58 protein-coding genes and 3 rRNA genes (2 of these 61 only partly in view) are annotated in these 57671 nt (G+C 47.9%); 17 read left to right on the top strand and 44 right to left on the bottom strand.

Annotated features, from left to right (window positions below):
* Positions 1-231, top strand: partial view of a hypothetical protein gene (locus tag FIU82_RS01035; RefSeq protein ID WP_152440119.1) — the 3' portion only. 117 nt of this gene lie to the left of the window's left edge; 231 of the gene's 348 nt are visible here — the last part of the coding sequence; the start codon falls outside the window, past its left edge; its stop codon occupies positions 229-231.
* A 10-nt stretch (positions 232-241) separates the two neighbouring features.
* Here FIU82_RS01035 and FIU82_RS01030 read toward each other — a convergent pair whose 3' ends face one another.
* From FIU82_RS01030 to fabR, 6 genes are all read right to left on the bottom strand, one after another.
* Positions 242-844 (bottom strand): hypothetical protein, encoded by a 603-nt coding sequence (locus FIU82_RS01030; RefSeq protein ID WP_022946121.1) that lies wholly within the window; start codon positions 842-844, stop codon positions 242-244.
* Positions 845-929: 85 nt separating this feature from the next.
* Positions 930-1529, bottom strand: a complete 600-nt coding sequence (gene leuD / locus FIU82_RS01025) for a 3-isopropylmalate dehydratase small subunit (protein WP_045979521.1) — start codon at positions 1527-1529, stop codon at positions 930-932.
* On the bottom strand, positions 1526-2929 hold the full coding sequence (gene leuC, locus FIU82_RS01020) for a 3-isopropylmalate dehydratase large subunit (RefSeq protein WP_138589236.1): 1404 nt from the start codon (positions 2927-2929) through the stop codon (positions 1526-1528). The genes leuD and leuC overlap by 4 nt, the downstream gene beginning before the upstream one ends.
* Positions 2930-2949: 20 nt before the next feature.
* Positions 2950-4026 (bottom strand): 3-isopropylmalate dehydrogenase, encoded by a 1077-nt coding sequence (gene leuB / locus FIU82_RS01015; protein WP_022945941.1) that lies wholly within the window; start codon positions 4024-4026, stop codon positions 2950-2952.
* Complete coding sequence (leuA, locus tag FIU82_RS01010; protein WP_152440118.1) at positions 4023-5573, bottom strand: 2-isopropylmalate synthase; 1551 nt, start codon at positions 5571-5573, stop codon at positions 4023-4025. Before leuA ends, leuB begins: the two co-directional genes overlap by 4 nt.
* Positions 5574-5959: 386 nt before the next feature.
* Positions 5960-6574 carry an HTH-type transcriptional repressor FabR gene (fabR, locus tag FIU82_RS01005; RefSeq protein WP_022945939.1) on the bottom strand — a complete coding sequence of 205 codons (615 nt, stop codon included), beginning with the start codon at positions 6572-6574 and terminating at the stop codon, positions 5960-5962.
* Positions 6575-6685: 111 nt separating this feature from the next.
* Here fabR and FIU82_RS01000 point away from each other — a divergent pair, with 111 nt between their 5' ends.
* The 3 genes from FIU82_RS01000 to FIU82_RS00990 all read left to right on the top strand — a co-directional run bounded on the left by FIU82_RS01000 (position 6686) and on the right by FIU82_RS00990 (position 10775).
* On the top strand, positions 6686-7816 hold the full coding sequence (locus FIU82_RS01000) for a fatty acid desaturase (RefSeq protein ID WP_022945938.1): 1131 nt from the start codon (positions 6686-6688) through the stop codon (positions 7814-7816).
* Between the two features lie 122 nt (positions 7817-7938).
* On the top strand, positions 7939-9273 hold the full coding sequence (gene sthA / locus FIU82_RS00995; RefSeq protein WP_235045757.1) for a Si-specific NAD(P)(+) transhydrogenase: 1335 nt from the start codon (positions 7939-7941) through the stop codon (positions 9271-9273).
* A gap of 122 nt (positions 9274-9395) precedes the next feature.
* The gene (locus tag FIU82_RS00990; protein WP_138510409.1) at positions 9396-10775 is read left to right on the top strand and encodes a TonB family protein; all 1380 of its coding nucleotides are present in this window, start codon (positions 9396-9398) and stop codon (positions 10773-10775) included.
* Between the two features lie 73 nt (positions 10776-10848).
* Here FIU82_RS00990 and hemE read toward each other — a convergent pair whose 3' ends face one another.
* On the bottom strand, positions 10849-11913 hold the full coding sequence (gene hemE / locus FIU82_RS00985) for a uroporphyrinogen decarboxylase (RefSeq protein WP_022945935.1): 1065 nt from the start codon (positions 11911-11913) through the stop codon (positions 10849-10851).
* Between the two features lie 466 nt (positions 11914-12379).
* Between hemE and FIU82_RS00980 the strand changes: the two genes are divergently transcribed.
* Positions 12380-12847: an Rsd/AlgQ family anti-sigma factor gene (locus FIU82_RS00980; RefSeq protein ID WP_022945934.1), complete on the top strand. Its 468-nt coding sequence runs from the start codon at positions 12380-12382 to the stop codon at positions 12845-12847.
* 93 nt (positions 12848-12940) lie between these two features.
* Here the strand turns inward: FIU82_RS00980 and fkpA are convergent, their stop codons facing one another.
* A complete protein-coding gene (gene fkpA, locus FIU82_RS00975) occupies positions 12941-13696 on the bottom strand; it encodes an FKBP-type peptidyl-prolyl cis-trans isomerase (RefSeq protein WP_022945933.1) in 756 nt (251 codons plus the stop codon).
* Positions 13697-13904: 208 nt separating this feature from the next.
* Between fkpA and FIU82_RS00970 the strand changes: the two genes are divergently transcribed.
* Together FIU82_RS00970 and FIU82_RS00965 are read left to right on the top strand one after the other, a co-directional pair.
* Complete coding sequence (locus FIU82_RS00970) at positions 13905-14891, top strand: WD40 repeat domain-containing protein (RefSeq protein ID WP_152440117.1); 987 nt, start codon at positions 13905-13907, stop codon at positions 14889-14891.
* Positions 14888-15100, top strand: a complete 213-nt coding sequence (locus FIU82_RS00965) for a SlyX family protein (RefSeq protein WP_022945931.1) — start codon at positions 14888-14890, stop codon at positions 15098-15100. Before FIU82_RS00970 ends, FIU82_RS00965 begins: the two co-directional genes overlap by 4 nt.
* On the opposite strand, the gene FIU82_RS00960 is transcribed toward FIU82_RS00965, so the two are convergent.
* On the bottom strand, positions 15101-15301 hold the full coding sequence (locus FIU82_RS00960; protein WP_022945930.1) for a YheV family putative zinc ribbon protein: 201 nt from the start codon (positions 15299-15301) through the stop codon (positions 15101-15103).
* 133 nt (positions 15302-15434) lie between these two features.
* Between FIU82_RS00960 and FIU82_RS00955 the strand changes: the two genes are divergently transcribed.
* The 5 genes from FIU82_RS00955 (at position 15435) to FIU82_RS00940 (ending at position 19439) form a co-directional block, all read left to right on the top strand.
* Positions 15435-17348, top strand: a complete 1914-nt coding sequence (locus FIU82_RS00955) for an ATP-binding cassette domain-containing protein (RefSeq protein WP_152440116.1) — start codon at positions 15435-15437, stop codon at positions 17346-17348.
* The gene (locus tag FIU82_RS00950) at positions 17335-17808 is read left to right on the top strand and encodes a TIGR02444 family protein (protein WP_172972689.1); all 474 of its coding nucleotides are present in this window, start codon (positions 17335-17337) and stop codon (positions 17806-17808) included. Before FIU82_RS00955 ends, FIU82_RS00950 begins: the two co-directional genes overlap by 14 nt.
* Positions 17809-17893: 85 nt before the next feature.
* The gene (locus tag FIU82_RS18615; protein ID WP_165381132.1) at positions 17894-18040 is read left to right on the top strand and encodes a hypothetical protein; all 147 of its coding nucleotides are present in this window, start codon (positions 17894-17896) and stop codon (positions 18038-18040) included.
* A gap of 164 nt (positions 18041-18204) precedes the next feature.
* Positions 18205-19179, top strand: a complete 975-nt coding sequence (locus tag FIU82_RS00945; protein ID WP_026111259.1) for a hydrolase — start codon at positions 18205-18207, stop codon at positions 19177-19179.
* Positions 19176-19439 carry a YheU family protein gene (locus FIU82_RS00940; RefSeq protein ID WP_138547935.1) on the top strand — a complete coding sequence of 88 codons (264 nt, stop codon included), beginning with the start codon at positions 19176-19178 and terminating at the stop codon, positions 19437-19439. The genes FIU82_RS00945 and FIU82_RS00940 overlap by 4 nt, the downstream gene beginning before the upstream one ends.
* A gap of 139 nt (positions 19440-19578) precedes the next feature.
* On the opposite strand, the gene FIU82_RS00935 is transcribed toward FIU82_RS00940, so the two are convergent.
* Complete coding sequence (locus FIU82_RS00935; protein ID WP_138589244.1) at positions 19579-19971, bottom strand: hypothetical protein; 393 nt, start codon at positions 19969-19971, stop codon at positions 19579-19581.
* Positions 19972-20195: 224 nt separating this feature from the next.
* Here FIU82_RS00935 and FIU82_RS00930 point away from each other — a divergent pair, with 224 nt between their 5' ends.
* A complete protein-coding gene (locus FIU82_RS00930; RefSeq protein WP_022945922.1) occupies positions 20196-21389 on the top strand; it encodes a dipeptidase in 1194 nt (397 codons plus the stop codon).
* A gap of 47 nt (positions 21390-21436) precedes the next feature.
* Here FIU82_RS00930 and FIU82_RS00925 read toward each other — a convergent pair whose 3' ends face one another.
* The 31 genes from FIU82_RS00925 to FIU82_RS00775 form a co-directional block, all read right to left on the bottom strand.
* The gene (locus FIU82_RS00925) at positions 21437-22858 is read right to left on the bottom strand and encodes a YdiU family protein (protein ID WP_152440114.1); all 1422 of its coding nucleotides are present in this window, start codon (positions 22856-22858) and stop codon (positions 21437-21439) included.
* 8 nt (positions 22859-22866) lie between these two features.
* Positions 22867-23559, bottom strand: coding sequence for a DNA-3-methyladenine glycosylase I (locus tag FIU82_RS00920; protein ID WP_152440113.1), 693 nt, complete (start codon positions 23557-23559; stop codon positions 22867-22869).
* A gap of 64 nt (positions 23560-23623) precedes the next feature.
* On the bottom strand, positions 23624-24568 hold the full coding sequence (locus tag FIU82_RS00915; protein WP_152440112.1) for a hypothetical protein: 945 nt from the start codon (positions 24566-24568) through the stop codon (positions 23624-23626).
* Positions 24565-25632 (bottom strand): vWA domain-containing protein, encoded by a 1068-nt coding sequence (locus FIU82_RS00910; protein WP_152440111.1) that lies wholly within the window; start codon positions 25630-25632, stop codon positions 24565-24567. Before FIU82_RS00910 ends, FIU82_RS00915 begins: the two co-directional genes overlap by 4 nt.
* Before the next feature lie 6 nt (positions 25633-25638).
* Positions 25639-26409, bottom strand: coding sequence for a MotA/TolQ/ExbB proton channel family protein (locus FIU82_RS00905; protein ID WP_022945917.1), 771 nt, complete (start codon positions 26407-26409; stop codon positions 25639-25641).
* A 131-nt stretch (positions 26410-26540) separates the two neighbouring features.
* Positions 26541-28529: a PEGA domain-containing protein gene (locus FIU82_RS00900; protein ID WP_152440110.1), complete on the bottom strand. Its 1989-nt coding sequence runs from the start codon at positions 28527-28529 to the stop codon at positions 26541-26543.
* Positions 28530-28534: 5 nt separating this feature from the next.
* A complete protein-coding gene (locus FIU82_RS00895; RefSeq protein ID WP_152440109.1) occupies positions 28535-29971 on the bottom strand; it encodes a hypothetical protein in 1437 nt (478 codons plus the stop codon).
* Positions 29972-29994: 23 nt separating this feature from the next.
* Positions 29995-31260 (bottom strand): hypothetical protein, encoded by a 1266-nt coding sequence (locus FIU82_RS00890; RefSeq protein ID WP_253946329.1) that lies wholly within the window; start codon positions 31258-31260, stop codon positions 29995-29997.
* 14 nt (positions 31261-31274) lie between these two features.
* On the bottom strand, positions 31275-31784 hold the full coding sequence (locus tag FIU82_RS00885) for a hypothetical protein (protein WP_152440108.1): 510 nt from the start codon (positions 31782-31784) through the stop codon (positions 31275-31277).
* A 293-nt stretch (positions 31785-32077) separates the two neighbouring features.
* A 5S ribosomal RNA gene (gene rrf / locus FIU82_RS00880) occupies positions 32078-32192 on the bottom strand.
* Between the two features lie 115 nt (positions 32193-32307).
* Positions 32308-35192: ribosomal RNA gene (locus FIU82_RS00875) — 23S ribosomal RNA — on the bottom strand.
* Positions 35193-35451: 259 nt separating this feature from the next.
* Positions 35452-36986: ribosomal RNA gene (locus FIU82_RS00870) — 16S ribosomal RNA — on the bottom strand.
* Together the 16S, 23S and 5S rRNA genes form the textbook arrangement of a ribosomal RNA operon.
* A gap of 674 nt (positions 36987-37660) precedes the next feature.
* Entirely contained in the window at positions 37661-38062 is a 402-nt protein-coding gene (gene rplQ, locus FIU82_RS00865) for a 50S ribosomal protein L17 (protein ID WP_022943959.1), read from the bottom strand.
* A 40-nt stretch (positions 38063-38102) separates the two neighbouring features.
* Positions 38103-39089, bottom strand: coding sequence for a DNA-directed RNA polymerase subunit alpha (gene rpoA / locus FIU82_RS00860; protein ID WP_022943958.1), 987 nt, complete (start codon positions 39087-39089; stop codon positions 38103-38105).
* Between the two features lie 24 nt (positions 39090-39113).
* Positions 39114-39734: a 30S ribosomal protein S4 gene (gene rpsD / locus FIU82_RS00855; RefSeq protein ID WP_022943957.1), complete on the bottom strand. Its 621-nt coding sequence runs from the start codon at positions 39732-39734 to the stop codon at positions 39114-39116.
* A 21-nt stretch (positions 39735-39755) separates the two neighbouring features.
* Positions 39756-40142 (bottom strand): 30S ribosomal protein S11, encoded by a 387-nt coding sequence (gene rpsK / locus FIU82_RS00850; RefSeq protein WP_022943956.1) that lies wholly within the window; start codon positions 40140-40142, stop codon positions 39756-39758.
* A 13-nt stretch (positions 40143-40155) separates the two neighbouring features.
* Complete coding sequence (gene rpsM / locus FIU82_RS00845; RefSeq protein ID WP_022943955.1) at positions 40156-40512, bottom strand: 30S ribosomal protein S13; 357 nt, start codon at positions 40510-40512, stop codon at positions 40156-40158.
* Positions 40513-40642: 130 nt separating this feature from the next.
* Entirely contained in the window at positions 40643-40756 is a 114-nt protein-coding gene (gene rpmJ / locus FIU82_RS00840) for a 50S ribosomal protein L36 (protein ID WP_002959476.1), read from the bottom strand.
* A gap of 22 nt (positions 40757-40778) precedes the next feature.
* Positions 40779-42107 (bottom strand): preprotein translocase subunit SecY, encoded by a 1329-nt coding sequence (secY, locus tag FIU82_RS00835; RefSeq protein WP_022943954.1) that lies wholly within the window; start codon positions 42105-42107, stop codon positions 40779-40781.
* A gap of 11 nt (positions 42108-42118) precedes the next feature.
* Positions 42119-42553 carry a 50S ribosomal protein L15 gene (rplO, locus tag FIU82_RS00830; protein ID WP_022943953.1) on the bottom strand — a complete coding sequence of 145 codons (435 nt, stop codon included), beginning with the start codon at positions 42551-42553 and terminating at the stop codon, positions 42119-42121.
* A 5-nt stretch (positions 42554-42558) separates the two neighbouring features.
* Positions 42559-42738, bottom strand: coding sequence for a 50S ribosomal protein L30 (gene rpmD / locus FIU82_RS00825; RefSeq protein ID WP_081604373.1), 180 nt, complete (start codon positions 42736-42738; stop codon positions 42559-42561).
* A 6-nt stretch (positions 42739-42744) separates the two neighbouring features.
* Positions 42745-43251 carry a 30S ribosomal protein S5 gene (gene rpsE, locus FIU82_RS00820; protein ID WP_022943952.1) on the bottom strand — a complete coding sequence of 169 codons (507 nt, stop codon included), beginning with the start codon at positions 43249-43251 and terminating at the stop codon, positions 42745-42747.
* A gap of 9 nt (positions 43252-43260) precedes the next feature.
* Positions 43261-43614: a 50S ribosomal protein L18 gene (rplR, locus tag FIU82_RS00815; protein WP_022943951.1), complete on the bottom strand. Its 354-nt coding sequence runs from the start codon at positions 43612-43614 to the stop codon at positions 43261-43263.
* A gap of 9 nt (positions 43615-43623) precedes the next feature.
* A complete protein-coding gene (gene rplF / locus FIU82_RS00810) occupies positions 43624-44157 on the bottom strand; it encodes a 50S ribosomal protein L6 (protein ID WP_022943950.1) in 534 nt (177 codons plus the stop codon).
* A 12-nt stretch (positions 44158-44169) separates the two neighbouring features.
* Positions 44170-44562 carry a 30S ribosomal protein S8 gene (gene rpsH, locus FIU82_RS00805; protein ID WP_022943949.1) on the bottom strand — a complete coding sequence of 131 codons (393 nt, stop codon included), beginning with the start codon at positions 44560-44562 and terminating at the stop codon, positions 44170-44172.
* A 21-nt stretch (positions 44563-44583) separates the two neighbouring features.
* Positions 44584-44889, bottom strand: a complete 306-nt coding sequence (rpsN, locus tag FIU82_RS00800) for a 30S ribosomal protein S14 (protein ID WP_022943948.1) — start codon at positions 44887-44889, stop codon at positions 44584-44586.
* A gap of 10 nt (positions 44890-44899) precedes the next feature.
* Entirely contained in the window at positions 44900-45439 is a 540-nt protein-coding gene (gene rplE, locus FIU82_RS00795; protein WP_045980290.1) for a 50S ribosomal protein L5, read from the bottom strand.
* Between the two features lie 15 nt (positions 45440-45454).
* Positions 45455-45769 carry a 50S ribosomal protein L24 gene (gene rplX / locus FIU82_RS00790; protein WP_022943946.1) on the bottom strand — a complete coding sequence of 105 codons (315 nt, stop codon included), beginning with the start codon at positions 45767-45769 and terminating at the stop codon, positions 45455-45457.
* Between the two features lie 10 nt (positions 45770-45779).
* Complete coding sequence (gene rplN / locus FIU82_RS00785) at positions 45780-46148, bottom strand: 50S ribosomal protein L14 (protein ID WP_022943945.1); 369 nt, start codon at positions 46146-46148, stop codon at positions 45780-45782.
* 318 nt (positions 46149-46466) lie between these two features.
* The gene (locus FIU82_RS00780) at positions 46467-48404 is read right to left on the bottom strand and encodes an AsmA family protein (RefSeq protein WP_022943944.1); all 1938 of its coding nucleotides are present in this window, start codon (positions 48402-48404) and stop codon (positions 46467-46469) included.
* A gap of 68 nt (positions 48405-48472) precedes the next feature.
* Positions 48473-49897 (bottom strand): PLP-dependent aminotransferase family protein, encoded by a 1425-nt coding sequence (locus FIU82_RS00775; protein WP_152440107.1) that lies wholly within the window; start codon positions 49895-49897, stop codon positions 48473-48475.
* Between the two features lie 86 nt (positions 49898-49983).
* Between FIU82_RS00775 and FIU82_RS00770 the strand changes: the two genes are divergently transcribed.
* From FIU82_RS00770 to FIU82_RS00760, 3 genes are all read left to right on the top strand, one after another.
* Positions 49984-50508, top strand: coding sequence for a GNAT family N-acetyltransferase (locus FIU82_RS00770; protein ID WP_152440106.1), 525 nt, complete (start codon positions 49984-49986; stop codon positions 50506-50508).
* A gap of 117 nt (positions 50509-50625) precedes the next feature.
* Positions 50626-51783: a hypothetical protein gene (locus FIU82_RS00765; protein ID WP_152440105.1), complete on the top strand. Its 1158-nt coding sequence runs from the start codon at positions 50626-50628 to the stop codon at positions 51781-51783.
* A gap of 288 nt (positions 51784-52071) precedes the next feature.
* The gene (locus FIU82_RS00760; RefSeq protein WP_152440104.1) at positions 52072-52758 is read left to right on the top strand and encodes a TorF family putative porin; all 687 of its coding nucleotides are present in this window, start codon (positions 52072-52074) and stop codon (positions 52756-52758) included.
* Between the two features lie 47 nt (positions 52759-52805).
* Here the strand turns inward: FIU82_RS00760 and FIU82_RS00755 are convergent, their stop codons facing one another.
* Together FIU82_RS00755 and FIU82_RS00750 are read right to left on the bottom strand one after the other, a co-directional pair.
* Positions 52806-53531 carry an ABC transporter substrate-binding protein gene (locus FIU82_RS00755; protein ID WP_172972688.1) on the bottom strand — a complete coding sequence of 242 codons (726 nt, stop codon included), beginning with the start codon at positions 53529-53531 and terminating at the stop codon, positions 52806-52808.
* Positions 53518-54405: an aldo/keto reductase family oxidoreductase gene (locus FIU82_RS00750; RefSeq protein ID WP_152440102.1), complete on the bottom strand. Its 888-nt coding sequence runs from the start codon at positions 54403-54405 to the stop codon at positions 53518-53520. The genes FIU82_RS00755 and FIU82_RS00750 overlap by 14 nt, the downstream gene beginning before the upstream one ends.
* Before the next feature lie 71 nt (positions 54406-54476).
* On the opposite strand from FIU82_RS00750, the gene FIU82_RS00745 reads away from it, so the two are divergent.
* Positions 54477-55286 (top strand): endonuclease/exonuclease/phosphatase family protein, encoded by an 810-nt coding sequence (locus FIU82_RS00745; RefSeq protein ID WP_172972687.1) that lies wholly within the window; start codon positions 54477-54479, stop codon positions 55284-55286.
* Here the strand turns inward: FIU82_RS00745 and FIU82_RS00740 are convergent.
* Positions 55281-57671, bottom strand: partial view of a M1 family aminopeptidase gene (locus FIU82_RS00740; RefSeq protein ID WP_152440100.1) — the 3' portion only. It continues 1194 nt past the right edge of the window; 2391 of the gene's 3585 nt are visible here — the last part of the coding sequence; its start codon lies beyond the right edge, outside the window; it ends in the stop codon at positions 55281-55283. The genes FIU82_RS00745 and FIU82_RS00740 overlap by 6 nt on opposite strands.

Genomic DNA, 57671 nt, shown 5'->3' with positions numbered 1-57671 from the left:
CATTACTACCAAACTAGGTTAAGTAAAAAGCGCTATCGTCTGGAAGTGGTTGAGGATGGCTACCAACAGTTCGCCAACCAGAGTGTGTTTTTATTACGTCACAGTGCTCAGTTGTGTAACGATTCCACCTTCTCTTTGCGCATTACCCAAGGTGTGCAAGACTATGAACGCTTCCCTACTCACCCACGAGGTTATGAGCCCAACTTGGTTGCTGAGCTCATTTGTGAGTAGCCCTGCGCAATTAGTCTTTATATCCCCAAGGGGCTTTTGGCGGGGTAATGGGCTGGGTCAAATCAAAATCAACGCGAAACTCTCGTCCCTGGCGCACTAGCCGATAAGTAAATTGCTCTGGGTAAATATACATTTGCCAAGTATTACCCACTGATTGCGGGATCCCTTGCTGTACAAATAACTCTTTAGAGTACTGATCGGCCGGGAATGACTGCATGGTGGCATAACCGGCATCCACGGTATGACCGCCGTACATAGTCGAGACGTCATCGCTGCCATCCTTATGGCGATGGTCATGCTTTAAGCTTAAACCACTGCCCGTTTTAGTAATAATCCAGGTGCGCGAGGCATCATCACCGACATGAAACGGCACTTGTAACTCGCGCTCTGTACAACGGCGCACGTGCATGACCAGCTTTGCTTCGCTGAAGCTACTTGGTCCAGCGTTATCAACCGTCACCTTTCCTTGATACGCTTTACCACAATGCGCTTTGATATTATTAAAAAATGCATCGTGGGAAGGGATTGAGACCAAAGGCGCAGGGCGCGCTTGCGCACCAGTGGCAACAGCGCCTATCACAGATAACGCCGCACACGTAATCGCTAATTTCATGCTGAGTTCCAAGTAAAGTAAAAGCGCCAATATAGCGCTTTCACTGTTGCTTTCCTACTTTTTACGTTGAAGTACTAGCGGCCACTCACTGCCAGGGGCGCTGCGCCTTTAGTTGCTGTTCAAAGGCATCAATTTGAGCATTGTATTGCTCAGTCACACCGATAAAATCCAGGCCACTTAACAACCGCTCTTTCACGTCTGCACGCACCGAGAAAGTAATCGGTGCAAAGCGTGAACTGCGCAGCTGCTGATTCGCCAAGTCCACCTCAATATGCAGTGCTTGCTCAGACTCACACAGTGCAAATAAGGCATCCAGCTGCGCGCTCGCCAAGGCGATAGTCAACATTTGGTTATTAGCACAGTTATTAAAGAAGATATCAGCAAAGCTCTCGGCAATGATCACCGAAAACCCATATTGCTTCAGTGCCCAGGGGGCGTGCTCCCGTGACGAACCACAGCCAAAATTATCACGGCTAAGAAGAATACTGGCCCCTTGGTATTGCGGGTAATTAAGCACAAACTCTGGATCGGGTTGGCCATCGCCAAGGTAACGCCAATCATAAAACAAGGCTTTATCGAACCCATCTCGACTGGTGGAGGTTAAAAATTGCTTGGGGATAATCTGGTCGGTGTCGACATTATTCTTATCCAACGGGGCCACTAGCCCCTGATGAAAACAGCTCATTGTGCCTCTCCTTGAATATCAGTAAAGCGCCCAGTTATTGCGGCAGCAGCGGCCATCGCCGGACTCACCAAATGGGTGCGCCCACCCCGCCCTTGGCGTCCTTCAAAATTGCGGTTGGAGGTCGACGCACAACGCTTGCCCGGAGCGAGTCGGTCATCATTCATAGCTAAACACATGGAACACCCAGGCTCTCGCCATTCAAAGCCCGCGGCTTTGAAAATATCCGCCAAGCCTTCTTCCTCAGCCTGCTGTTTTACCAGTCCTGAGCCGGGCACAATTAACGCTTCTATGTCTTTGGCTACCTGCTGACCGGCGACCACCGCAGCGGCCGCGCGCAAGTCCTCGATGCGGCTGTTGGTACATGAGCCAATAAACACCGTATCGACACAGATATCACTGATCTTTTGCCCAGGTCGCAAATCCATATACTTTAAGGCACTGCGAATAGCATCAGCCTTTATCAAATCCGTCTCTTTATCCGGATCGGGAATAACCTCATCCACGCCCAGCACTTGCTCTGGACTGGTACCCCAGGTGACTTGTGGCTGCACCTGCTGAGCATCAATGTCGATGATCTTATCGAAGTGCGCGTCAGCATCCGAGTGCAAAGTGCGCCAATAGGCAACGGCCTTATCAAAGTCTTCGCCTTGCGGAGCAAAAGGCCGCCCCTTAATATACTCATAGGTGGTTTCATCGGGGGCAATAAGTCCTGCTTTGGCCCCCATTTCAATGCTCATATTGCACAGCGTCATACGCGATTCCATCGACAAAGCGCTAATTGCCTCGCCACAGAACTCGGCAACATAACCGGTGCCACCCGCCGTTCCTAACTGGCCGATTATAGCCATAATTAGGTCTTTCGCTGTTGCCGTGCTTCGCAGCTTGCCATGAACGTGAATTTTTAACGACTTCGCCTTTTTTTGCTGCAATGTCTGGGTGGCAAGCACGTGCTCAACCTCGGACGTACCAATACCGTGAGCCAATGCCCCAAACGCACCATGCGTGGAGGTATGGCTATCACCACAGACAATGGTAGTCCCGGGCAGCGTGATCCCCTGCTCGGGACCCATCACATGCACAATGCCCTGATTAATGGAGTTGAGGTCGTACAATCTAATGCCGAATTCATCACAATTCGCCTGCAGTGCCAGCAACTGGTTACGCGAGACAGTACTTGCGGCATCCAAAGAGCGAGATTTGGTCGAGACGTTGTGATCCATGGTTGCGAAGGTTTTTTCTGGACAACGTACGGTGCGATTTTTCTCGCGCAATCCGGCAAAGGCTTGGGGTGAGGTGACCTCATGCACAAGATGACGGTCTATGTACAGTAAGTCGGTTTGTTCGTTTAGGCTGGCGACGCAATGAGCCTGCCAAATTTTATCGTATAACGTGTATGCCACTTGCTACATCCTTTTACTAGTTAAATGCGCTCGACGATGGCTGCCGCTACATCGCGCGTGGTATAGCCTGCATCGGGAAAGATATCTGGCGTGCCAACCCCTGCAGCTACGGCTTCGGCTACGGCTTTCTCAATACGCCGTGCAGCCTCGTCTTGCGCTAATGAGTAGCGCAACATCAATGCCGCACTAAGTATTTGCGCAATGGGATTAGCGACCCCTTTACCAGCAATATCTGGTGCCGAGCCGCCGGCAGGTTCATATAAACCGAAGCCGGATTGATTAAGACTAGCCGAGGGCAACAACCCCATAGAGCCGGTGATCATGGCGCACTCATCGGACAAAATATCGCCAAACAAGTTGTCACACAGCAGCACGTCAAACTGGCTCGGCTGCTTCACGAGCTGCATCGCGGCATTATCAATGTAGATATGATCGAGCGTAACATCGGGGTAATCTTTACTTACGTCATTCACTACCTCTCGCCACAACACACTGGTGGCCAAGACATTGGCCTTATCTACCGAGGTAACATGATTGTGGCGCAGCCGCGCCGCTTCAAAAGCAAACCGAGCGATGCGCTCAATTTCACTACGAGCATAGGTTTGCGTATCAAACGCAGCTTCGTGCTGCCCTTCACCACTGCGTCCTTTCTCTCCGAAATAAATCCCTCCTGTTAACTCGCGTACACAGAGTATATCGAAGCCGTGAGCGCTAATATCTTGGCGCAGCGGAGAGGAGGTGCTCAGCGCAGGCAATAATTGCGCCGGGCGTAAATTACAAAATAACCCGAAGTGCTTGCGTAGCGGCAATAATGACGCCCGCTCTGGCTGTTGCTCAGGAGGGAGGTTTTCCCACTTTGGTCCCCCTACGGCACCAAACAGTATTGCGTCAGCGGTTTCACATGCCGCCAGCGTTTGCTCCGGCAGCGCTACACCAAACTCATCAATGGCGCCGCCGCCAACGGCGTGATGGTGCAGGTTAAGGCTAAAGCCAAATTCGCGACTGCATGCCGCTAATACCATTTCTGCTGCGGCCATCACTTCTGGACCAATGCCATCGCCGGGTAATACAGCGATACTGTAACTGTTTTGACTCATCCTGCTTTCCTTTGTTGCTGCTTTAAGCTCGACACTTGCTGTGCTCGATGAATAATGTTGTAAACGCGGATCATGGCACGTACCGACGCTTCGACGATGTCGGCGGCAAGCCCCGCGCCGTGATAGGTACGCCCCTGATATTGGGCAATAATGTCAACCTGGCCTAAAGAGCTAGCTCCTTGCCCGGTGGCATCTAAGTTGTATTCAATCACCTCCACCGCCATGCCGGTTAGTCGGGCTATGGCAGCAAAAGATGCTTCTACCGGGCCGTTGCCCGTGGCAGCTTCTTGACGCTGTTCACCAGCAATGCTCAAGCCGATGGTCGAACTGGCGACTGATTGTGAGTTCGACGTGGAATTAACAAACTGCAACTGGTAATAATCGTCTTTATCGGTGATTTGATTGAAATAAATAATGGCTTCAAGGTCGTAGTCGTATACCGTGCCTTTTTGATCGGCTAACTCCAAAAAGCTGGCGTATAAGCTATCCATATCGTAGTCACCGCCTTGATAACCTAGTTCACTCAAGCGATGTTCTATAACATGGCGGCCCGAGCGCGAGGTCATATTCAGTTGATTATTGGGCACTCCAACACTCTCTGGCGACATGATTTCATAGGTATTTTGCGCCTTGAGTACACCGTCTTGGTGAATACCTGAGCTGTGGGCAAAAGCATTTTCGCCGACAATGGCCTTATTCGGCTGCACTGGCATATTGCAGATCTTAGCGACCTGGCGCGATGCCCGATATATCTCTTCACTGCGAATATCGCTGTGTACTTGCAAATGGTCTTGGCGCATTTTCATGATCATCGCCACTTCCTCTAACGAGCAATTTCCAGCGCGCTCACCAATGCCATTAATGGTGCATTCGATTTGTCGTGCTCCCGCTTGCACAGCGGCAATAGAGTTGGCTACTGCTAAGCCTAAATCATTATGGCAATGCACGCTTAAGCGTGCTTGATCAATATTGCTAACATGCGTTTTGAGATAACGGATCATGGCCGCGTATTCATCTGGAGTAACATAGCCGACCGTGTCAGGCAGATTAATGGTGCTGGCGCCAGCGGCAATGGCGCGCTCAACGACGTAACATAAATCATCATGGGGGGTGCGCCCGGCATCTTCGCAGGAAAACTCAACGTCATCGGTGTATTGGCGGGCTTGGCTAATTGCTTGCACCGCCATGTCGGTGGCCTCGGCAAGCGTCATGCGTAGCTTATGTTCTAGGTGCAGTGGACTGGTGGCGATGAAGGTATGTATACGGGCCCGCTGCGCGCCCTTGAGCGCCTCCCCGCATGCTTCAATGTCTTTGCTCACTGCTCGTGCTAAGCCACAAATAATGGGCCCTTGCACCTCATTAGCAATACGCTGGACGGCACGGAAATCAGCAGGGCTGGACACCGGGAAACCAACTTCCATCACATCCACGTTAAGACGACTGATTGCATGAGCTAGTTGCAGTTTGTCGTCTTCCGTCAAACTTGCTTTCAATGCTTGCTCACCATCGCGAAGGGTGGTGTCAAATATCCATACCTTGTCTTGCATACTCAGTCCTCTAAAAGATTACCGCCAGAAATAAAAAAACCCCGCTCGGGAGGGCGGGGTTGTGTTCGTTTCGTATTACTAACAATCAATACATCACGCCCCGCTAAAGCTCACAAGGAGTAGCAGGTTTAGGAGCAATGTAATGAATTGATTGGTGCGCATAATTGAGCATCGCTGTTAGTAAGATGGCTATTTTTTAACACTAAGAGAACAGCGGGGCAAGCATAGATATTCCAAAAATACCGGTTAAAACCCGCAACTAAAGAAATATAAATCCAACAAAAACAGCCAAACTGAATTAATATAACAAATTAGAGATTAAGAGAACAAAGAAGGCGCTCGAGAAACAGAAATAGCGCCAAGGTTATTTTATTTTCCAAAAGCGTTTATTTGCTCGCTTTTTGTGCATAGTGGTTGCCGCCATGAGAGATATAACGCAGCTGCCAAATCAGCCGTTCTATTAACTCCTCACGCGACTGCCCTTCTAGGTCGAGCGCTTCTGCGCCAGATGTGAACACTATAGTAACCATGGCTTCGGCTTGCATATGGGCGTGCGAGGCATCACAGCGCGTCTCGCTTTCCAAATAATGCGCTAATTCGAGGATAAAATGCTTAATTTCTCGGGCCACGGCGGCACGAAACGCTTTTGAGGTGCCTGAGCGCTCGCGCAATAGCAGTCGAAACTGATTCGGTTGATTATCGATAAACTCCAAAAAGGTCAGTACCGATGTGGAAATGACGCTGCCACCACTGGCTATTCGTCGCCGAGCTTGACGCATTAGCTGACGCAGAGTCAGGCCTGCCTCATCGACCATAGTTAAGCCCAGCTCATTCATATCTTTAAAGTGGCGGTAGAAAGAAGTGGGAGCAATCCCCGCCTCGCGCGCGACTTCACGCAAACTCAAGTTGGAAAAGCTATGTTCAGCACTGAGCTGATTGAATGCTGCTTCTATCAGAGCTTGACGAGTTTTTAGTTTTTGCTGGGCGCGAACTCCGGCCATCTTTGCCACCTAAGCAGTTAAAAACTTAAGTCTAATACTTGACGCTAAAGGATTGAACCTCTATTTTAGCGTACAGTTGTACGCTGAGATTATTTATAGAATAGTTATAGAATGAAAAAACCACCTATTTTGTGGGTCAATGTGCTGTTTTTTAGCCTGTCATTTTTGGCCGCCATTACGTTAGTTCCCTGGTATGGAATCACCTACGGATACACAAGCGCGCACTGGATTGCCTTTATTGCCTGTATGTTTTATGCCGGGCTGTCAATTACGGCTGGATATCACCGCCTGTGGGCGCACAAAGCCTATGAGGCACACCCCGTTATCGAAGTGATTTTCGCACTCGGCGGGGCCTTCGCACTGCAAAACAGTGCGTTGCATTGGAGTAGCGATCACCGTGTACACCACGGCCAGGTTGACGATCCAGTAAAAGACCCCTACGCCGCCACGCGCGGATTCTGGTACAGCCATATTGGCTGGATGCTCAGAGATTATCAGGGTGAACAATACAGTAATTACAACAATGCCCGTGACTTACAGCGCAATAAAGTAGTGATGTGGCAACACCGCCATTATATGAAGCTGGTATGGGCGATGAACCTCGGCCTGCCGCTGCTATTAGGGCTGATCTTTGGTAACGTGCTAGGCATGATGTTACTCGCGGGCTTACTGCGCCTGGTACTATCACAACACTTTACGTTTTTTATTAATTCTTTGGCGCATATTTGGGGTTCACGCCCATACACCGAAAAAAACACCGCCCGCGATAATGGTTTCTTGGCGCTATTAACTTATGGTGAGGGCTATCATAATTTTCACCATATTTTCGCCAGCGACTATCGCAATGGCATTCGTTGGTGGCATTATGATCCGACCAAGTGGCTGATCCGCGCCTGCTCATGGGTCGGCTTAGCGAAAAAGCTAAAACGCACTCCAGTGGAGCGTATTGAGCGCGCCAAAGCACAAACCTTAATGAGTCGTACCCAAGGTAAACTGGCAGCCATTGAAAGTGCTCAGGAAAAACTGGTTTTGCTTCAAAGCGAGTATGATGTACTGTTGAAAAAACTTCAGCATTTTTGCCAAGTGCAAAAGCAAGTACTTGAAGCAAAGCGCGATTCGGTGCTGCAACAATGCGAAAAATCCGCTTTAATGAAGCAATACCATGAATTAGAAGATGCCTGGCAAGCGCAAAAACAAGCTTGGTTAGCCCTCAACGCCCGCTTGCTTAAGGCTCATTGTTAATGCCCTAAGGAGTCACCGTGGCAAAGCAAACAGCAAGCAAAAAACAGCAACCTAAAGCAGAGGCATCGTATCAGTACGATGCCATTATCATTGGCACAGGTCCTGGCGGTGAAGGAACCGCCATGAATCTTGCGAAAAGCAATAAGAAGGTTGCTGTCATTGAACGTCAGCAAGCCGTAGGCGGTGGCTGTGTGCACTGGGGAACCATTCCTTCAAAGGCGCTGCGCCATTCAGTGAGCCGCTATATTGAGTACAAAGCAAATCCGCTATTCAATATCACCGAACGCCCAGGGCGCATTACCTTTGCCGACATCTTGAATCATACCAGTTCAGTTATCTCTAAGCAGTCAAGTTTACGCAGCAGCTTTTACGAGCGTAACCGTATTGACTTGTTTCAAGGAGAAGCCAGTTTCGTTGATAAAACAACGGTGAACGTGCAGCATCAAGATGGTTCGTTTGAACGCTTAAGCGCGCCTATTATTGTAATCGCCACGGGCTCACGCCCTTACCGCCCTAAAGAAATTGATTTTAACCACCCTCGGGTATTCGACAGCGATACCATTTTAAGCCTCAAAGATGATCCTCAGCGCATTCTTATTTACGGTGCTGGCGTGATTGGCTGTGAGTACGCATCTATTTTTAAAGGTTTGGGCATGAAGGTAGACTTGGTCAACACTCGCGACCGTTTGCTGGCCTTTATGGATGATGAAATATCCGACGCTTTAAGTTATCACTTTTGGAACAGTGGCATCTTCATTCGCCATAATGAGGAATTCGACCACGTCGAAACCAAAGACGATGGCATTATCATGCATATGAAATCAGGCAAACGCGTCAAAGCCGACTGCTTATTATTTGCCAACGGCCGAACCGGTAATACTGATACCCTAAACTTGCAAGCCATTGGTCTTAAAGCCGACGGTCGTGGTCAGCTGAAAGTCAACGAGAGCTACCAAACCGAAGTCGATAATGTTTATGCCGTTGGTGATGTGATTGGTTACCCAAGTCTAGCCAGTGCAGCTTTTGATCAAGGCCGTATTTGTGCCGATGCCATTGTTCAAGGTGAGTGCAAAGAAAAGCTGATTATTGATATTCCTGCCGGGATTTATACCATTCCTGAGATGAGTTCAGTGGGTAAAACAGAGCAACAACTTACCGCCGCAAAAATTCCTTATGAGGTGGGTCGCGCCCAATTTAAACACCTAGCTCGAGCGCAAATCGCTGGTACCGACGTCGGTAGTTTAAAAATTCTTTTCCATAGTGAGACTAAAGAAGTACTGGGTGTGCATTGCTTCGGCGAACGCGCCTCGGAGATTGTCCACATCGGCCAAGCTATTATGGAGCAAAAAGGCAGTGGCAATAATGTCGAATACTTTGTTAACACCACCTTCAACTATCCTACGATGGCCGAGGCCTACCGCGTTGCAGCGCTTAACGGGCTAAACCGTTTGGTTTGATACACATCATATATAACTGAAAAAATGGGCATTGTGCCCATTTTTTCTATAAGAGCTCTTGTTCGCCTGTAAAATTATTGTAAACTCTTAAACATATAAGAAAAAAAACAGGTAATGAGGGAATGGGTATACGTGCATTAGGGCTTTGTGCCGCGCTCGGTCTTGCTAGCTTCACCGCTTTCGCTGACTACTCCAGTGCAACAAAAGATCTCAAAAATGAAGATTACACTGCTGCGTTTAACGAATTTAAACAGCTAGCACAACAAGGCCACGCTAAGGCAATGTACGAGCTGGCACGTATGTATGAACTTGGGCTCGGTACCGAGGAAGATATTTACAGTGCATTCTCGTGGTACATGATTGCTTTGGACTTTGGCAACGATGATGCCAAAGATCGCTATCGTAAGATCCGTCGTTTGGTCCCTTCGCGCAAAGAAGGCAAAGATCACTACAAAGCGCTCGCTCGTGATTTTGGTTTTGATGTTCACCAGCGCGTCTTGGCTCCAGTAAAAGATAAATCTGGACATGATGCCCGCTATATCACCGTCAAAAGCAAAGTTGAGCCGGAGTATGGAAGTAGCTTATCTGAAGTACAAAGTGCTTGGGCTACCGTAGGCTTTGACGTTAATCAACAAGGCCAGGTTGTTAACCACCGTGTTATTGCTTCATTCCCTAAAGATGTCATTGATGACGCCGCCCTAGAGGCCATTAGCCAATGGCAATATAAGGTGCCCAACGACTACAGTGGTGAACCGCAAGCCGTTTATGACCTAACCCACACCTTCAAGTTAGAAGCTTCTAAAAAGAGCCATCGTCGCGAGTATGAATCGCAATTAGCTGAGTATGCACAAAAGCTAAAAGCACTGGCCGAAGATGGCAATAACTATGCTCAGGCTCGCTATGCCATGATGCTAGAGAGCGATCTGATTGAACAGTCAAAAGATCACTACCTAGATTGGTATTACCGCGCTGCCCGCAATGGTAACTATGACGCGCAATTGTGGATGGTGCGCTGTTTTGAGTACGGCACCGCGTGTAAAGCCGATAAAGATAAAGCCTTTTCATGGTTAGAGCTTGCAAGTAACAGTGGTAATGAGCGGGCACAGTATCAACTAGCAACTAAGCTACTTGATTATGAAACCATTCATTATGACTTAGATAGAGCTGCAGATATCCTCAGAAAAGCGACTCACAACCAGTATTTACCAGCCATGATCGCATACGCAAAGTTGCTCGCTTTCGCAGACAAAGAGTCAATTCGTAATTACGAAGAAGCGGTAAAATATGCCGAGCTAGCGCGCTCAGATGCGCCTGACAACCCAGTGTTACTGTCAGTACTGGGAGTGGCTTATAGCGAGCTGGGTCGCATGCAACAGGGCGAAAAGTACCTGCGCCAAGCCTATGACGAAGCTAAACGTCGTAATTGGCCAACACAAAACTACTTAGAACTGATGGAAGGCCGCGCATCCATGATGGCCAATGGCACCAGCTTAATATATTAACGCCTGATATAACCTCTTCATTACAAATACAAAAAAGCCCGCGAAAGCGGGCTTTTTATTGCTTAGTAACTCGTTACTTGTGGTATTTACGGCTTAACTCACCTACGGCATTAATAAACGCACCAGCGTGCTCAGGGTTAACATCCGGAGTAATACCGTGGCCTAGGTTAAAGATATGTCCTGTGCCCTCGCCAAAGCCTGCAAGAATAGTTTCAACCTCTGAGCGGATGCGCTCAGGCGAAGCATGCAGCATAGACGGGTCCATATTCCCTTGCAGAGCGACTTGGTCTCCCACTCGGCGCTTAGCATCGGCAATATCAATGGTCCAATCCAAACCGATTGCATCACAACCAGTAGCCGCGATTTTTTCAATCCATTGGCCGCCATTTTTAGTGAACAAGGTGACAGGCACTTTACGACCATCATGCTCCCTGATTAAACCATCAACGATCTTTTGCATGTAACGCAAAGAAAATTCTTCGTAATCACGCGGGCTTAACACCCCACCCCAAGAATCGAATACCATGAGTGATTGCGCACCGGCCTTTACTTGCGCATTCAAATAGCTAGTAACCGAGTCTGCGAGCTTATCCAATAGCAAGTGTAAAGTTTTAGGCTCAGCAAATGCCATTTTCTTAATTTTGCCGAACGTCTTGCTGCTACCGCCTTCAACCATATAAGTAGCAAGTGTCCAAGGCGAGCCTGAAAAGCCTATCAGTGGCACCTCACCTTTTAATTCACGGCGAATAGTACGCACCGCATTCATCACATAGCCAAGCTCGTCTTCAGGGTCTGGAATGGCAAGATTGGCAACTTCTTGATAGCTACTTAATGGGCGCTCAAACTTAGGCCCTTCTCCGGTTTCGAAGTAAAGCCCAAGACCCATTGCGTCAGGAATAGTGAGAATATCACTGAAGAGTATGGCGGCATCTAAAGGGTACCGACGCAGTGGTTGCAGAGTCACTTCACAGGCCAATTCCGCGTTCTTACATAAGCTCATAAAGTCACCCGCTTGAGCTCGTGTAGCGCGATACTCAGGGAGGTAACGTCCAGCTTGACGCATCATCCAGACCGGAGTTTGGTCCACTGGCTGTTTTGCTAGGGCGCGAAGATAACGATCATTTTTCAATTCGCTCATGGCGTGACTCTTTTTTACTGAAAATAAACTGCGATTATTCTAACACAACCGTACTGTGGCACTATGAATTAGATCATTGAATCAGGCAAAATCTTGCGCTTTTAAAAAGATTCACTGTTCAGCTTTTAGTGATTTTTGATAAAAAAAAGTAAATTTTTCTGTTAAAGAACTTGCAACACACATACGACCTTGGTATAACTGTATCCGTTGCTAGAGAACAATAATAAAAAGCTAGAAACACATTAAATAAAAAGAAGCTCGGTTAACGAGACTGCTAAAGAAATTCGGCCACCCTTGCGGTGGCTTTTTCTTTTCTAACTCCTTCCCCCCGCAATACGCCTTGTATAGCCAAGTTTTATGCTGATTCCATACACTTATAGATCGATTAATTCGCAAAAATAGGTTGACCTTTGACGCAGATTTCCTTTTTATAGGGGTATGACCAACGCAGGTTAGGAGAGCAACGATGTTATCGCGGTTGGAAAAAGCACAACAGAAATGGGGCGGCAGCCACACAGTTATTGATAAATGGTTAGCAGAGCGCCAGGAGCTGCTTGTGCAGTACTGCAATATGGCGGGCAATTCGCACAACGCGAAGCATGATAAAGCATTGCCCGAGCCGGCGACTATTCAGCAATTTTGTCAGTTGTTAATGGATTACTTATCTGCCGGACACTTTGAAATCTATGATGACATCGTTAAGCAATGTGAAAGTCGTGGACCAGAGAGCTTAGAGCTGGCTCAATCCCTTTACCCACAAATTTCTGCAACTACAGATGTGGCTTTAGACTTTAACGACAGCTACGCCGAGGTTAAAGGTGATGACCTGATGGAAAACTTCGACAATGACTTGTCAGCATTAGGGGAAGCACTTAGCACCCGCTTTGAATTAGAGGATGAACTGATTCACAACCTCTACACCAATCATACATAGAAAAATAAAGCCTCAGCAAAAAGGAGGCGTTATTTTTAGTGCTTTACAGGCACAAAAAAAGAGAGCCTAGGCTCTCTTTTTTTATCTAGCTACTTATTCTGCTGCAGCTTCTTCTTTAGGCTTAACAATCTCTAGCAACTCAACTTCAAATACTAAAGTAGAGTTAGCTGGGATCTTGCCAAGGTCACGCTCGCCATAAGCTAGCTCTGACGGAATAGTAAATTTGTACTTCGCACCTACAGGCATAAGTTGTAGGCCTTCAGTCCAACCTGGGATCACACGATTAAGTGGGAAGGTAGTCGGTTCGTTGCGTGAGTATGAGCTGTCGAACTCAGTGCCATCAAGTAAAGTACCTTTATAGTGTACTTTTACAGTATCTGTTTCAGCAGGTTTTTCACCATCGCCTTGCTCAAGTACTTCGTACTGCAGGCCTGACTCAGTGACTTCAACGCCTTCTTTTTTAGCATTCTCAGCAAGGTACTTCTCGCCTTCTGCTAGGTTTTCTTGTGCTGCCGCTTTCGCCTGCTCTTGTTGCTTAGCGCGAACAGACTCGTCTAGTGCAGTCAGTACTTCACGGATTTTTTCTTCTTCGATTTTTGCATCACCAGCAAGTGCATCTTTAAAACCACGTAACATAAGCTCTTGATCAAGCTCGATACCCAGTTCTTTTTTATCCGCTAAATCTTTGTTTAAGAAGTTACCAACAGACGCACCAATGCCATAAGATTGCTGCTGAGCTTCGGTTTCTAGTTTTACTTCTTTTACCTCTGGCTTAGCCGCTTCTTGATTACACGCCGTAAGTGCTAGTACAGACGCTGCAACGAGCGATAGCTTAATTGTTTTTTTCATACATAGTCTCCAGCAACTTGGTGTTGCCATTTTAAGGTTACAAAACTAAATTTTGATTAGAGTTAGCATAAAGCTAGCTCTGGCTTTCAACTCCAGCATGAGGCTGTTTTTCTAATTACTTTAATGAAATAATTAGGAAAACAACCTAGAGTTGTGACTTCTAGTCTAACTGCTTGCGACAGCAGAGTTAAGGGACGCTGGTAAATTTATGTTAATAATTCGCTCATTCTCCATTGTTATCTGCTTAGCGCTCTTAATTGCTTGCCAGCCACAACATTCGGATGCCATAAAGCAGTATCAACACGCCAGCGCAGGGGCTTTTGATGCCGCCATTTCTGCTGATGGCCAATACAGCTTGGTCTCCACCATAGAACATGGTGTCGCAGTCTGGGACAATCAAGCCAATGCGTTAAAATTTCAATGGTACCTTAAAGAAGATGAACAGAATCCTGTTATCGCATTAGCTATTGCCGACGACAATAGCACCGCTGTCACGGCAACTAAAACAGAGTTTGCAGTGTGGGATATACAAAGCGGTGAGAACCTTGGCTTTTATAGCATTAAGGCGTCTCACATTCGTGACATCGCCATAGCAAATCAAGGCCGTTATGTGCTTTATGGTCGTGCTGATGGGGTCGCTGTGCATGTAGATTTACAAACCGGGCGGCGCATTGAGTTTTTAGGCCATCAAGAGAAAATTAACGCCGTCGCCTTATCACCTAACGGCCGCTACGCGCTAAGCGGTGCCAATGACTACGCAGCTTATCTGTGGGATACGCGAAGTGGCCAAGTGGTCTATCGCTTTAACCATGCTAGTCGCGTCACCCAAGTTGCACTCGACCCTCAAGGGCGCTTCGCTTTTAGTGCTGGGAGCAAACGCCAAGCGAGTATTTGGGATTTGCGCACAGGTGCACAACATAGCCAATTGCAGTATATTGCGCGACAAAAGATTTTCAGCGCGGTGCGCTTTTCCAATGATGGTCAATGGCTGGCTACAGGTTCGCCTAGCCGCGAGCTTGCGCTATGGGAGACTCACTCAGGTAAGCGAGTATTAGACTACCAAGTGGCAGCTAGAGCAAATAGCCAGCCAAAATCTGCGGTGGTGTTTGCCGTCGCCTTTACCAACAACAATCAATTACTCACAGAGAGCTCCAGCGGCTTAAGTGAATATTTCAATATAAAGGGCATGCCATGAACCAATTAGAAACACGTATAGAGAACCTTGAAGCCAAGGTAGCGTTTCAAGACGAAACGATTGATGTGCTCAATGATGAAATCAAGGCCCACCAGCAGCAACTCGCTAAAATGCGCCGACAAATGGAATTACTGGGTGAGAAGCTAAGAGAAGTGCAAAGTAACTCCGGCGGCACGCAAGAACTTGAGCCACCACCGCCGCATTATTAATTATTCCGGCTTGAAGACGCCAATCACTTGTTCAAACTGACGCGTGGACGCCTGCACGGCGTTTTCGGGCTGGGTCATAATATGGCCACATTGCACGCACTGCACTTTTTCTACATCGTGCTCTTTATATAGCATCATGGTGTCCATTTGCTGACATTCAGGGCAGCTAGCCCCTGCGATAAAGCGCTTTTTCTGTTTCATTATCATTACCTCTTTGGCCATCGCCGCGTGTGGCTCGGTGCAGCAACTGTCGCTAGTGTATCACAAAAACTTTCCCGCTTGAGTGTGCTGGCCGTGTTATCATTCGCACATTACTAATTAGCGTGCAGTCACTATGATTCAGATTACCGATATCGAGCTTTTACGCGGCCCTAAATGCTTGTTAAAAAATGCCAATGCCACCTTGTTCCCGCAGCATAAAGTGGGCCTGGTGGGCAGCAACGGGTGCGGTAAATCAAGCCTGTTTGCCCTACTCAAAGGTGAGCTACAACTCGATGCAGGCAACGCTAAGGTGCCAAAAGAGTGGTCTATAGCCTCGGTAAAGCAGGAAACGCCTGCATTGGCGATCACTGCCTTGGAATACGTGCTACAAGGTAATCCGGATTACTACGCGTTGCGTTGTCAGCTTAAACAAGCAGAGCAACAAGGCGATGGCGAGACACAAGCTCAAGTGCACCAACAGCTTGAGCTGATGAAGGGCTATAGTATTGAGGCCAAAGCTGGCGAATTGCTGCATGGCCTCGGCTTTTCCAATACCCAAATAGACTATGCGGTCAGTGACTTCTCTGGTGGTTGGCGTATGCGCTTGAATTTGGCGCAAGCGTTGATCCGTGATGCCGATTTATTGTTGCTGGATGAACCTACTAACCACCTAGACTTAGACGCTGTATATTGGCTCGAACGATTTTTACGCAGTTATGCCGGGACCTTGGTGCTGATTTCTCACGACCGGGAGTTTTTAGATGCAGTAGTCGGTGAGATTTGGCATATCGATCAGCAGCAAATTAATGTTTATAAAGGTAACTACTCTCAATTTGAGCGACAAAAAGCCGAGCGTTTAGCGCAACAACAAGCGCAATTCGACAAGCAACAAGAGCAAATTGCTCACCTGGAAAAGTTTATTACCCGTTTTAAAGCGAAAGCCAGCAAGGCCAAACAGGCGCAAAGCCGCGTGAAAGCGCTGGAGCGCATGGAAAAACTGGCGCCTGCGCATGTCGACTCGCCGTTTGATTTTAGCTTTGCAGAGCCGGATGCCCTGCCCAACCCCTTGATTGCCCTCGATGGCGCCCAGGCCGGCTATGGTGATACCACTATTTTACACAGTATTAAGTTAAATCTAGTCCCGGGCAGCCGCATTGCCTTACTCGGGCGCAATGGCGCAGGTAAATCGACATTAATTAAGCTACTAGCCCAAGAGTTGGCCCCGCAAGCGGGTGATGTATTTTTCCACCAAGGCCTCAAAGTGGGTTACTTTGCCCAGCACCAGCTTGAAGCGCTTGATTTACAAGCAAGCCCGGTAACCCATTTGCAGCGCCTAAACCCACAGGCCAGCGAACAGTCGCTACGCGACTTTTTGGGTGGCTTTGCCTTTATCGGCGATAAAGCACTAGACCCTGTAGCGCCGTTTTCAGGCGGTGAAAAAGCACGTTTGGTATTGGCCATGTTAGTGTATCAAAAGCCCAACTTACTGCTGCTGGATGAGCCCACTAACCACCTTGATTTAGAGATGCGCCATGCCCTCGTGATGGCGCTACAAAGTTTTGATGGCGCCATGGTCACCGTGTCCCACGATCGCCACCTACTGAAAAATACCGCCGATGAGTTTTACTTGGTTGATAGCGGCGAAGTTCGCCAGTTTGGCTATGACTTAGATGCTTACTACCAGTGGCTAACGAAGGCTAACCAAGAGCAAAAGCCGACTCAGGTTGAGCCCGATAAAGCCAACTCCAGCGCCAACAGAAAAGAGCAAAAACGCAAAGAAGCAGAGTTTCGCAAACATGTGCAACCGCTAAAAAAGGCCATCGACAAGCTAGAAAAACAGCTCGATACACTCGCGCCCAAGCTGGCCGATATTGAAAGTCAGCTCAGCGACAATAGTGTTTACGAGGAGCAGCATAAAGAGAGACTAAAACAATTATTGGCTCAGCAGAGCGATTATGCTCAGCAGCAGGAGGCTGCCGAAGAACAACTGCTCGAGCATATGGATGAACTTGAGCAACAGGAGCAGGCCTTTTATGAAAGCAATTGATGCCGCCGACTTTTGGCAGTTCAGCCTAAGTGTGTATGACAATGAGCAAGTACAAAAAACCTTGCTTAATTGGCAAAATGATTATGGTCTGAACGTCAATCTGTGTTTATTCTTGGCTTACTTAGATTATCAACATGTGGCACTTCAAGCACAGCAGTTAGACTCCTTGATAGCCAGTATTGGCGACTTTAATGAGCATGCACTGCAACCACTGCGTGATATTCGCGGTTACCTCAAACGCAACCAAAGCAGTGTTGTGAACTACAATAATATTCGCACACAGATACTGGACTTAGAGCTGGCCATGGAAAAGCTGCAGCAGCATCAACTTGTGAGCGCCTGCAACACCTTAACTCTGCGCCATAATACCCAGGCTTTTAACCTCGCGTTGTATTTACCTAATGCGTTATTGCCATTAAAAGCTGATCTGGATCAAGCTCTACACCAAAGCCCTGCGTAAGGCCAACACGATATTGATCTAGGTCATATCTCATCCCCCTGGCGTCCCCTACACTTAACACATCAAAGGAACAGGAGACGCCACCATGCAAGTATTTTTTCGCGACTTTTTCTCAGACCCAGTATTGTTTTTGTCGTTCGGCTTCCTCACTGTAGTGATCCTACTTTGCTTGTTTTATGTGGGCTTTTTTATCAAGAAAGTAATGGACGCTGAGGTTCCTGAAGGACAGTAACAACCAATCACCTCCTCGCTGTGCGAGGTGATAACCAACCAAATTAAGCACGACGCACAAAGCCTCCTCTAATCTCGGTATTAGCGGGGGCTTTATTTTTGTGTCTATAGCCAGCAGTGAAAGTTTGATACTATTGGGCTCTGGATATTCTTGGTTAACATGTTGTGAGCACACATTTTACTCCTGCTTGGTGGATGCCAGGCCGTCACTTACAAACTATCTTACCGCGCTATTTTCGTCCCGGCTTTAAAGTGGCTTATCACCGCGAAGTGATCACCACCGAAGACGATGACTTCCTCGACCTCGCCTGGGCACAGCCCGCACAACCCGATAAGCCGTTGGTGATTATTTTGCATGGCTTGGAAGGCAATATAGATAGTTTTTATGCTAAAGGCATGATGAAGGCGCTGCAGCAATCAGGACTTGATGCCGTATTAATGCATTTTCGTAATTGCTCTGGCGAAGTGAACCGCCAACCTCGCGCTTATCATAGTGGTGAAACCGAGGATCTGGGATTTTTAATTCGCACTTTGCAGCAACGCTTTGGCCAACGCCCCTTAGCGGCCGTGGGCTTTTCGTTAGGGGGAAATGTACTGGCCAAATATCTGGGTGAGCAAGGTGAAAAAAGTGGTCTCAGCGCTGCGGCAGTGGTCAGCGCTCCCCATGACTTATCCAGTTCATGTCAGGTGATCCGTAAGAGCCTAGGAAAGATTTATCAGCACTACCTACTCGGTAGAATGAAAAAGTCCATGGCGCGTAAACTTCCCCAACTGCAAGACACGCTGGCACTCAATGAACAACAGTTACGCAATATTAATGACCTATGGGATTTTGATAATCAAGTGACGGCGCCGCTGCATGGCTTTACCGATGCTGAGGACTATTACCTAAAGAGCAGTGCCAAGCCCTATTTAAAACGCATAGCCACCCCCACATTAATAATTCATGCCGAGGATGATCCGATGCTGGCACCCGAAGCCGTGCCACGCCCTGAGGATGTGTCACATGCCGTCGACTTACGCGTATCCAAGCGCGGAGGCCATGTTGGATTTATTAGCAATAAAGGCCTATTTGGGGTGGAGTTTTGGCTCGAGAAAGCCGTCCCAGAGTTTTTTGCCAAGCACCTAGGACAATCATGATTATTCCCTATAAAGAACTAAGTAAAGAAGCACTTACCAACCTTATAGAGCAGTTTATCCTGCGTGAAGGGACCGACTATGGTGAAACCGAAGTGGGCAACCAAACTAAAATTGAGCAGGTTCTTACACAACTGAAAAACGGCGAAGCACTGATTGTGTACTCTGAGCTTCATGAAGAAGTGAACATTATGAGTGCACAGCAGTTTAAGCAAATGCAGGCCGAAGAAGGGGATTATCAAATCGATCGCGATGAGTTTTAACTCATCGCCCCAGAGCATACAAACTCAATAAGGCACTAACGCCTGCGAATCCAGCAACGCTTTGCAAAACACCTCTCGCACATGTCGCTCAAGCACTTTCCAAAGGTTCACTGATCCGCACCGGCTAAATAAAAAGCGCTCAGTTATTCATAAACTCTTGGATAAAAGCCTCGCTAGCGACGTTTAAACATTGTGTAGTGATGTTGGCATCCATCAACTGCCTGCGACCAAACCGACTACCTGTACACCGCCCTATTTTGCCACCCCATTCAGTCGCTTGTGCACGCGATGTAATTGCATTTGGCACCTGCGGAGCAATAGACGCCATGCACTCGGAAAGGTGGTTTTGAGTATGCTGCACACATTGATTGAAATTATAAGTGAAACAAACACGGGCAAATTGCTCGGGCTGACAAAACATCTCCGGAAACTGTTGTTCAAACATATCGAGGAAATGATCCGATGCTAGCTCTTTTTGCGCCAAAGAACTCAGGGGAAGAAGCGAGATAAACGCAATTATCGCCTTTTTCATTATATGTTCTCAACAGGATAAGTTTGATTCGCGGTACCGGTCGAACTGTTGTATAAGATGGCATTTTCAGGTGGCATTGCGTACTCCTTGCTAAAACGAACTTCCTTGCTGTCTACATTATATGCACGGCTGTTCGCTTGGCAACCACCGCGCTGCACTTGAGTTACCGGCTAATTCTAGCGACAATGGTTCACTCACTACGATAACAATAAAGAGCGGCAGATATGAAACTTTCCACCCTAGGCGCAGCGCTAGCAATCGCACTAGGCAGCACAAGTGTTGCAGCACAGGATGACTACCAGGCATCAGAAAAAGCAATTCAACTGGCAAAAGACAATATTCTTATCGATACCCATATCGATGTACCCTATCGCATTCACAATAAATGGGATGATGTCAGTAAAGCGACCGAACGCGGTGACTTTGATTACCCGCGTGCTATCGAAGGCGGCCTTAACGCGCCGTTTATGTCTATTTACATCCCCGCCCACTTAGAGTTCGAAGGTAAGGGGAAAAGCTACGAGTTAGCAAACCAACTTATTGATATGATGGAGGCGCTCGCATACCGTGCCCCAGACAAATTTGCCATTGCTGATTCAGTGGCCGATGTTGAGCAGCAGTTTAAAAATGGCGTTATGTCGCTGGCAATGGGGATGGAAAATGGCTCACCCATTGAGGGCGAGCTAAAAAATCTGCACCACTTCTATGAGCGTGGTGTGCGCTATATCACTCTTGCGCACTCGCAAAGTAACCACATTTCTGACTCAAGTTACGATATTCGCCGCAAATGGAAGGGGTTGAGCCCATTTGGTAAAGAGTTAGTACAGGAAATGAATAACGTCGGCATGCTTATTGATGTTTCGCATATTTCCGACGATGCATTTTATCAGGTCATGGATATTTCCAACGTACCGGTTATTGCCTCGCACTCATCGCTGCGTAAATACACGCCCGGCTTTGAGCGCAATATGGACGATGACATGCTACTCGCGCTGAAGAAAAATGGCGGAGTGATCCAAATAAACTTTGGTTCTAGCTTTGTGACTAACCAAGCCAACACTTGGTACGACCGCCGTGATGAAGCGCAGCAGCAAGCCAAGCAGTCTGGTAAGGACACCACCGACTTTAAAGCCGCATTCCGTAAAAAGAACCCTTTCCCTTATGCCAGTTTAGAGCAAGTGCTGGATCACATTGATCACGTAGTGGAGCTTATTGGCATCGAACACGTCGGTATTGGCTCTGATTACGACGGTGTTGGCGATTCATTGCCAGTGGGCTTAAAAGACGTGTCGACTTACCCGAACCTAGTACAAGGGCTATTAGATCGTGGCTACAGCGACGCCGACATTAAAAAGATTTTAGGCGAGAATCTACTGCGAGTATGGCGCCAAGCCGAAAGCTACGCCAAAGCCCATTAACTCATAAAGCCCGGTTCATGCCGGGCTTTTTACCGAACGCAGGCGTTTTAAGTGCCGCAGAAAGTTTGATACTGCTCATCACTCGTAGCGGGCGGGTGCTGTAGATAGTGATGTTGTGCTTGCACTTGATAAGGGTCTTTTAAAGCCGCCAGCAAGGGCGCAAGCTTGTCACTGTGGCCTTGCTGTTCAAAGTCCGCAATCACCGCTTCGACTTGATGATTACGGGGGATCACCTGGGGGTTCGCCTTACTCATCAAGGTCGCACTTTGGCGCAAGTGTTGGTTCACCACGCTCTGCCATTGCTCTAACCACGGGCCTAAATCCGCTTCAAGTTGAGCCAAGCCCGCTTGTTTACCTTGGCAATAGTCAGTGAGTTGCGCAAAGGTATTGGTAAAATCCAATTGCTGTTGCTGCATGCTCATCAACAGCTCATTAATTAATGGCTCTTGCTCACCGTCCGTTGCCAGTAATCCCAGCTTACTCATCCACATCTGTTTTAATGCCAAATTAAATTTGTCACCAAATTGGTTTAGCGCATTCGTCAGCGCTTCCACCGCCTGTTCTCGCGACGCCGCAAACAGGTCAATTAAGGTCTCAGCAAAGCGCGCTAAGTTCCAGTTGGCCATTTGTGGCTGATTACCATATGCATAGCGGCCTTGGCGATCTATCGAGCTAAAGGCACGATTAAAATCAAATTGATTGATCATCGCACACGGACCGTAGTCTATGGTCTCACCACTCACCAGGGTATTGTCGGTATTCATAACGCCATGAATAAAGCCTACCCGCATCCACTGTACCACCAGCTCAATTTGCTTCGCCATCACCGCATTAAACAAAGCCAGTAAACGCGCGTCCCCCGTTTCACCTGCCAACTCCGGGTAGTGACGAGCAATAGTTAGCTCCACCAGCTGTTGCAAGGCTTGCGTTTCTTGCTGCGCCGCCAAAAACTGAAAGCTGCCGACGCGGATGTGGCTACTAGCAAGACGGCTGACGATGGCACCGGCACTTGGCTGCTGGCGCATAAGGGTCTCGCCGGTTAAGGCCACGCCTAAACAACGGCTGGTAGGCACACCCAACCCTGCCAGCGCTTCACTCATAATAAACTCACGAATTGCGGGCCCTATGGCACAGAGGCCATCGCCGCCACGAGAAAATTGCGTAGCTCCCGAGCCTTTCAGTTGAATATCCCAGCTTAAACCTTGCTCATCCACTAACGCGCCAAGCAAATGTGCCCGCCCATCTCCCAATAACGGCACATAATTGCCAAACTGATGTCCAGCATACGCTAAGGCCGTGGTTTTCTTCACTCCTTGACCCAGCAGCAAGCGCTTTTGCTCATCGTCGCCTAGGCCAAATTGCTCAGCCAGTGGGGCGTTCCATAACAACACTTGGGCTTGCTCGAAGTGCTTAACTTCGGCCTGGTGACTCAGGGCTGGAATATGTTGATATGGGTTGTGAAGCTTCATAATTGTCCTTAGCTGGCGATGCCAACGCGGTTGTCGCCAACACTGTAGGCGATAAGTAAGCTGAGCTCTTGTAAAGAGCGGCCGCTTTGTTGTTGTAAGTCGTTAAACATTGCTTGAATAGCGGTGAGTGAGCGTTTGCTGTGCAAACCACCGTCGATCACCTCGTGGGCGCGGCAATAGGCTTCCACATCCCGCGATAATACAAAGGTGTCTTTGCCCATACTGCGCAGCGCGTAAGCCCCAGTGTTACCACCTAGGCGCGCTCCCTGTTTTTTCAAATACTGCCACAGGCCAATGATGTCGGTGCTTGGCCACTGCGCTACGAAGTTGCTAAAACTGCCGTGCTGCTGCGCTATTTCATAGATCATATAGCAATTTTCGGGCACCGTTTGTACCTTTTTAAAATTGCGCACGATGCGCTCATCGGCGGCCTTTTGCTCGAGCATTTCTGGCGACATCATCAGCAGCTTATCGATATTGAAGTCCCAAAAAACCTCACGAAACCCTGACCATTTGGCATTAATAACCGACCAATAAAAGCCACTTTGAAATATCTTACGAGTAAATTCTTCTAACCAGGCATCATCACTAAGGCGCTGCAGTTGTGCGCTGCTCAGGGGTTGACTCAATAAGGCTTCTAGCTGCGCGGGCGAGCCTTTTCGATCAAGCGCACGCTCGTATATAGCGCGATAGGTTTCCATAACGTACTTACCAATAGACTCTATAGCCGCTATTTAAACATGCGAGCAGCATCAGGAGAAGGCTCTATAAGCCCATAAAAGTGCCGTTGTTTTGTCGCGCCACTTCGCGCATTAACGTGGAGAACTTGATCATATCCCGTGAGGCCCCGCTATGGCGTTTAAAGGCGATACCATGAATTCGAGCAATGGGTTGATTGCCATGGTTTCGATTGAGGCGATTAATTTGTGCCAACGCTGCATCATAGCTGATACCAGTATAATCATCACCAAACACATACAGGGCTAAATCACCTTGGTAACGGGCATAAGCCTTTAAGCTGGCGGCAATCCCCTCAACCGGTGAACTGTTTGAGCTGCCACTCCAATGCTGCAATCCCCGTAATACCCCGGCTCGTTGCGCTTTACTGTCGCTACGCCATGAACCGAGTTGACTGCCACCTAACACATCACCGTTATCGGATAATACTTGAAAGCCGGTAACTTGAGGGTGGTTGTTAAGTACCTCATCCAGCGTTGTTAACACACGCGGCCAAATTGTCTTCATTGATCCTGAGGTGTCGATAATAAACACCACATAATTACTATCTACCGGAATGCCGCCTACTTCATCATCACGAGCTGGGGCCTGAGCCGCGCTAATGGCTGCTCGTTGGCGTTCAATTAAGCTTTGTTCGAGGCCAGAGGCGGCGTCGCTCAGCTGCTGAACGTTATTTTTGGTACGGGCCACTTGCGCTTCCAGTGCGCGTTGCTGGCTGGCATTGCTGGCACCTTGTGCTTGCGCCTGCGCCAATGCTTGCTCACTTTGCTTAAGCGCTTGCTGTAATTGCTGTAGTTGCTGCTCGGCGCCATCGAGGGCAATCACTAGATTGGCAACTTGACCGGCGTCGTTATACTCGCCCTGATCGGCATTTTTTGCTAACAAAATAAGCATAACAACCGCCCCAAAGGCACAGGAGATAATATCCAAAAACGACAGGCTGAATATCTCTATGGGCTCGCGTCTTTTCATGGCCAACTCCCTGCCGGGCTTATCATTAAGCCACCGGTGGCATTCGCCCAGTTCCAATAAAGAGCCGGAGCTAAAGGGTCGCCCTCAAGCGGTAACAACACAATATGGGTGGGCACCTTAGGGGCCGCCTCGGCAACACTAAACTGATGAATACGCGCACGGCAGTCACCATCAATTGTTTTCATATTGCCGCTCAGGGGTTTGCAGTTTTTAGTTTCCCGAAACCCGGGGGCACCGGCCATCATGGTGGGTAAGCCATCGGTAATGATATACAGGGCATCGAGGTTTTCCAAGGTACTGCGCATCGTCTTTAAAGCGGTATATAAGTCTGTGCCATGCTCTGGCACCAAGGCATCAATATCGGCAACGATGGCTTGCATGCTGGACTCGACTTTGGCCGAGTTGATAGCGCGCAGACCCAGTACTTGGGTGCTGGAGTTAAAGCTTATGACACTGACTTGAGCATTGTTAGGAAGGCGCGCTAACAGCCATTTTGCTACGCGCTTAGTGCGCAGCCATTTGGGCCCTTGCTGTTTTTGCTGCACCGAGCCGATTTTTCGCCGGATCACCTGAATCAACTGCTCATCGGTCATTGACGCACTGGTATCAATCAAGATACCAATACGCTGGCCCTCGACCTTAAGGCCCAACAAGTATTGCTCTTCACCACTCCCACTCAAGGCGACAGGATCATCGGCCTTGGCCGGCCCCGCTGCGGCAATTGACTGCTGCAACTGAGCAACGACCGCTTGTTGCTGCGCTAAGGCCTGCTGCGCCGCTTGTTGAATCACTTGCAATGCCTCCACCCGCGCTTTACTGATCTGCCCATCCGCCTGCGCTTGCTTAACTTGCGCGCTCATATCGTCCAGCTGTGCTTGTGCTGTCTGAACACGCTGATCTGCAGCCGCCAACTGCTGCTGTAAGCGCTCTATTTCGGTGCTGGGCACTGCTGTATAAGCTTGAAACTTAATGACAATTAAAATCAGCAATACCGCGCCAAGGCCACATGCCATGACGTCTAAAAAAGATAGGTTAACCCCCTGCTCAGCGCGGCGTTTAAACATCAGCAGTTACTTATGCAAATGCGTCAACAGATGGGTTTCACAGTTGTTTTTGGTCTTCAACACCATTTCATCTTGGCGGTTATTTAAGTGAAACAACACATACATCAAGACAATGGACAGCAGCAGTGACACTAAGGTTGAATTAAAGGCCACGCCAAGCTTATCGACCATGCCGGCAATATCCCCAGCGACGGCCTCTTCGGCCTTGGCCAGCGCCGAGCCGATACCACGCACTGTGCCGACAAAGCCGATACTGGGAATGGCCCAAATGAAAAAGCGGATCATGGCGTTACCTGCCTCTAACTGCGCGGCAAGAGACTCGACGCTATCACGAATCGCATCGGCAGCGTGCTGCACGTTTTGCGTGTTTTTATAACGACGTAAACAGTTGATCCACGTTGCAACTGAGCTGTTTGTCGCACTTTCGCCTTGTTCCAGATAAGCCAGAGCCTCATCCACAACTAAAGGTTTATCCTTGGCAAAGGTTTGCAAATAATCGAAGGTAAATACTGGCTCCTCTTTACTGACAATGCGGTAATATTTGTACGCCATCAGAATCAAGCAGAATATAGCCAAAGTGATACAAGCCTGTTGCTCGGCATCTTTGAGTATTACCCACACATTCGCTGTGGCTCCGGCCCCATGAGCGGCAATAGCGGCCTCAGCGGCCGGGCGAATAAGGCCCTGATACAAGAGGTGCACAACAACGACGGTAAGCACAAACACACTCACCGATACCCAAAGTGGTAAATTCATGCGCGTATTATCACTACTCATAGTGCATCCTTAAATATCAACGGGGAAAGTGGCCGGCGAGTCGAGGCTAATTTTTGCAGCCACCGCCACTCCCCCTACCGTGCATGCCAGTATGACACTGACTAAGCCGACAATAAGTTTACGTTTCATTTTTACCTCTCATAACGCGCTATGCGAAAGCCAATAGTGGCGCTTGGCCCGTCGCTGATGATCTTTACGGCGCCGCGCAGCGATTGCATGCGCCCAGATAAATAATTGCCCCCTTTAGCAATGGGGTTCCCGGTGGAGCGCGGCCCGGTGTAGTCGATATGCACCTTACTCAGATCTGGGGTAACATAAGAGCTGCTATCAAACACCCACTCACTGACATTGCCTGCCAAATCATACAGCCCCGCTTTATCAGCGCGAAAGCTACCGACTGGGGCTTTGTTAGCAAAGCCATCTTGATAGTTGGCAAAGTAGAAAGGCTGCTGACCCTTTAAACTGCTATCAGCAAAGTTTCCTGCATCACGAGGAATACGCTCACTATCGCCCCATACATATTTAGTGGCGCGAGCGCGTTTTGCTTTTTTCGCCAACCATTCCCACTCCGCCTCCGTTAATAACCGGTAACCTCGTGCTTGTGGGTTAATACCAAGCAATTGGTTATTGGCGATGCGATAGTAAGGTGTCAGCGCCTCTTGCTCACTCAACCAATTACAGTATTGCAGCGCGCGTAGCCAAGAGATATTGCTCACGGGTAAAGGGGATGGAGCGACATCGTTGGCGAAGGCACTGAATTGCGCTTCGCTGATCTCATGCGCTGACACCCACACTGTTCGTGAAAAATCGACCTTTACCGGAAACTCATTGCGTTTACGGCCTATTTCATTTTGCGGCGAGCCCATGGTAAAGGCATCCATAGAGAAACGCTTCATGTCTATACCTAAGGTTGATACAAACAAAGGCCGCCCTTCCCTACGCCGAGCGTCAAACTCGGTTAATAGCTCAACATGCATAGTGGTTGGGTGCTCAGCGCTCGGTGTAAGCTTTTTGTGTACCGCGCGATAGCCCGGTTTTGCCACCTTCACATCATGGGCCAACGCTGGCAACGTGGTGGTCAATGGGGTAGCAGCCACAGGTTGCTCATCAATATACACCTGAGCTTGGACATTACTGGTAATAGTCACCTTGCCTTGCTCAGGCTTAAGAGTAATAGGATACGCCTTATGGGTCTGCGGCGGTAAAATCACCTTGCTATTAAAGCTGTAAAACCCCGGTTTGACATAACGCACGCTGTGCATGGTATTGGCATCAACCGAGAGCTCTGTCTCGCTGATCAACTGACCGTTAACAAATAAGCTGCCGCCGCTGGGCTGCAAGGTAAAAGCGAGGGTTGCTTGTTGCGCCTTGAGTTGATAGTTACGCTCCACACTGGGAAACTGCTCGGTTACCTCGAGCTCTTCGGTACTGTCTCTGTAGCCCTGCTTTTGCACGGTGATTTGATAAATACCCCCACTAACGGAGAGGGAGAATGGCGTTTGCCCTTGAAGCTGGTCATTGACATAGACATCCGCCCCGCTGGGGACGGAAGCAACGGTCAACGCGCCCTTAATAGGCTTAAGTAAAGGCTCAAGGGTTAATGTTTGTGCACGCTCTAGTTCAATGCGCTTTTGCCAGCGCTGGTAGTAAGGGTTCTCTATGCTTAACTGGTATTGCCCTTGCTCAAGGGGCTCACTGATGGCCGCGCCTTTGCCCAGTAATTGCCCATCCACGACCCACAAGGTATGCTCGGCGAAGGGCACGGATACTTTTGCTGCCAACGTGCCCGGCTTTGGCTTCAGCTCCACCTCAACCACACTGGCTGTGGTAGCTGTGATTTGCTGTGCATGGTCATAGTAAGTTGGTGATGAAACTTGCACGCTCACATCACTGGCTAAGCGATATAGTACATTGTCAGACAACCATCCCATGCCTGAAGTGACCTTAAACTGCGCCTGTTGCGCAGCAGGCTCAGGTGAGACCTTAATGGTGTGGCCTTTAACTACAAATAGATAGACAACAACCGTAAGTGCTAACAACAGCGCTAGCAAAGCACCAATAAGCATTGGCAACAAAGTGCTTTTTTGCCGCTGCTTGAGTTGTGCGTCTAAATCAGACATAGATCTTAAATCCTTTTAGTACAGGCTATGGTGAGCGATACGCTGTGGCTGTCACTGTTCACGATGAGTTTCTCTTTTACCGTGACATAGCCAGAGCGTCGCCCCTCGATGGTATAGCTACCGGGCAACAACGGAAGCGTTTTTTCAGTAAACTCACCAAGGCGCTCAACACCAAAAATTCGTACCTGGGTCTCGCCATCTGATAGCAAAGTGATCTGCACCGGCGTGCTCATCTCTTTTAGGTGCGCACGTAAGATATCAATACTACGAGCTAAATCCCGGGAGTAAGGTTTGAGTGGTTGAGCACGGGTGAGCGCTTGTTCGGCTTGAGCACGTATGCTGCTATCACTTAAACGCTGTGGCCGCGTTAAATACACATTAAGTTTTTGCTTGGCGGCTAACACCTCGCGTCCTCGTGCGGCTAGCGCAGTAATGGTGCTATCTCCTGGCGCCTGCTGTAAGTATTGCTCGGCTAATCGAATAACCTGTTGCCACTGTTGCTGCTCGCTGGCTTGTAGGAGTAAAGCGCGCGTTTGCTCGGTGCTCAATTGCCTTTGCTGTTTAGCTAACTGAGCCTTTAGCAGCGCCAGAGTATTCTTATCACCTTGCAATTGTGCAATACGCGATATCGCTTGCTGAGCCTGTTGCAACTGCTGTTGTTGTAACGCCTGCTGAGCCAGCTCTAAGGCTGCACTCAATTGGGTTTGTCGCAATGATTCTTGAGCCGCTGCTAATTTTTGTTTTAACTCATCTCGGTTGGGTTGCACTTGAACGAGCTGTTGCAATGCAGTGACTTGCTTAGGCACATCTCGCTCCGCTAACGCTCCTTGATAAACGCGCCACCAGTGCTGTTGCTGCGCAAAACCATCAATGCGCTGTTGCAATTCCTTGATGCGCGTATCTTGGTCATTAACCGCAGTTAACTTTTGCACATATAACTGCGCTTCCTGCGGGCGCTGCTGAGTCAATGCCTGCTCAGCTTGTTGATACCAACTATCAGCTGCCTCAAGCCAGTGCTTCTGTAACTTTTCAGCCATGGCTATCGAATGCTTAAGATGCGTTTCAACCTCGCGGAATTGGCTTTGGGCAAAGGCTTGCAAGGCCAGTTCATAGGCCTGCGTTGCTTGTTGGTGCTTAGCTGGGGCAAAGGATTGAATCTGACTTCGGGCTAATAGTGGTTGATATTGCTGCTCATAAGCAAGTATCGCCTGTTGCGCTTGCTCACGGTGTTGTTCATTTGCCTCAACAGCGCTGCCAGCCGCCTCTGTCGGCGTGCTGGCTTGCTGCTGTACCTCCAAGGTGGTGAAGTAATAAGCCCCAATGCCAGTAGCTACCAACAATACGCTAGCTAGGGCAATCGCCACATAGGTACCCACTTGCGATTGGCGAACCTGAGTCTGCTTTTTTAACTGCTCATCAAGTGAGCTTTGTTCTGGTTGCACAACAATGGCCTTAGGTTACTGCATTAGTTTGCACTACTTTCCAACTGGTACATTTTGCGCAAGTGTGCTTTCCATTGCTCATATTGTTCCGCCGCAGTGCCTGTCAGCTCAACTTCTTGCTCATTGAACTCCATCACCTGGGGGCTTAGGGTGAGGTCCAAGCCTTGACCCATTTCGTCAATAACCGCCGACGCTACTCGCAAATTTTCATTGGCCTGATATGCATCTTTCAATAGCCATGCGCTACCCAACGCTCCAGCGGTTTTTGCTACCGCTGTGGATGTGGAAGTGGAGTTATTACCCAAGGCGAGGGCGGCAATAAAACCTAACGCCCCAATAACCGCTTTAGTATTGCGCTCGGACCGCGCTTCGCGCGCCCGTACGGCTTCCGGTAAGGTCTCTCTTTGCCACTTACGATAAGGGCCATTCGTTGTTTGCTGAAATACAGCAAACTGATCCTGTAGACGGTCGACAAAAAGCATGTCTTGATTACGCAATACCTCAATGCGCTGCAGCATAGGGTCGTTTTCTGCTGGCATGGCGTTCAGCTCGTACTTGTAGAACTGCGTCCCTCTTTTACTTTCTAACTGTTGCGATAAATACCCATCGAAAGCATCAGGGGCATAGTAGTGGGCATAACGCACTAGAGTGGTGTTTTTAAGTTGCTGCTTTTGCTGCTCTGACATATCCGTTAACAGCTCATAGACATAATCGGCTACCTCAACAAACACCGGCTCATAAGGGTCTTTATCTTGGTTCACTGCATCGCGAAAGAAGCTTTCCGATACTTGGTGCTCAAAGTCCTCAGTGTCAATGGGTTCGCCGCTACTATCGACCACCGTAACTTCTAAACGAATAAATTCTGAGTCTGAATGTAAGACAGTACCTAGCACGTATAAATCGGCACTGGTGTTAGCATTGGGCACCACGGATACGGAACCGAATGCTTTGGTCTTGGCTAAAGCCTGCTTGGTTTCTACGGCAAAACGCTTGGCCTCAGCACGGCGTAATTGTGGCCATATATCTAACTCATCAAGCTCTTGATAATCAACGTGGCCGGTATCATCGTCGATAGGGAAGCCGGGATTAAAAACAGGAATAGCCACATCTAAATAAATATCGCTGTTATACGTATAGCGCTTCGCCTCGGGAGACGGGCTTTGTGATTGCGTGACGCCCGGCCCCACTGCTATAGGCCCAGTCCGTGTAGTAGTAGACTTGCAACCACTCACCAATAAGAGTGATATCAATAATGCACTCATTAGGTGTATTTGAACTAAATATTTCATGTCACTGCCCATCCTTACCGAGTACAACGATAGTCTTCATACTGCTGCAGTAAAGCACTGCGTGTTGCCTCATTGGTTTCCTTCTGAATCTCTTCGTATAGCATAGTGCAAATTATCGAGTCGTTGTCTTTTGGCGCGACCACTTGCTGCTCTCGACCAGGGCCTGCCTTACGCTCTTTGTCATCTACCTCAGTGTTATTTTGTGCTTGCTGTTGTAGCATTTCGTTCTGCCCCTGAGCTTGGTCTTGTGTTTGCCGTGTCGCTTGGGCATTGTTATTTCCTGTACCTTCACCCGCCTGCTGTGCCGCCATGCTTTGTTGCACTTGGTCCATGCAAGTACTGTATCGGTTAACTGAATCAAGTAACGCATTTTCCATTAGGCTAATACGCTCTTCCTTGGTTAATGTTGCCGGGTCGACCTCTTCAATCTCTACCGCCGTGCAATCATAGGCACGATAAGGAGGTTGCTCAGCGCTCACTGATAAACTGCTCAATAGTATTAATAGTACAAAGCAAGTACGCATATACCTCCTCGGCAGAGTTCAACTGCTTTATAAAGACAACAGATAGACTATATGTATCGTTTTTTTAGCCATAAAAGCAATCATTAGTTTGTAGGATTTTGTTAGCTGGAGATATTAACAATGGCATTGAGCGCAGCTTTTGCAAGGCTAAAGCCTTGCCTACAGATGTGGTAAAGGGTGATGCTGTGTTGTAGGTCAGGGTTTACCCTGACTAGGGTGATGCAAGGCTGAGGCCTGGCCTACAGGCATAAAAAAACCCGCTGCACTAATGCAACGGGTCTCTCTAATTAGGAGCCTGGTGATGACCTACTTTCACATGGGCGAACCCACACTATCATCGGCGCAGTTCCGTTTCACTTCTGAGTTCGGCATGGGGTCAGGTGGGTCCAGAACGCTATTATCACCAAGCATAAACTTGGGCTAACACGGCGTGTTAGTCATTTGGAAAGCCGTACAAGTAAATCTACTTTAGTCTCTTAACTTCTGTGCTTAAACAGTCACATACAAACCACTTTGGCGTTGTATGGTTAAGCCTCACGGGTAATTAGTACAGGTTAGCTTAACGCCTTGCAGCGCTTCCACATCCTGCCTATCAACGTTGTCGTCTTCAACGGCCCTTTAGTGGCGTTAAACGCCAAGTGAGAACTCATCTCGAGGCTCGCTTCCCGCTTAGATGCTTTCAGCGGTTATCGATTCCGAACGTAGCTACCGGGCAATGCCTTTGGCAAAACAACCCGAACACCAGCGGTTCGTCCACTCCGGTCCTCTCGTACTAGGAGCAGCCCCTCTCAATTCTCAAACGCCCACGGCAGATAGGGACCGAACTGTCTCACGACGTTCTAAACCCAGCTCGCGTACCACTTTAAATGGCGAACAGCCATACCCTTGGGACCGACTTCAGCCCCAGGATGTGATGAGCCGACATCGAGGTGCCAAACACCGCCGTCGATATGAACTCTTGGGCGGTATCAGCCTGTTATCCCCGGAGTACCTTTTATCCGTTGAGCGATGGCCCTTCCATTCAGAACCACCGGATCACTATGACCTACTTTCGTACCTGCTCGACGTGTCTGTCTCGCAGTTAAGCTGGCTTCTACCATTACACTAACCGTACGATGTCCGACCGTACTTAGCCAACCTTCGTGCTCCTCCGTTACTCTTTGGGAGGAGACCGCCCCAGTCAAACTACCCACCAGGCACTGTCCGCAACCCCGATTCAGGGGCCAACGTTAGAACATCAAACATACAAGGGTGGTATTTCAAGGATGGCTCCATGATTACTGGCGTAACCACTTCAAAGCCTCCCACCTATCCTACACATGTAGGCTCAATGTTCAGTGCCAAGCTGTAGTAAAGGTTCACGGGGTCTTTCCGTCTAGCCGCGGGTACACAGCATCTTCACTGCGATTTCAATTTCACTGAGTCTCGGGTGGAGACAGCGTGGCCATGGTTACACCATTCGTGCAGGTCGGAACTTACCCGACAAGGAATTTCGCTACCTTAGGACCGTTATAGTTACGGCCGCCGTTTACCGGGGCTTCGATCAAGAGCTTCGACAAAGTCTAACCCCATCAATTAACCTTCCGGCACCGGGCAGGTGTCACACCGTATACGTCATCTCACGATTTAGCACAGTGCTGTGTTTTTAATAAACAGTCCCAGCCACCTGGTCACTGCGACCCACTTCAGCTCCAGACGCAGGTCCTTCACCTAATGTGGGCGTACCTTCTCCCGAAGTTACGGTACTATTTTGCCTAGTTCCTTCACCCGAGTTCTCTCAAGCGCCTTAGTATTCTCTACCTGACCACCTGTGTCGGTTTAGGGTACGATTCGATATAGACTGAAGCTTAGAGGCTTTTCCTGGAAGTATGGCACCAACAGCTTCCACTCCGTAGAGTGTCGTCTCGACTCTCAGCCTTAAAGAATCCCGGATTTACCTAAGATTCAAGCCTACTGCCTTTCACACGGACAACCAACGCCGTGCCTGCCTAGCCTTCTCCGTCCCCCCATCGCATCTATACCAAGTACGGGAATATTAACCCGTTTCCCATCGACTACGCCTTTCGGCCTCGCCTTAGGGGTCGACTCACCCTACCCTGATTAACATGGGATAGGAACCCTTGGTCTTCCGGCGTGCGGGTTTTTCACCCGCATTATCGTTACTCATGTCAGCATTCGCACTTGTGATATGTCCAGCATGCCTCCCGGCACACCTTCAGCCACTTACACAACGCTCCCCTACCCCGCAACATAAAGTTGCAGCCGCAGCTTCGGTGGTATGTTTAGCCCCGTTACATCTTCCGCGCAGGCCGACTCGACTAGTGAGCTATTACGCTTTCTTTAAAGGGTGGCTGCTTCTAAGCCAACCTCCTAGCTGTTTTAGCCTTCCCACATCGTTTCCCACTTAACATACACTTTGGGACCTTAGCTGGCGGTCTGGGTTGTTTCCCTCTCCACGATGGACGTTAGCACCCACCGTGTGTCTCCCGGATAGTACTCATTGGTATTCGGAGTTTGCATGGGGTTGGTAAGTCGGGATGACCCCCTAGCCCAAACAGTGCTCTACCCCCAATGGTATTCGTCCGAGGCTCTACCTAAATAGATTTCGGGGAGAACCAGCTATCTCCCGGTTTGATTAGCCTTTCACTCCAAGCCACAGGTCATCCCCTAACTTTTCAACGTTAGTGGGTTCGGTCCTCCAATTGATGTTACTCAATCTTCAACCTGCCCATGGCTAGATCACCGGGTTTCGGGTCTATACCTTGCAACTCAACGCGCAGTTAACGCTCGCTTTCACTACGGCTACCCTATTCGGTTAACCTCGCTACAAAATATAAGTCGCTGACCCATTATACAAAAGGTACGCAGTCACCCTCGAAGGGCTCCTACTGCTTGTACGTACACGGTTTCAGGTTCTATTTCACTCCCCTCACAGGGGTTCTTTTCGCCTTTCCCTCACGGTACTGGTTCACTATCGGTCAGTTGGGAGTATTTAGCCTTGGAGGATGGTCCCCCCATATTCAGTCAAAGTTTCACGTGCTCCGACCTACTCGATTTCACTTATTAGACGTTGTCGTGTACGGGACTATCACCCTGTATCGTGGCACTTTCCAGAGCCTTCCACTAACATCAAATAAGCTTAAGGGCTGCTCCGATTTCGCTCGCCGCTACTTTCGGAATCTCGGTTGATTTCTTTTCCTACGGGTACTTAGATGTTTCAGTTCTCCGCGTTCGCCTCTTACACCTATGTATTCAGTGCAAGATACCTGCAAGCAGGTGGGTTTCCCCATTCGGAAATCCTGGCCTCAAGCGCTTTTTACTAGCTTGACCAGGCTTATCGCAAGTTAATACGTCCTTCATCGCCTCCAACTGCCAAGGCATCCACCGTGTACGCTTAGTCACTTAACCATACAACCCAAAGTAGTTTGAGCTGTTTGGTGCGACTGTTTAACTTCGCCAGAAGTTATAGAATACTAAAGTAGACGCACAATTAATCTGTCGATTAACTGGCATTTTCTTTACTTATTGAGAACTCTAAATCACTTACGTGATTCAAAGTTTTTATCAGCTTTCCAAATTGTTAAAGAGCAAATATTACCTACCCGCCTTGGCAAGTAAGTAACAATCATCTGTGTGGACACTGCGAACAAATTCGTTCTAAATCGTATAAGGAGGTGATCCAGCCCCAGGTTCCCCTAGGGCTACCTTGTTACGACTTCACCCCAGTCATGAATCACTCCGTGGTGATCGCCCTCCCGAAGGTTAGGCTAACCACTTCTGGAGCAACCCACTCCCATGGTGTGACGGGCGGTGTGTACAAGGCCCGGGAACGTATTCACCGCGACATTCTGATTCGCGATTACTAGCGATTCCGACTTCATGGAGTCGAGTTGCAGACTCCAATCCGGACTACGACGCACTTTAAGTGATTCGCTCACCCTCGCAGGCTCGCAGCACTCTGTATGCGCCATTGTAGCACGTGTGTAGCCCTACACGTAAGGGCCATGATGACTTGACGTCGTCCCCACCTTCCTCCGGTTTATCACCGGCAGTCTCCTTAGAGTTCCCGACCGAATCGCTGGCAACTAAGGATAGGGGTTGCGCTCGTTGCGGGACTTAACCCAACATCTCACAACACGAGCTGACGACAGCCATGCAGCACCTGTCTCAGAGCTCCCGAAGGCACCAATCTATCTCTAGAAAGTTCTCTGGATGTCAAGTGTAGGTAAGGTTCTTCGCGTTGCATCGAATTAAACCACATGCTCCACCGCTTGTGCGGGCCCCCGTCAATTCATTTGAGTTTTAACCTTGCGGCCGTACTCCCCAGGCGGTCTACTTAATGCGTTTGCTTTGGAAAACAGCTCCGAAAAGCCGAGCTCCTAGTAGACATCGTTTACGGCGTGGACTACCAGGGTATCTAATCCTGTTTGCTCCCCACGCTTTCGTACATGAGCGTCAGTGTTGACCCAGGTGGCTGCCTTCGCCATCGGTATTCCTTCAGATCTCTACGCATTTCACCGCTACACCTGAAATTCTACCACCCTCTATCACACTCTAGCCTGCCAGTTCGAAATGCAGTTCCCAGGTTAAGCCCGGGGCTTTCACATCTCGCTTAACAAACCGCCTGCGTACGCTTTACGCCCAGTAATTCCGATTAACGCTCGCACCCTCCGTATTACCGCGGCTGCTGGCACGGAGTTAGCCGGTGCTTCTTCTGCAAGTAACGTCACAGATGTAAGGTATTAACTTACACCCTTTCCTCCTTGCTGAAAGTGCTTTACAACCCGAAGGCCTTCTTCACACACGCGGCATGGCTGCATCAGGCTTGCGCCCATTGTGCAATATTCCCCACTGCTGCCTCCCGTAGGAGTCTGGGCCGTGTCTCAGTCCCAGTGTGGCTGATCATCCTCTCAAACCAGCTAGGGATCGTCGCCTTGGTGAGCCATTACCTCACCAACTAGCTAATCCCACTTGGGCCAATCTAAAGGCGAGAGCCGAAGCCCCCTTTGGTCCGTAGACATTATGCGGTATTAGCCGTCGTTTCCAACGGTTGTCCCCCACCTCAAGGCATGTTCCCAAGCATTACTCACCCGTCCGCCGCTCGACGCCAGAGGTGCAAGCACCTCTTCGTTTCCGCTCGACTTGCATGTGTTAGGCCTGCCGCCAGCGTTCAATCTGAGCCATGATCAAACTCTTCAATTAAAAGTTTTTTTTGAATCCGAAGATTCAGCTCAATGAATACTGATTTTGATATCTGTCGATATCGAATTGACTGTGCTGCAATAAATTAAATTTATTGCCGTTGGTCACTCAGCTCAATTGAGACTCTAAATTTGTTTGCGTCATTCAGTAAAACTGAAATCCGCTGTTAGAACTCAATCTGTACGAGTGCCCACACAGATGATTGCTTCATATTTTTAAAGAACGTTTTAGGCTTTCGCCTCGGAAGCTTTGCTCCCGTTCAGGGCTGTGCATTCTACTCAACCCCACTTTATTGTCAACACTTTATTTTAAGAAGTTTGCATTTTTCAATGCGCTGTTTAAAACTCAGTTTTACTTGACTCACCCAACTCGTTGAAGTGCTTGTTTGTAAGCAGTCCGCCGTGTCGGTGGATGCGCATTATAGGGAGATTCGATTTCCACGCAACCCCTTTTTTAAAGAAAACTGCAAAAAACGGATCGTTTGAACAAAAATAAAACTAAAACTACTGTATTTAACAGTTATAGATCTATTTAAGATCTAAATTGCTACATTTAAGATGTTTTATATAGAGAAGGGTTTAGCTAAATAGCTATATATAGAAGAGCTGAAATTTAATTTTGGCCATAAAAAGAAAAAGCCGAGCATAAGCTCGGCTTTTTGTGTCTTTTACGACTTACTCTGCAGACTGTGCGTCTTCTTGAACGTCTTCGCTCGCAACTGGGCGATCTACTAGTTCAATGTAAGCCATTGGTGCGTTGTCGCCTGCACGGAAGCCACACTTCAAAATACGAGTGTAACCACCAGGACGGCCTTCGTAGCGAGGACCAATCTCGCTAAACAACTTACCAACAACTTCTTTATCACGCGTGCGAGCAAATGCTAAACGGCGATTTGCAACGCTATCAGTCTTAGCCAGTGTGATTAAAGGTTCAATTACACGGCGCAGCTCTTTCGCTTTAGGCAATGTTGTTTTGATGATTTCGTGCTTCACCAAAGAACCAGCCATATTGCTGAACATCGCTTTGCGATGGCTGCTGTTACGGTTTAATTGACGACCACTCTTACGATGGCGCATGACCCTATCCTTCTAACTAAACTAAATATAGTGATTTAGATTACTCAGCTAAGCTTGCTGGCGGCCAGTTTTCTAGGCGCATGCCTAGAGACAGACCACGTGATGCAAGCACGTCTTTGATCTCAGTTAGAGACTTCTTACCTAAGTTAGGTGTTTTCAGAAGCTCAACTTCGGTACGCTGTACTAAATCACCGATATATTGAATTTGCTCGGCTTTCAAGCAGTTTGCTGAACGAACTGTTAGCTCAAGATCATCAACTGGACGAAGCAGAATAGGATCGAATTCTGGCTTCTCTTCCTTCTCTTCTGGCTCAGAAACATCACGTAAGTCTACGAATGCTTCTAATTGCTCAGCAAGAATGGTCGACGCACGGCGGATCGCTTCTTCAGGATCTAAAGTGCCGTTTGTTTCCATATCAATGATTAACTTGTCTAAGTCAGTACGTTGTTCAACACGTGCTGATTCGACCGAGTACGCAATACGCTCAACTGGGCTGAATGATGCATCAAGCAACAAACGGCCGATTGGGCGCTCATCGTCTTCAGAGGATACGCGGCTAGAAGCTGGTACATAACCACGACCACGCTCAACACGGATGCGCATGCTGATCTCGCTATTGTCAGTTGTTAAATGACAAATTACGTGATCAGGATTGCTGATTGTTACATCACCATCGTGCTGGATATCTGCCGCAGTCACAGGGCCTACACCAGATTTAGTCAGGGTCAGAAAAACTTCATCTTTGCCTTCGATATTAACTGCTAGACCTTTAAGGTTTAACAGGATTTCAATGATGTCTTCTTGTACGCCTTCTTTCGCGCTGTACTCATGTAAAACGCCATCAATTTCTACCTCAGTAACTGCGCATCCAGGCATAGATGACAACAGAATACGACGTAGAGCGTTTCCTAGAGTGTGACCAAAACCACGCTCAAGCGGCTCTAGTACCACTTTTGAACGAGTTGGGTTGATAGCGTCGATATCGACTAACCTTGGTTTTAGGAATTCGGTTACAGAACCCTGCATTTTATCCTCTCTTAACTCTTAACTTTACTTCGAGTAAAGTTCGACGATTAGTTGTTCGTTAATGTCCGCAGACAGATCAGAACGCTCAGGTAGGCGCTTAAAAGTACCTTCCATTTTCTTACCGTCAACTTCAACCCAAGTTGGCTTCTCACGTTGCTCAGCCAATTCTAGAGCTCCAACGATACGTGCTTGCTTCTTCGACTTCTCACGAATTTCTACCTGATCTTCAGGAGTAACGTTGAAAGAAGGAATGTTTACAACACGACCATTAACCATAATCGCTTTGTGACTTACTAGCTGACGCGCTTCAGCACGTGTACTTGCAAAACCCATGCGATATACAACATTGTCTAGACGTTGCTCTAGAAGCTGAAGTAGGTTTTCACCTGTATTGCCTTTAAGGCGAGCAGCTTCTTTGTAGTAGTTACGGAATTGCTTTTCAAGGATGCCGTACATACGACGAACCTTTTGCTTTTCACGTAGCTGTAGACCGTAGTCAGATAAACGACCCTTACGGGCGCCGTGCTGACCAGGTGCTGTCTCAAGTTTACACTTAGAGTCGATAGCTCGTACGCCGCTCTTAAGGAACAGGTCAGTACCTTCACGACGACTTAGCTTGAGCTTAGGGCCCAAATATCTTGCCATGTTCTTTCTCCTAACCTATTGTTATACGCGACGTTTCTTCGGTGGACGACAACCATTGTGTGGAATTGGCGTCACGTCAGTGATGTTTGTGATACGGAAACCAGCAGCATTCAATGCACGTACAGCAGACTCACGGCCTGGACCTGGACCTTTAATGAATACTTCTAAGTTCTTCAAACCGTATTCTTGTGCAGCAGTACCTGCACGCTCTGCAGCTACCTGAGCAGCGAATGGTGTAGATTTACGTGAACCACGGAAACCTGAACCACCGGCAGTTGCCCAAGAAAGTGCATTACCTTGACGGTCTGTAATCGTAACAATAGTGTTGTTGAAAGACGCATGAACGTGAGCCATGCCATCAGCAACTTGCTTTTTGACCTTCTTACGACGAATTGGTGCTTTAGCCATAATTTACCCCACCTTATTTCTTGATAGGCTTGCGAGGACCCTTACGAGTACGCGCGTTAGTCTTAGTACGCTGACCACGTAGTGGTAGCGAACGACGGTGACGTAAACCACGGAAGCAACCAAGGTCCATAAGACGCTTGATGTTCAAAGTAACTTCACGACGAAGATCACCTTCTACAGTGTACTTGCCAACTTCTTCACGAAGCGTGTCAAGAGTTTCGTCATTTAGTTCACCGATTTTAGTATCTTCTGCGATACCTACCGCTGCCAAGATCGCCTTAGCGCGGGTTTTACCTACACCATAAATTGAGGTTAAACCAATAACCGCATGTTTATGATCAGGAACGTTAATGCCAGCTATACGGGCCACTAACACATCTCCTATAGTTTAAATTTGGTAATCATCTTCTCGAAAAGCCCGTTAGGATACTCAAGTGATGACCAAACTACAATGAAAAACACAGGCCGAGCATACCACTCAGCCTGCATGACTTGTTTAATTAGCCTTGCCTTTGCTTGTGCTTAGGCTCACTGCAAATCACACGTACAACGCCGGCACGTTTGATTACTTTGCAGTTACGGCAGATTTTCTTAACGGAAGCACGTACTTTCATTACTCAACTCCGTAAACCGACCTTATCGGCCATAGCCTTTAAGGTTTGCTTTTTTCAGCACAGAATCATACTGATGTGACATCAGATGGGTCTGTACTTGTGCCATAAAGTCCATGATCACAACAACGATAATCAAGATTGATGTACCGCCGAAGTAGAATGGCGTTTGCCATGCCATGGTCATAAACTCGGGCACTAGACAGATAAAGGTAATGTACAAGGCACCTGCCAATGTCAGGCGTGTCATTACTTTATCAATGTATTTCGATGTCTGCTCACCTGGACGAATACCTGGAATGAAAGCTCCAGATTTTTTCAGGTTGTCTGCAGTTTCACGCGGGTTGAAAACCAACGCAGTGTAGAAAAAGCAGAAAAAGATAATAGCAGCAGCCAAGACCATTGCGTACAGCGGTTGACCCGGAGTCAATGCTGTGGAAATGGCTTGTAACACGTCAGCTACAGGACCTTCACCCTGGCCGAACCAGCTTGCAATTGTACCAGGGAACAGAATGATACTACTAGCAAAGATTGGTGGAATAACCCCAGCCATATTTACTTTCAACGGCAAGTGTGTGCTTTGAGCAGCGTACACCTGACGACCTTGTTGGCGCTTTGCGTAGTTAACAACAATACGACGTTGACCACGTTCAAAGAAAACCACCAAGTAAGTAACGGCAAACACGATTACCGCAATCAATACCAGTACCAAAATGTTCAATTCACCTTGGCGCGCCATTTCGGCTGTCGAACCAATAGCAGACGGCAGGTTAGCTACGATACCAACAAAAATCAGAACTGAGATACCGTTACCGATACCACGCTCTGTAATTTGTTCGCCCAACCACATCAAGAACATACAGCCGGTTACTAAGCTCACTACAGCAGTGAAATAGAAACCAAAGCCGGGGTTAACAACTAACCCGTCCATCATGTTCGGTAAGCCAGTAGCAATACCGATTGATTGGAACGTAGCAAGCACGAGCGTACCATAACGCGTGTACTGACTGATTTTCTTACGCCCCTGTTCACCCTCTTTTTTCAGCTCTACCATCGCAGGATGTATATGCGTTAGTAGCTGCATGATAATTGAGGCCGAAATATAGGGCATAATACCCAGTGCAAGTACCGAAGCACGCTCAAGCGCACCACCGCTGAACATGTTGAACATTTCAACAATGGTGCCCTTCTGTTGCTCGAAGAATTCGGCAAGTACAGCGGCGTCAATCCCAGGGATCGGCACGAATGAACCTAAACGGTAAATAATGATAGCACCGAGTACAAATAGTAAACGACGCTTCAACTCCGCAAGCCCGCTTTGTGCACTTTGCATATCGTGACCTGGTTTAGCCATAAAGTACTTCCTTACTCTTCTACCTTGCCTCCGGCAGCTTCAATCGCTTCGCGTGCACCTTTGGTCACTTTAAGACCTTTAACAGTGACGGCGCGAGAAACTTCACCAGATTTAACTACTTTAACGAACTGGATGTTCTTCTTAACCAGACCAGCTGCTTGTAACGCGTTTAGATCTACCACATCGCCTTCAACTTTAGCGATTTCGAATAGATTCACTTCTTTAGTCGCAAGAGACTTGCGTGAAGTGAAACCAAACTTAGGTAGACGGCGTTGCATAGGCATTTGACCGCCTTCGAAACCAACGCGTACTTTACCACCAGAACGTGATTTTTGACCTTTGTGACCACGGCCACCAGTTTTACCTAGGCCAGAACCGATACCACGGCCCACACGTTTGCCGGCTGATTTTGCACCTGCAGCAGGTGAAAGTGTATTCAAATTCATTCGAATTACCCCTCAACCTTAACCATGTAAGAAACTTGGTTGATCATACCACGTACTGAAGGCGTATCTTCTAGCTCTACAGTGTGGTTGATACGACGTAAACCAAGGCCACGTAATGTAGCTCTATGCTTCGGCAAGCGGCCGATTGAACTACGTACTTGAGTTACTTTTACTGTATTTGCCATGGTGTCTTACCCCAAAATTTCTTCAACGCTAAGACCACGCTTCGCAGCAACTGCTTCTGGAGACTTCATGTTCTCTAGTGCTGAGATAGTTGCGCGAACAACGTTGATCGGGTTAGTCGAACCGTAGGCTTTTGACAATACGTTTTGTACACCAGCTACTTCTAGTACTGCACGCATCGCACCACCGGCGATGATACCAGTACCTTCAGATGCTGGTTGCATGTACACTTTAGAACCAGCGTGACGACCCTTGATAGGGTGCTGAAGTGTATTGCCTTTAAGCTCTACCTTGATCATGTTACGACGTGCTTTTTCCATTGCTTTTTGAATAGCAGCTGGAACTTCACGTGCTTTACCATAACCAAAACCTACTTTACCTGCGCCGTCACCTACTACTGTAAGTGCAGTGAAGCTAAAGATACGACCACCTTTAACCACCTTAGACACACGGTTTACCGCGATTAGCTTTTCAGCCAAATCAGGCTGTTGTTGCTTTGCTTCTACGTTAGCCATTGTCTACTCCTAGAATTGCAGACCGGCTTCACGCGCTGCATCCGCAAGCGCCTTCACACGGCCGTGATATTTAAAGCCACTGCGGTCAAAAGCGATACTTTCGTTAACGCCTTTTTCAGCCGCACGTTCTGCAACTGCTTTACCCACTGCTTGAGCAGCTTCGATGTTGCCAGTGCCTTTAACTGTTTCAGCAATTGCTTTCTCAACAGTAGAAGCAGCAGCCAGTACACTACCCTCAGCACTAATAACCTGAGCATAGATGTGACGTGGCGTGCGGTGGATAACAAGGCGGATTTTGCCCTGTTCAATAAAATTTCTACGTGAGCGCTTAGCGCGACGTAGACGTGCTGTTCTCTTATCCATCGTCCTACCTTACTTCTTCTTAGCCTCTTTACGACGCACGTATTCGTCAGCATAGCGAACACCTTTACCTTTATAAGGCTCTGGCTCACGGTATGCGCGAATGTTTGCAGCAGTTTGACCAACTAGCTGCTTGTCTGCGCCCTTAACAACGATCTCAGTTTGGCTCGGAGCTTCAATCGTGATGCCCTCTGGGATCTCGAAGTTGACTGGGTGTGAGAAGCCTAGCGTTAAATCTAGTACTTTACCTTTCACCGCAGCACGGTAACCAACACCAACTAGCTGTAGCTTCTTCTCGTAACCGTCGTTCACACCAACAATCATGTTGTTGATAAGTGCACGTGCAGTACCAGCTTGAGCCCAAGCGTTAGCAACGCCTTCTACAGGTTTAGTGGTGATTACATTGTCTTCGAATGAAACTTCAACCGCTTCGTTGATAGCACGGCTAAGTTCACCATTCTTACCTTTAACTGTGATGTCCTGGCCTTTAAGCGTGATTTCTACACCGGCTGGAACATTAATAGGTGCCTTTGCTATACGCGACATAGTCCCCTCCGATTACGCTACAAAGCCAATGATTTCACCGCCCACGCCAGCGCTACGCGCAGCACGGTCAGTCATCAGGCCTTTAGAAGTTGATACGATAGCGATACCTAGACCACCCATTACCTTAGGTAATGCGTCACGTTTCTTATAGATACGTAGACCAGGGCGGCTAACACGCTGGATGTTTTCGATTACAGCTTTGCCTTCGAAGTACTTAAGCTCGATGTTTAGTTCAGGTTTAGCGCCTTCTGTTACTGAGTAACCAGAAACATAACCTTCATCAGTTAGTACTTTAGCAACTGCTATTTTCAGCTTTGAAGATGGCATTGAGATAGAAACCTTCTTCGCAGTCTGGCCGTTACGGATACGTGTGAACAAATCCGCAATAGGATCTTGCAAGCTCATTGTCTTACTCCCGTGATTCTATTACCAACTAGCCTTTTTAAGGCCAGGAATTTCACCGCGCATAGCTGCTTCGCGAACTTTGATACGGCTTAGGCCGAACTTGCGAAGGTAACCATGTGGGCGGCCCGTGATGTTACAACGATTACGTTGACGTGCAGGGCTTGAATCACGCGGAAGAGTCTGAAGCTTCAGAACCGCGTCCCAACGCTCTTCATCTGATGAATTAACATCGCTGATGATAGCTTTTAGTGCCGCACGCTTTTCAGCGTATTGGGCAACTAGTTTAGTGCGCTTTGCTTCGCGCGCTTTCATTGAATTCTTTGCCATAACCCTACCCTTATTTCTTGAATGGGAAGTTAAACGCTTCTAACAACGCACGGCCTTCCTCATCATTCTGCGCAGAAGTAGTGATAGTGATGTCTAGACCACGTACACGGTCTACACGATCATAATCGATTTCTGGGAAGATGATTTGTTCACGTACGCCCATGCTGTAGTTGCCGCGACCGTCGAAAGACTTAGCGCTTACACCACGGAAATCGCGAATACGCGGGATAGCGATTGAAACCAAACGCTCAAAAAAGTCCCACATACGCTCGCCACGTAGGGTTACTTTACAACCAATTGGGTAGCCTTCACGGATCTTAAAGCCAGCAACTGATTTGCGTGCTTTCGTGATAAGAGGCTTCTGACCAGAGATTGCTTCTAGATCAGCAACAGCGTTTTCTAGAATTTTCTTGTCAGCTAGGGCTTCGCCCACACCCATGTTTAATGTGATCTTTTCGATCTGAGGGACTTGCATGACAGAGCTGAAACCAAACTTCTTTTGAAGTTCAGCGACTACTTTGTCTTTATATACTTCATGCAGTTTCGCCATCGTCTACTCCAACTATTAAATAGTTTTACCAGTAGATTTGAAGATACGTAATTTCTTACCGTCTTCAATCTTGAAACCTACACGATCTGCTTTACCCGTTTCCGAGTTGTAGATCGCAACGTTTGATACGTCGATAGACGCTTCTTTCTCAACAATACCGCCAGCTTGGTTCAACTGAGGAACAGGCTTTTGGTGCTTCTTGATAAGGTTTACGCCTTCAACAAATACTCGACCAGTTTCAGTAACAACTGAAAGCACTTTACCGCGCTTACCTTTGTCTTTACCGGCCAGTACGATTACTTCGTCATCACGACGGATTTTTGCTGCCATGATCGACTCCTTATAGTACTTCTGGTGCTAGTGAAACGATCTTCATGAACTTTTCAGTACGAAGTTCACGAGTCACAGGGCCGAAGATACGGGTTCCGATTGGCTGGTTGCTATCGTTTAAGATAACAGCCGCATTGCTATCGAAACGGATCAAAGAGCCGTCTGGACGACGAACGCCTTTTTTGGTACGCACAACAACCGCGTTTTTAACATCACCTTTTTTAACTTTGCCGCGAGGAATCGCTTCCTTAACAGCAACTTTAATGATGTCACCAACCGATGCGTAACGACGGTGTGAACCGCCAAGGACTTTAATACACTGCACTTTGCGGGCGCCGCTGTTATCTGCAACGTCCAGCTGAGTTTGCATTTGGATCATCTTAATGTGCTCCGGTGTAGTTACAACTCGCCATAATTCCGTTAAAAATTAAGGCATTAAATAAATTATCCGCTCAATTAACAGGCAACTTTTCGGTTACTTGTGTGCTGAGGGCGGGCAATTGTATCAGTAATGGCGGGCAAAAGGTAGGCTAATTTTTAATTAATTTCTTTACTTAGCTCGGTTAATAAAGGCTCTGAGAGCCCTAAGGTGAGAACAGAAAATTATCGAAAACAGGCTATTTTTCGCACCATCAATTGCTTATAAAAGCATCAAGGCACAAAAGTGCCTTGATGCTGCATGTATATATGGGGGGGATTAGCCGCCAAACAAGCCTTTGAGTTTGTCTTTTACTTTTTCTTTGGCTTTTTCTTTCACTTCCTCTTTGGCAGCCTCACCAACGTCCAAGTTAACCGCCACGTCATGGAAAGGACCTTTTATACGAACCGGAATTTTGAAACCGGTACTGTCATCGGTGGTGCCTTGACCTTCGATTGAATCCACAATCCCCGTTACTAAGCGGTAGTTTACCTTGGTCGCGGGGAGATCCACTTGGCCTTCACCAGTAATACGAATGAGCGGGCTTAGCAACGACAAATCTGAGTTGACGCCAACGCCTTTGGTAAAGTTCATACTCCCCGTTAAAGCGGTAAAGTCTGTCTGCTGAGACTTATCAAAACCAGTATTAAGGCCTTGTGAAAGTGCGGATGTATTTCCCTTAATGAGTTCCTTCGCCTTTCGCACCAATTCAGCAATGTTCGCTCCTTTAACAGCACCATCGGCAAAACTGAATGCTAATTTGCCAGCCAGCGCATCAACGAAGTCTTGTTGGCTTTGCCCTTCGGTAGTCAGTTGCCAATTGAGCGCCCCTTTACCCATTAACTTATCAAACTTCACCGCATCGCTAAGAAGAGGCTCAGCATTTATACCACTGAGGTCAAACTGAGTATCGATGTGGTAAGGCTGTCGCGCTGCGTTCAGCGTTACTTTGCCGGTTCCCTGGCCTTCATAGGCAGCGAATTTATCCATACTGAGAGTGGCTACGGCATTATCAAGCTTAATACTGAATTGGTTCTCACCGAGTGTAATATCACGCGCTTTTAAGCCACTTGAGCGAACCACAATATCGGCATCAAGGGCATTCAGGGCAGAAAGATCTATCGGCGTATCATCCCATTCTAAGGGTTGAGCCTGAGAATCATCATTACTTGGTTGCTCGGTATTCGCGGCAGGCTCCGGTAAGTAAGGGTTTAAATCTAGCATGCCCAAATCTACGTTGGCAGTAAGCGCTAAACGCTCGCCAAGGTGAATCGTACTCATACCTTCGATGGCAAGCTGATCTAACGTCGCCACGAGCTTATTAATAGTAAAAGCCTGTCCTTGCAGTTGCATACTGCCCTCTACACGGAAATCATTAAACGCGTTGTCTTTGGCATTGAGCTCAACGCCTTGCCACTTGGCAATGCGCTTCACCGAATCCCCTTGCAACATCAAGGTGCCGCTAATGTTTCCACCCTGCTCAGCAATGTTGCCTTTAAATTCCATATCAACAAGCGCAGATGTTAAGTTTTGCGTAAGCGTAAATGGTCGACCTTCGATGGCTTTGATTGGGTTATCCAATTCTATATCAAGGTTAAACCGCTCACCCATGTACGTTATGCCCCCTTCTAATTCTAAAGGTTGGCGTAACGATTTAAGTAATACCGCTAATTCCAAGTCGCTAATTTGTTGTTTACTTCCAGTTTGCCCGTCCAGATAGGTAAACTGACCACCATAAATAGCCACTTCTCCAAGCTCAATATCAAAGTTGTCTGGCAGCTTGACTTGGCCTTGCTCAGTGCTTTGTTGCGATTGCTCAGTTGCGACCTTATCAAAGAGCTGCCAATTGCCTTGGCCTTGGGCATTTGTTTCCAGCAACACATCCGGCTCACGGATAACAAACTTATCCAGCTTCACTTCGCCAGAGAATAAGGTGCTCCAGGGGATATGCACATCCAATTGTTTCATCGTCGCCATATTGGCTCGCGATCCCCCTTCCATATTACTAAAGCTAACATCATTAAGCTCTAATCGCAGTGAAGGGAAAATCGCTAAGTCTTTATCGCCGGCAATCGTCAGTGTGCGCCCTGTGGTGTTTTGTACCTGCTCTGACACTTTATTGAAGATGGCATCGACAGGAATAAAGAAAGGAATGGCGATGAGTAAGCCGATAATTACGACTATGATTACGCCCAAAACCTTGGCTAGGGTCTTCATGGTGAACCTCGTTCCATTAAAGCAAATGTGTTTAGCATAACCTAAAGTAGTTATCTGTGTAATTGTAGTTAAAGTTCATGAATATAGGATGATAGTTGCTGAGCCAGCGTATGCACTGCTTGCGCCATGGTTTTCTCCCAAGGTAGGGCGAAGGTCATACGAAAAAAACGCGCATAATCGATTTGTGGCATAAAGAGTTCGCCAGGCGCAATGGCGATACGCCGAGTAATCAACCGTTGCCATAGCTCATCACTGCAGCCTCCTTGGGGAAGCTCAAACCATAAGCTTGGCCCACCACCGATGTCTTGGTATAAATGTGCAACGCCAAAGTGATTGAAAATTTCATCAACCTGCTGGTACTGCCTTAATAGTTGCGCTCGTAAACGTCGGGTTAAACGGCGATAGTCACCACTGCGATACAAATGAGTAACCAGCTCTTGGCTCGCGATGTCGCTCGCCTCACTAAGCACTGATTTAGTCAAAATAATATCAGCAGCGCAATTACGGCAGAGCATATACCCCAAGGTTAGAGCAAACGACAATGTATCACTGTAGTCACATATGCTGATCACCGCTAGAGAGCTATCTTCATCTAAGAGGCTCGCAATTGACGGAGGTCGAAACTCACTAAAACTAAGCTCGCCACGGTCATATTCAATTAGTGCAACATCATGGCGCTGCGCCCAAGCCAACAATGCACGTTTTTGTTGTTCGCTCAGCAGGCGCCCTGTCGGATCTTGATAATTAGGGTTAAAAATATAAGCGCGAATGTCATGCTCCTGTCGAGCCTGCTCCAATAATGCCAATTCGGTTTCGAAGTCCGGCTGTATAGGGACACCCACATAGGCTTGAGCGCTGTGGTGCAAATGCGCCAATATAAAAAATGAGCTTGGAGACTCAACTGCCACCTTATGCTCACTCAACCCTAATCCCTTTAACGCCAAAGTAAGTGCCGAACTGCGTCCATGGGTGATCACGACCTCGGCTGGATTTATAAGCTGCTGACTCAACGCATAATGTGTCGCAATTTCTTGGCGCAGCGAATCAATACCGGCTTCGCGATTGTCTTGGAGTAATTTAAATGGACGCTGCCTGCGCACACGCTTTTGAGCCCGCGTGAGTAACGCTTCGTTGTCTAATACCGTACTTGGCCCAGTGCAGGATAGCGGCACTATATCTGCGTCGTTAAAACTGTATTGCACCGCTTTGTGTAACGGCATGGAAATCAGCTCACTTGGGATTAATTTATCACCAAAGTTTTGTTGCGCAGTGCTTTGTTGACGAGCACAAACGTAATAACCACTGCGCGGCCGGGCCTCAATGAGTTGTTGTCTTTGCAAATGTTCATAAATTTTAGCAGCTGTCGATATCCCAACTTTTCTTTCACGAGCGAAATCCCGGACAGAAAGAAGCCTATCACCCTGTTTTAATTGGCCATTATTAATTGACTTAGCTAGTACCTCGGCCTCTCGCTGATAGATAAAACTAGGCATCTGTATTGCTTATTTTTCATTTTCACTGTGTCTGTTTTGCTTTTTTACGTGCCATTACACTGGTTGTCAAACGAAAAGGAGCTAACATGACCCTATTAATAGACACACCAAGGCTGCAGATGCGTCATTTCCGACTTGCTGATGCCGAAGCAGTGCGCGCATTTAATGCCAACACCGAAGTCACTCGGTATACCGGAGACCCCGCTCAGATAAGCACCAGCGAGCAGGCTCGGCGCCTCATCAAAGACGTTTGGTTACACGAATATGAACGTTATGGTTACGCTCGTTATGCCTTGATACACAAGCAACACAACAGGTTAATTGGATTTTGTGGTTTTAAGTTCAACCCGCAACAACAGCTTGCTGATTTGGGCTACCGCATGCTTCCTCAGTATTGGCAACAGGGTCTTGGCTATGAGGCGGCACAGAGCGTCATGACATATGGGCTAAACACCCTCGCAATACCAGGAATTTATGCCGAAGTAGATAGTGCCAACACGGGCTCTGTACGCATTTTGCAAAAACTTGGTTTTACGCACACGGATTCATATCGTCAATGGGGGCTCAACCTACAACGCTATGATTATATGTGTGCTCCCTATAGTAGATAAGCCACCGGGCTACTTAAAACAGCAAAGTCAATATTGCATCAACACACAATGTCAGTATGATGCACAGCCCCGCTTAAAGTGGGCTGTGTTGTATCAAGTGGAGTTGTAGTACCAAGCATGAAGAAGTTGCTTATATCCCCATCAAAAATGGCGCTGGGTGAACAAGAAAGTCAGATTTATCAAAATATTTTAAAACAGGCGACCGATATCAGCCTAAATCTAATGGCGGTGAAGGTTAAAAACCACCCAGACGAGTTCTTAGGTTGGTGTTATGAGTTACTTGACGCACTCAATAACCGCCTAAACTACGAGTTACTAGAGCCTCAGCAGCTCCCTTGTGTAAAGAAGCTACACACACTGCTTACTGAAGCCATTAGCTTCTTGCAACTGAAGGCCTTACGTATTACTCCTTGGCCAGTGCTATGTGAATACCTGCAACAGCAGCAATCACGCGTTTTATTAGATGAACACTTAGCCTTATGTGACTACATCGACAAGCTACGGGAACTGTCGTTAGCTGAACTCAGTAAAGAGGACCGCCTTGTAGTCGCGGGTAAACACCTCAACAGCCATGACCCAGCAGTCTACCGCTTTGATGTCGAGCTCTTTGCTGCAACGAGAACCAATAAAACATTTCACCAATTGCTGGCTGATTTCCCAGCTCTTTTTGATCAGGCTTTGGCGCACATTCCACTACAAGGAGAGGTAACGCGCGAGCATTACAGTGCCTTTGTTACAGCCTATCAAAGCACCTTCATCGATGCCGATGAAAAGCCTACACTTGCTCCGGCAACGCGCCTGTTAGCAATGCGCCGACCCGATGTATTCACTCCTGCCAGCCAAGCTAAATTAGATACTTTGTGCGCTGCGCTAGGTGTTGCCAAATTGAGTAACCGCGACTTCGAGCGATATTGGCAGGAGCTGGTATGCACTATAACTCGTCTACCCTGGTACACTATGGCCAGCGGCGACAATGACCTAGAGCAACGCTTGTGTGCCAACAAAGCACTCTTACCATGCTTATTTTTCTATTTCGCCGAGGATAGCGCGCAGCAATCAAACTACTACAAGCTGCTCCATAAGCCGAAGCGTTCATCTTCCAGCAAAGCACCTAGACGCAGCAAAGAGTCTGCAGCAACGCTGGTAGATAGAGCTTTAGCCGAAGATGATATCCCAGAGCATATTCGCGCCAAGCGCGACTCTATCATCGCCGAAGTGGAGAAAGGCCGCAGCATCAATGATACCCTCACCTTAATGCGCACCATTTTCGGTTAACCCCTCATCCCATACAGAGCGCCGCTCGGCGCTCCAGCTTATCAAGCGCCTCCCCCTGGTTTGCAGCAACAGTACCAGCGCATAACGAGTCACGGTGGTGTGAATTATCTCGGTGCATCCGCATAAAATATGCACCAGGGTCGTGCAACAGATCACTTTGTGAAATCTGGCCATTTCCAAAAATCAATACCAAGCTGTTGAAAAATATTTAATTATTAATTTATTTCATACTCTGGCATGGCCTTTGCCCTGTTTATGCCAACACAGCGCGAAAACGGGAATGAAACAATGATAAAAACAACACGCTGGCAAGTCTCGGGGCTACTCTGTCTCGCCCTGTTGCCTATTACAGGTCATGCTAAGAACAGTCTAACTGCGAATGTGGCGGCTAGTTCAAACTATTATTGGCGAGGGATCACACAAAGTGATGACCAAGCCGCAGTATCGGGCGGCTTAGATTATGCTACGGACAGTGGCTTCTATATGGGAACTTGGCTATCCAATATTGATTTCGGCGAAGCCGCAAGCACTAGTTATGAAATGGATTTGTACGCTGGCTTTGGCGGCACAGCGGGAGAGATCGATTACGACGTTGGTTATATCTATTATGCCTACCCTGATGCCGCTGACGACATTGGTTTTGGTGAGGTTTATGGTTCACTAAGCTGGCAATGGCTGAGCGCAGGGGCGAGCTACCTACTTAATGCCGAAGACGATGCCACCAGTGAAGAAGATATGCTTTATTTAGAGCTCAATGCTAGCTTTCCAGTTTTCACCGACACTGAGCTCGCATTCCACCTAGGCCATTCAAGTGGTGACACCGTTCGGGAGTGGTATGGTGAAGATGATAGTTACTTAGATTATGGCGTTAGCATCAGTAAAGCCGGGTTCACACTTGGCCTGTTGCAAACTGATCTTGATGCTGATGACGATTTGAAAGCCTACGTGTCCTACAGTATGGACTTTGATTTGTAGGTATTTACCGACTTATTGTTGCTGCAAACCAGGGGCCGTCAGGCCCTTTATCTTTTATTTTTCTCATCAAAAACCTGCTTTAGAGCTTGCACTAACTGAGGATCAGAGTGTTTATTTACTGCCAAGCATAATGGCGTTCGTTGACTTTGCTCTAACTCCCACACCTTGATTACTGTATTGGCCGATAACTCCCTTTGACGCAGCGCTAAGGTCATCGCAGCTTCTGTATTTAAAATTAAATCTAACCTTCCAGCTAGAAATTTAGTCATGCTGACCTCAATGCTAGCCGCCACATCTAAGTGCCGCTCATCACTAAACCCCTGTTGCCGCAAATGCTGATGAGTCCAGCCGTCTCGACTCACTGCGAGCGTATACTGCTTCACATCAGCCAATGAATGCACTTTTATGCGCTGATCATCACTGCGCTTGTAGATAAACATAGGAGTGGGCGCACTGATGGGACAAAACCAGTGAAACAACTGGTGCCGCTGTGCGGTTTTATAAATTGCGAATATACCGTGGTTAGCGCGAGTTTTAGCTAAATTATAGGCTCGCGCCCAAGTAGTAAGGTGAATATCAGCATCAATATTGGCGGCTTCTAAAGCCCCACGCACAGCTTGCGTTGCCCGGCCAACCACCTGACCCTGCTCATTAAGGTAGTTGTAGGGCGGCCAGTGCTCGGTATAAAGCTGTAGCTGGGGCTGCGCAACAAGGCTAAAGCTAAGACTCATTGCAATTAGCCACACATAGATGTGATATTTAAGGTACTGCATGGCCTTTAGATGCCTGCCATATTCGATACCATTGCTCATGGCTTAATTCTAGCAGCTGAGCGCCAATTGCACTGCGAATACGGTCAATATTCCCCGTACCTAACACCACAGCAGGCTGGCTTGGGTGCTTCAACAACCACGCATATACCACTTGATCTAGGCCGCTTGCCCCGATTTCCTGTGCGATTTGCTCTAGTGTTTGCCGTAACCTTTGTGCCTTTTCAGTCATACTCGTAAATATCTTGCCGCCCGCCAGCGGCGACCAACACATCGGGTTTATGCGCCAACGTTGACACTGATCTAAAGTACCCTCATCTAACGCATTCATCTGATAGGGAGAGAACTCAATTTGGTTGGTTTGCAGCGGGAAATCCAACCGCGACTGCAATAACTCAAACTGACTGGTGGTAAAGTTAGAAACGCCGAAGTGCAATACATCACCACGCGCTCTCAAGGTATTGAATGCTTCAGCCACTTCATCTGCCTGCATTAAGTAGTCTGGGCGGTGGATCAGCAAGCAATCTAAACGATCGGTGTGAAAATGCTGCAGTGACTTTTCAGCACTGGCGATAATATGCTCACGGCTGGAATTATAGTGATTAACATGCCCGGGCACAGCGCGCTTACCCTGCTGCAGCGCAATGCCGCACTTGGTGATGATACGAATTTGTTCACGTACGCTGGGTTTGAGCTTTAATAACTCTCCGAACGCCGCTTCACAGCGATATTGACCATAAATGTCAGCATGATCTGTATCAACAATGCCCTGCTCAATACATTGCTCTACAAACGCGAGGTTTTGTTGGGCGCTGCGCTGCCAATCGAGCATACGCCAAAACCCTAACACTAAAGGCGAAATAGTTCTGTGTGCCATACTTTGCAACCTGATATTTTTTTGCCACTATAGCACAGCCCATTGGCAGCCCTTCAAGGTACATCATTGTCGTGATCAGTTTATATTTGGTGTTTTACAGCGCATTTTTACTTTGGCAACAGTGGGTGTTACCAGCTGCCAGTGAAGACATCCAGGGCATTGTCTCAACGCCACGGCAATGCGCGCAGCAACTCAGAAAACCAATCACTACGCACACTGACGTCCTACCACAGCGTATTGAAGTCCTCAGTTGGAATATTTATAAAGCACAACATGAACAACTACTACCGGATTTAAGAGCACTGTCTCAGGGCGTTGACTTTGTGCTTTTACAGGAGGCGTTTCGCGACCAACAACTCTTTGCTGTTAAGCCTTATGCACGCTTTTCCCCCGGCTTCCGGGGGTGGTCAAAACAAACCGGTACCTTATTGCTCAGTGATTTTCAGCCGCAGCTCTATTGTCGCTTTTACCAACGCGAACCCTGGCTGCGAACACCGAAGGCATCAAGTATAAGCCGTTATGCGCTAGCGCAGGGGGGCAGTTTACTTGTAGTGAACCTCCACGGTATCAACTTTACCTGGGGCACCGAAGACTATCAACGCCAACTAAAAACCTTAACCCTTCTCATTGCTCAGCATAACGGGCCTGTTATTTTTGCTGGCGATTTCAATACCTGGAGCCACTCCCGTCAACAATTAGTACAGCAGCTATTAACTCCTTTGCAGTTAGCACCGGTGACCTTATCCCCTGACCAGCGCACGCGTTTTTTTGGCTACGCTTTGGATCAAGTGTGGACCCGAGGGGTAAAAATAAAAAGAGCTCAAGCGTTGGCACGCGAGAGCTCAGATCATAACCCGATATTGGTGTCGTTAAGCTTATAGCTTTTTCACGTTATTAGCGCTATCACGATCGACTAATTTAATGAGTGGGTCGACACCTGCAAAACTTGGCCGCTCATCAACGTACAGCTCTAGTGTATTGGCGCCTGAGACCAGCTCATGCTTTTGTAAGTAAATCACTGAATCGTTGGCACTTAACTGTTCAGGGTCAAAGTGGAACAAGCCGATATCCACCAGCTGCTGCATGGGCTCTTCTGTCTCGACCCCCTCACCATTGGCATATACTTTTTTGGCATCAATGCTCAAGGTCACTTTAAACTTACCGCTTTGCTCATTTGTTTCACTCACGACTACATCTTCTAGCGCTAGCTCATACAAAGTGATGCGTTTAAACTGATCATCAATAAAGGCCTGCTCTTGCTCATTCGCTTGCGCTTTGAGGTGACGCAACAGGTCAAGAGTTGTGGGGTAAGGGTTCGTTTGGTACTTAAACTCCTGTAAAAAGTGCCGCAATGCCGTGTTGGTGCGCTTATCGCCTAACCTATCAGCAATCGCCATCATCACCACCGAGCCTTTACGATAGTGCAAATATTGCTGATTTTCAGAGCGGTATAACGGCATCTCGCGATAACTTTCCATGGTGCGCCCCTGCAAATAGCGATCTAACTCATACTTGAGGAATTTACGCAGCTTCTGCTCGCCATATTTTTCCGCCATCACTTGCAGTGCACTGTACTGAGATAAGGTTTCAGATATGACCGCCGACCCCTGCACATTGGCGGCACCAACTTGGTGCCCCCACCACTGGTGCGCAACCTCGTGAGCGGTTACATAATAAGGCAGGTTAATATCATCTGGGTCTCGCAAATCGGTGATGAAGCCAATACGTTCAGAATAAGGAACGGTGTTTGCGAAGCTCTGCGCAAAGCCACGGTAACCTGGGAACTCGAGGATTCGTAGCTGTTTATGCTGGTAAGGACCAAACTCCTTGGTGAAATAATCGATAGAGTCCTTAGTAGACTGGATCATCGTATCGACATTCCACGGGTGGTCACGATGATAATAAACTTCAATATTGATGCCTTTGTAACGCTCTTTCTTCACCTCTAAGCGGGCCGACATAATATTGTAGAAGTCCACCATAGGCGCATCCATCTCATAGCGATAAGTCCGGCGTCCGCGTTCTTCATCTACTTGCTCACTTTGCAAATAACCTGGGGCGATAGCAAATTGGTCAATATCAGTGCTCACCGTGGCGCTGAAATCAATAAAACCGACGTTGGCACCAAAGAAATTTTGCCCATAATAGCGACTATCCTCGAGGTCATTGGCACGCTCAAGCTCGGGTAAATCACGTTTGCGACGCTCGTTGCGATCCCATAGCTGGTAATCAAGGCGATAGCCAAATACCGGTAATAGTTCCGCGTTATTAATAAAGGTGCCATTTTCAACCAAGCTGGTATCAAAGCCGCTATCTTTAAAGCCTTGGTGGGCACGTACCACAGTTAAAGTGCCTTGACGCACCTCCCCTGGCTGCATAGGTTTTTCGAACTCAAACCACCAAGTGTTTAAGTCATCAATCTTTTCACCTAAGGCACCGCCTTCTAGTTGCACCTGCCATTGTTCACTGTACTGCGGTTTACTCACCAAGAAACGTTCAATCACTTGCTCAGTTGGGTTGGTGAACGTGATATCGGCTTGTGCTTCAATACGTCGGCGCTGCGGATAGATATCAGCGGTAATATCCACCTTAGTTAACATAGGCACAGGCGCTTCTTTATATTGGCCCAACTGCTTTTCGTATTGCACCTGCAGAGCTTGAATATCGTCTTTGGTGTGAAATTCGTTCAGTCCCCGCGTGTTGTGGTATATCCACGCGCCGCTGGCGACAAACATCACTAACCCACAGGCTGCCAATACTTGCCCTTTACCGCCTAAGTTATAACTGAGCAGTCGTATACGCGCCAATAGGCTTTGTTGCGGACCTCGGTGCCATAAGCCGTAGCCTAACGCTGCCAAAGCTAAGGTCATACCTAACCAATACACATTGTACCAATGCATTGCATTAAGAAAGTGACCGTAAGTATTCAGATCAGAATAAGGAGCAGCTGGGGAGCCGGCAAAGTCATACATGTTGTGACTAAAGCCATAGTTGTTAAGGATCAGGCTTACGGCGTAATAGACAATAAACAGTACCATGCCCACATATTTATTGGGGCTGATCACTTGGAAGAAGAAGGCCAACACTGTGGTCATAAATAAAGGCACTAAGGTTAAGTAACCCAAGCGGAATAAGTATTGACCCAGTTCGATATTAAAGTGGCCTTTGATCAGCTGATAACTAATAGTGAGCGCCATCCCCACTACATATAACATCACTAATACAGCGGTCACAGCGGTTAACTTCGAGCCCCAAAACACTAAGTT

The organism is Pseudoalteromonas sp. THAF3, assembly GCF_009363775.1.
Classification (GTDB): Bacteria; Pseudomonadota; Gammaproteobacteria; order Enterobacterales; family Alteromonadaceae; genus Pseudoalteromonas; species Pseudoalteromonas ruthenica.
This window is presented reverse-complemented; position numbering and strand designations above follow the sequence as displayed.

What these genes read in the sequence shown, in the direction of transcription:
- FIU82_RS01030 (WP_022946121.1), bottom strand. Translation starts at nt 844, where the DNA reads ATGAAATTAGCGATTACGTGTGCGGCGTTATCTGTGATAGGCGCTGTT.
- leuD (WP_045979521.1), bottom strand. Translation starts at nt 1,529, where the DNA reads ATGAGCTGTTTTCATCAGGGGCTAGTGGCCCCGTTGGATAAGAATAAT.
- leuB (WP_022945941.1), bottom strand. Translation starts at nt 4,026, where the DNA reads ATGAGTCAAAACAGTTACAGTATCGCTGTATTACCCGGCGATGGCATT.
- leuA (WP_152440118.1), bottom strand. Translation starts at nt 5,573, where the DNA reads ATGCAAGACAAGGTATGGATATTTGACACCACCCTTCGCGATGGTGAG.
- fabR (WP_022945939.1), bottom strand. Translation starts at nt 6,574, where the DNA reads ATGGCCGGAGTTCGCGCCCAGCAAAAACTAAAAACTCGTCAAGCTCTG.
- FIU82_RS01000 (WP_022945938.1), top strand. Translation starts at nt 6,686, where the DNA reads ATGAAAAAACCACCTATTTTGTGGGTCAATGTGCTGTTTTTTAGCCTG.
- sthA (WP_235045757.1), top strand. Translation starts at nt 7,939, where the DNA reads ATGAATCTTGCGAAAAGCAATAAGAAGGTTGCTGTCATTGAACGTCAG.
- FIU82_RS00990 (WP_138510409.1), top strand. Translation starts at nt 9,396, where the DNA reads ATGGGTATACGTGCATTAGGGCTTTGTGCCGCGCTCGGTCTTGCTAGC.
- hemE (WP_022945935.1), bottom strand. Translation starts at nt 11,913, where the DNA reads ATGAGCGAATTGAAAAATGATCGTTATCTTCGCGCCCTAGCAAAACAG.
- FIU82_RS00980 (WP_022945934.1), top strand. Translation starts at nt 12,380, where the DNA reads ATGTTATCGCGGTTGGAAAAAGCACAACAGAAATGGGGCGGCAGCCAC.
- fkpA (WP_022945933.1), bottom strand. Translation starts at nt 13,696, where the DNA reads ATGAAAAAAACAATTAAGCTATCGCTCGTTGCAGCGTCTGTACTAGCA.
- FIU82_RS00970 (WP_152440117.1), top strand. Translation starts at nt 13,905, where the DNA reads ATGTTAATAATTCGCTCATTCTCCATTGTTATCTGCTTAGCGCTCTTA.
- FIU82_RS00965 (WP_022945931.1), top strand. Translation starts at nt 14,888, where the DNA reads ATGAACCAATTAGAAACACGTATAGAGAACCTTGAAGCCAAGGTAGCG.
- FIU82_RS00960 (WP_022945930.1), bottom strand. Translation starts at nt 15,301, where the DNA reads ATGAAACAGAAAAAGCGCTTTATCGCAGGGGCTAGCTGCCCTGAATGT.
- FIU82_RS00955 (WP_152440116.1), top strand. Translation starts at nt 15,435, where the DNA reads ATGATTCAGATTACCGATATCGAGCTTTTACGCGGCCCTAAATGCTTG.
- FIU82_RS00950 (WP_172972689.1), top strand. Translation starts at nt 17,335, where the DNA reads ATGAAAGCAATTGATGCCGCCGACTTTTGGCAGTTCAGCCTAAGTGTG.
- FIU82_RS18615 (WP_165381132.1), top strand. Translation starts at nt 17,894, where the DNA reads ATGCAAGTATTTTTTCGCGACTTTTTCTCAGACCCAGTATTGTTTTTG.
- FIU82_RS00940 (WP_138547935.1), top strand. Translation starts at nt 19,176, where the DNA reads ATGATTATTCCCTATAAAGAACTAAGTAAAGAAGCACTTACCAACCTT.
- FIU82_RS00935 (WP_138589244.1), bottom strand. Translation starts at nt 19,971, where the DNA reads ATGAAAAAGGCGATAATTGCGTTTATCTCGCTTCTTCCCCTGAGTTCT.
- FIU82_RS00930 (WP_022945922.1), top strand. Translation starts at nt 20,196, where the DNA reads ATGAAACTTTCCACCCTAGGCGCAGCGCTAGCAATCGCACTAGGCAGC.
- FIU82_RS00925 (WP_152440114.1), bottom strand. Translation starts at nt 22,858, where the DNA reads ATGAAGCTTCACAACCCATATCAACATATTCCAGCCCTGAGTCACCAG.
- FIU82_RS00920 (WP_152440113.1), bottom strand. Translation starts at nt 23,559, where the DNA reads ATGGAAACCTATCGCGCTATATACGAGCGTGCGCTTGATCGAAAAGGC.
- FIU82_RS00915 (WP_152440112.1), bottom strand. Translation starts at nt 24,568, where the DNA reads ATGAAAAGACGCGAGCCCATAGAGATATTCAGCCTGTCGTTTTTGGAT.
- FIU82_RS00910 (WP_152440111.1), bottom strand. Translation starts at nt 25,632, where the DNA reads ATGTTTAAACGCCGCGCTGAGCAGGGGGTTAACCTATCTTTTTTAGAC.
- FIU82_RS00905 (WP_022945917.1), bottom strand. Translation starts at nt 26,409, where the DNA reads ATGAGTAGTGATAATACGCGCATGAATTTACCACTTTGGGTATCGGTG.
- FIU82_RS00900 (WP_152440110.1), bottom strand. Translation starts at nt 28,529, where the DNA reads ATGTCTGATTTAGACGCACAACTCAAGCAGCGGCAAAAAAGCACTTTG.
- FIU82_RS00890 (WP_253946329.1), bottom strand. Translation starts at nt 31,260, where the DNA reads ATGAAATATTTAGTTCAAATACACCTAATGAGTGCATTATTGATATCA.
- FIU82_RS00885 (WP_152440108.1), bottom strand. Translation starts at nt 31,784, where the DNA reads ATGCGTACTTGCTTTGTACTATTAATACTATTGAGCAGTTTATCAGTG.
- rplQ (WP_022943959.1), bottom strand. Translation starts at nt 38,062, where the DNA reads ATGCGCCATCGTAAGAGTGGTCGTCAATTAAACCGTAACAGCAGCCAT.
- rpoA (WP_022943958.1), bottom strand. Translation starts at nt 39,089, where the DNA reads ATGCAGGGTTCTGTAACCGAATTCCTAAAACCAAGGTTAGTCGATATC.
- rpsD (WP_022943957.1), bottom strand. Translation starts at nt 39,734, where the DNA reads ATGGCAAGATATTTGGGCCCTAAGCTCAAGCTAAGTCGTCGTGAAGGT.
- rpsK (WP_022943956.1), bottom strand. Translation starts at nt 40,142, where the DNA reads ATGGCTAAAGCACCAATTCGTCGTAAGAAGGTCAAAAAGCAAGTTGCT.
- rpmJ (WP_002959476.1), bottom strand. Translation starts at nt 40,756, where the DNA reads ATGAAAGTACGTGCTTCCGTTAAGAAAATCTGCCGTAACTGCAAAGTA.
- secY (WP_022943954.1), bottom strand. Translation starts at nt 42,107, where the DNA reads ATGGCTAAACCAGGTCACGATATGCAAAGTGCACAAAGCGGGCTTGCG.
- rplO (WP_022943953.1), bottom strand. Translation starts at nt 42,553, where the DNA reads ATGAATTTGAATACACTTTCACCTGCTGCAGGTGCAAAATCAGCCGGC.
- rpmD (WP_081604373.1), bottom strand. Translation starts at nt 42,738, where the DNA reads ATGGCAAATACAGTAAAAGTAACTCAAGTACGTAGTTCAATCGGCCGC.
- rpsE (WP_022943952.1), bottom strand. Translation starts at nt 43,251, where the DNA reads ATGGCTAACGTAGAAGCAAAGCAACAACAGCCTGATTTGGCTGAAAAG.
- rplR (WP_022943951.1), bottom strand. Translation starts at nt 43,614, where the DNA reads ATGGATAAGAGAACAGCACGTCTACGTCGCGCTAAGCGCTCACGTAGA.
- rplF (WP_022943950.1), bottom strand. Translation starts at nt 44,157, where the DNA reads ATGTCGCGTATAGCAAAGGCACCTATTAATGTTCCAGCCGGTGTAGAA.
- rpsH (WP_022943949.1), bottom strand. Translation starts at nt 44,562, where the DNA reads ATGAGCTTGCAAGATCCTATTGCGGATTTGTTCACACGTATCCGTAAC.
- rpsN (WP_022943948.1), bottom strand. Translation starts at nt 44,889, where the DNA reads ATGGCAAAGAATTCAATGAAAGCGCGCGAAGCAAAGCGCACTAAACTA.
- rplE (WP_045980290.1), bottom strand. Translation starts at nt 45,439, where the DNA reads ATGGCGAAACTGCATGAAGTATATAAAGACAAAGTAGTCGCTGAACTT.
- rplX (WP_022943946.1), bottom strand. Translation starts at nt 45,769, where the DNA reads ATGGCAGCAAAAATCCGTCGTGATGACGAAGTAATCGTACTGGCCGGT.
- rplN (WP_022943945.1), bottom strand. Translation starts at nt 46,148, where the DNA reads ATGATCCAAATGCAAACTCAGCTGGACGTTGCAGATAACAGCGGCGCC.
- FIU82_RS00780 (WP_022943944.1), bottom strand. Translation starts at nt 48,404, where the DNA reads ATGAAGACCCTAGCCAAGGTTTTGGGCGTAATCATAGTCGTAATTATC.
- FIU82_RS00775 (WP_152440107.1), bottom strand. Translation starts at nt 49,897, where the DNA reads ATGCCTAGTTTTATCTATCAGCGAGAGGCCGAGGTACTAGCTAAGTCA.
- FIU82_RS00770 (WP_152440106.1), top strand. Translation starts at nt 49,984, where the DNA reads ATGACCCTATTAATAGACACACCAAGGCTGCAGATGCGTCATTTCCGA.
- FIU82_RS00765 (WP_152440105.1), top strand. Translation starts at nt 50,626, where the DNA reads ATGAAGAAGTTGCTTATATCCCCATCAAAAATGGCGCTGGGTGAACAA.
- FIU82_RS00760 (WP_152440104.1), top strand. Translation starts at nt 52,072, where the DNA reads ATGATAAAAACAACACGCTGGCAAGTCTCGGGGCTACTCTGTCTCGCC.
- FIU82_RS00755 (WP_172972688.1), bottom strand. Translation starts at nt 53,531, where the DNA reads ATGCAGTACCTTAAATATCACATCTATGTGTGGCTAATTGCAATGAGT.
- FIU82_RS00750 (WP_152440102.1), bottom strand. Translation starts at nt 54,405, where the DNA reads ATGGCACACAGAACTATTTCGCCTTTAGTGTTAGGGTTTTGGCGTATG.